We start from the raw sequence: 57,671 nt of genomic DNA, 5'->3' as shown, positions 1-57,671 counted from the left end.
CTGGGTTGGAATGTTAACGTAATTACTACGAATGCAAAAGATCCTGAAGCTATCTTCTCTTACATGAACTGGGCAACCAGTCCTGAAGGACAGCAAATTTTATTCTTCGGGCCTCCTGGATTATTTTATGATAAAGTAGAAGATGGAGTACCCATTCCAAATGATGCCTATATCAATCGCGATCCTAAGAAATACGATGAGCTCAAGATTGGTGAATTTAACTGGTACGGAAACACTTCCTATGTGGATAAGGTAAAAGCAGAACGCGAGAAGCTGCTGCCATCAGAAGCACAGGATTGGACGACACTTGCTCAGTCTAGCGTCTCCTTCAAGACTTCCAAGAACATCACCGAGTTCTCGAATCTTGATCCAGCTCCAAACTCCGAAGAGGGTATCATTCTGCAACGTTTGAAAGACCAATACGCCCAAGTTATACCTAAAATCATCTTCGCTAAGAGCGACGAAGAAGTGCTTCGTTTGATCGAAGAAACGGACAAAGAAGCAGCCAAGATGGGTTATGATAAGGTTCTGAAATGGAAAACCAATGTATGGCAACAAAATCTCAGCAAAATTAAAGGCTAACGCCAGCGAAGGCGGGAACAAGAGGGACACAATCCGTGCCCTCTTTTCCTCATGAAGGGGGAGGGATTGTCATGTATAGGGCCGTGCTTGTGGACGATGAGAATTATGATCTAGAGGGGCTTCGCTGTCTTATTCCCTGGAATGACCTTGGGATCGAGGTAGTTTGTAGCGAGAACAAGGCGCTTGCTGCGCTTCAGTTTATTGAAAATCATGATATTGATTTGCTGATCACCGACATTAAAATGCCGGTGATTTCTGGCATTGAGCTGTCACGCAAAGCACTGGAGAAGAATCCAGGCATCAAAACGGTCTTCATCAGTGGTTATCAGGATTTCCATTATGCCAAGCAGGCGCTTGATCTCAAGGCGCATGGCTATATTCTGAAGCCAGTTGATGATGAAGAGATTGTGGCGGTTCTTAAGACGGCGACTGCAGAACTGGATAGTGAACGCGTCAAACGAAGTGAAGATACCAGTGCCATGACCTCGTTTGAGTTCATCAAGAACGATGTGCTGAGACATTTGCTGGAGGGTACGATCGATCAGGACACGCTTGGTGCTTTTCTAGCCCGATATCCTATGGATTTAGTATTTACAAGCGCTTACGCGGTGCTGATTGAGGCCGACGATGTACTGTCGCGGATCGGTGAGAATCCGGAATCGGGAAATGCCGCGTTAGATGATCTTTATGGCTATATTGCCAACCGACTTGAGGCTGCGGGCACCGGTAAAATATGCCGTTTGAACCGCTCGCAGATTGGGCTAATCTATACAACGGAGCCAGACCTGCTGGAACTGCAGCTGCAAAAGCTGGTGCAAGAGGTACGCGAGCGAACCTCGTTTACGATAACTGTAAGCTATGGAAGTCAGGCGACTTCACTGGAAGAGCTGCCGGTCTCTTTTTCCCAAGCCAAGGCATTTATGAACGGAAAGATGTTCATCGGCAAGAACCGGGTTATCCACCCCGTAATGAACAAGGCAGGGATGACCAAGGACATCAAGGATTTGAGCGTCGTGCTGGAAGCCATGTTTGGAGCGATGGCCGGATACAGACTGATTGATATTTGCGACTGTATTGATGAGCTATTTGACGTGGCTGCCGATTTTGAGCATCCGGTCAAGGTATACCACTTCTCTATTCATATTGCGACCCGGCTTGAAGCTTATCTGGGAACATTGAATGAGACCTATGAGAGTCTGTTAGGATGGGGCATTCAGCAAATGGATGTCATACATAATTTAGAAACTGTTGAGGACATCAAACGGTGGCTTCGCAATACGCTATTCCAGATCTCGGAGATTTTGTTTATGAAGAAGCAGCATAAGAACCGGCGTTTAATGGAGCATATTGAACAGTATATCAAGGAGAAGCTGTCTGATAACCTGACGCTGCGCGAGGTGGCTAACCATTTTGCCTATTCTCCGAATCACCTCGGTGTAATGTTCAAGGAGCATATGGGGGAGAGCTTCAATGAATATCTGGTCCGCATCCGAATGGAAAAGGCGATTACCCTGCTGGATCAGCACCAGTACAAGATTTATGAGGTGGCTGAGAAGGTGGGTTACAAGAATATTGCCTATTTCAGCAGGCAATTTCGTGAGCATTTCAACATTACCGCCGCAGACTACAGAAAGCAGAGTTGATCTTCATGCAGAGACGCTTTCCTTCCCCTTATATGCCTTTGGGCTACAAGCTGTTGATATCCTATTTGCTGCTGGTGCTGACTCCGGTCATTGGCATCGGCAGTTATGCGTACATATCTTCCGTAAATACGATTGCCGAGCATACTCGAAGTAATCTTGAAGTGACCGTGAAGCAGGTCGGCAACAATGTCGATTATCGCCTGAAGGACCTGATTCGCAGCTCGGATGAGATCTACACGGATCAGACGTTATCACGTTATTTGACTGGCTATCATTCCGGGTGGGAAAAATACAATATTATGTCCCAGTACATTCTGCCCAAATTGGAGAATGCCGCAAACCTGCCTAACCAGGAAGTGATGTTGTCCCTATATGTAGATAACCCGAATGTTAGTGAGTATTACTATCTTAGCGAGTACTACTATAGTGACAACAGTACCGTAAATGCGGGACAGGGAGGCCGCAAGTATGCGCTGTTTCACACCCAGCGGATTCAGAATACGCAATGGTATCAATCACTGGATCTGCATTTTGGCTCAGCGGAGTGGAAGCAGGTGGATAAGGACAAGGAGACGGGTAGCATCTCTTATCTCCGGCCGCTGATCAATTACGATTCCTTGCAACTGAGCGGCCTGTTCAAGATGACGGTGAATATGAAGTATATTTTCTCCGATGTAGATACTGGACATCTGGGCGAGGATAGCATCCTCTTTATTGTGGACGATAAGGATCATCTGCTGTTCTCCAGCTCGAAGAATCAGATGGACCCGGCGATGCTGTCAAGCGCTGCTAATGGGGATATCGTCAAACCTGACTCATTCATGGAGATTAAGACGCCAATTAATAACATGTCGGCGAGCATAGTTGCCTGGGTTCCTTACTCTTCATTGAAAAAGAACTCTGAACAAGTTCGCAATGTGACTATATGGATCTGCGTATTGATTCTGGCGCTACTGTTCGTGATCAGCATTATTATGTCCCAGTATTTCTCGCGGCGGTTTATGAAGCTGACAGCCTCGCTGAAGTCCTTCCAGGAAGGGAATTTCCACAAGCGAATGCCGATTCAGGGGAACGATGAATTTTCAGAGATAGGCAGTGCCTTCAATGATATGGCATCGACGATACAGCGATTGATTGATGAAGTGTATGTCAGTAATCTGGAGAAGAAGGAAACGGAGCTGCAGGTGCTTCATTCCCAGATGAATCCACATTTTCTGTACAACACCTTCTCGTCCATCAGCCGGATGGCGAAGCTGGGGGAAATTGATAAGCTGCATGAGATCGTGCGAGCTTTGGCCAGATTCTACCGTCTGTCTCTGCATCGCGGAGATATGATCATTCCGATTGAGCAGGAGATTCAGATCGTGGAATCTTATCTGGAGATTCAGAAGATCAAGAACGCGGACCGTATCAACGTGACATATGAAATTGCGCCGGAAGTGATGGAATACGAGACGGTGAAGTTTATTTTGCAGCCGTTTGTGGAAAATGCCTTGGAGCATGCCTGGTATGATGATGAGATATCGATTATCATTCGTGCGTATCCTGATGGCGAGGACATTTGCTTCGAGGTGGAAGATAACGGACTTGGCATGAAGGAAGAGATCATCGAATTGGTGCTGGACCCGACAGACAAGGGAATTGGCTATGGCATCCGCAATGTGGATCAGCGCATCAAGTTGCAGTACGGTAAGGAATACGGTGTAATTATCAATAGCTCATTGGGTGAGGGAACGGTTATCCGAATCCGTTTTCCTTCTCGAATGCCCGGCAAGGATACGAAGGGCGAACATAGCTTGACGATGTAATCCAAGCCATAATATCAATCTATACATGCAAAAGGGATGCTCTAAAGGCCGATGAACGGCTTAAGGAGCATCCCTTTCTTTTATATCACTGGATTGATGACTTCAGGATCCCCTGGAGTCTTGGAGCGGTTAAACAGGTAGACGATATAAGCGACTAGGAACGGCATGACAATGGCAAAGATGCCTGCCCACACATTGACACTTTCCTTCATAAAGATCAGCGTCACGCCCATCAGAATGCTGTCAAACACGACATGGCTGAACATGACGGCAATAAAGCCGTAGCGTAGGAAAATGTAGCTGAACAACAGTCCGATCACAGTCAGCTCAATCGGGCGCGAGGAGATTGGATAGATCGGGTACAGCGTATGCCCGAAAGCCCAGATGAGGGTGGTGATCAGGCTGGCAACCAATGTGCTGCGCACGATTTTCTTCAGCATGCGAATACCGAACAGGCGGTAGATGGCCTCCTCAGACAGGCCCGCCAGCCAGGCTACGACCGGTAGCAGCCATGCGTACCTCATATTATAAGGCGACTGGCTGGCATCGGTTGTGGACCAATTGTGCAGGGTCAATGACAGGAGGATGAACATCAGCGTTTGTACCCCAAGCAGGACAAAGGCCCAGACGTACCCGGCACGAATGCTGTCCAGTACATATTGGCCGTATCCCGGCTCTTTGGCACGGGGCCATGGATTCATTCCTTCTTCTTTACGCCAGAGGCCGTCTCCGCCGACCAGTGAGAAGTAGAGAAGGGAAGACATGAGCAGGCTGTACAGTACATAAATCACGAACATCACAATGGCCGTAACCCGTGCCTCCACATTATCACCGGAGGTCTCCGGCAGCATGTTGTACGTAGTGGCCATCATGATCAGGAAATGAACTGTGCTGAGGAAGAGGCCGCGCTTAAAGGAAGTATGGCTCCGCTTCAGGATGCTGTAGATCAGGGCCAGTATGCCCAGAGCTATGGTCGGTAGGCCGTAACCGTACAGAGTCAATTTTGTAGCCAGCGACTTTTGGCTGTCAACGTACGTGTTATGCCAGCCTGGTGCTGCAAATCCAGGCTTGAAGGAGGAAACATCTCCTCCATCAAAAGTAAATTGATACTGCAGGCGTGATTCTCCTACAGTGACCGAGCTGTCTGTGTATGCCAGCCCGGAACTACTGCTACCCGGCTCAATTTGCAGCTTGGCAGGATTAACGCCCCATTCCTTCAGCCAGGGACGGGCCAGTTGTTCCTTCTGTGCTAAGGACAGTGGCGTTTCCTCCTCGCTCGCGGCAATGGAATGAGAACCGCTGCGCGAATTGCCGCCTGGAACGGCTGCCCCGCGGGCAAAGCTGACCGCCTGCCCGGTATACATATTAAGATTCACGGTCAGAAGAGTACCATTCTGACCTGCAGGTGTGAAGGCCGCATGATAAACATCGTAGGGATAACGCTGATCCAGTTTCTTTTTACTATAATCCTCCAGTAGTTTCTCCCGCGACATATAGCCGAAGAAGGAAGAGTCGGACTGGTAGGTGATGTTCCATTCTCCGTCCGAGACGGTATAGCCCAGCTTCTGTGCCGCGAATGCCGCAGCGTTATTCCGTGCCACGTCTTTGCTGATTACTGCGGTACTTCCTTCAGGTGCGCCTCCGAGTAAGGAAGGAAACACCTGGAACATAATGAATAGGGCAATGCCTATGATGCCCGAAATAATTAGCCCTTTGGAGAGAGGGCGCTGCTTAAGGGGGTGGCCGACGGGATTCATATAACGCCTCCTTTTGGGTGAACTCATGTATTATGGCACTACTTGCAATATGATACAAATGAGAGCAATCCAGTTATTTTGCTTGTCTACAATCTGCTAACAAGTATTCTTACGCAGAGGGGCCTGTTTTTATGATTTTAATGTTTCTTTCTGACCATTTCATTGCTTTGAGCGATAACGAGGTGTAGATATCTGGCCCCAAGAGGGAGGCAGGCCGCGGCAAGCGGCAATCCGATCAAGGTTACCCATCCAAGCAGCAGCCAATTTGGCGACTGTCCGATTTGTATATTTTCCGGGAGCAGGGTATGATTCACAATCGTTTGTTGAAGCGCAATGATCATATACAGCGGAAAGATCAGTGCGATCAATATCTTTGACTTCATCAGATAATAGCTGATTTGCAGCAGGCAGAGGGACAGGATGAGCATCAGCGTTGATGTTAAGAAGATGTATGCAAACCAATGCAGATAATCAGTAACAGAAGCGAAATGGGCTCTTCCTCCTGCGAGAGCTGCCCCGATTCCAGCCAGAGTGGCTATGCTCAGCATCAGATGTAGGCGAAGGACGGTGACCCCTGTTGCGAAGATACTAGATGTTATAAGCAGCAGTCTAGGATGTGGAAAAGAGAGGCGCCAATTCAGCTGCTTGTGCTCGACCCCGCTTTTGCACATGATCCATATGGAAGCTACCAGTACAGGCAAGATAAATAGCATCTTGGTCAGAGTCAGTACAAACTGATCGTCTTCGGGGAACAGGTAGAACAAGATAAACGTTCCAGCAAGGACGGCTCCCTTGATCACCTTAATGGGTATTAATCCTTCAACATATTGCAGGCGGCTGCGCTCCAGTTGATACAGTGCCTGGAATCCGGAAGAACGTCGGTACGATTTCACAGTGTTCTGCTCTTTAACAAATGGAAGCTGTACGGCCAGGAAATTGTAGCGGATCTCACTCATTCTTTCGAGACCAGCCTTGGCAATCCAATGAATCAGCATGTAGCTCAGAGGCCAGCCAATCAGCAGAATACCTAGCGTATACAGCAGTATATAGGACGGATTCAGGTATTGTAATGGCTCACCGTTCAAAGCAGTGGAATTCAAGTATGTGGCCAAAGCCATCAATGGAGACAGCCATAATAGTGAAAAGGGGACGAGCAGCAGCAGCTTCCAGCCCATAAGAATGGTTCCTGCCAGCAATCCGCATACGATGGCGAGCGGAAAGATGGAAGCCATAAAGAGTGCATGAGCGACTACTGTCAGGACGAGCTCTTTGAGCAGAAGGTGCTCATAGTGTCCTGTCAGGTTGAAGAGTACATACAGTCCGATATTAGAAGCGATAACGATGGAAGCAAGATACAATCCATGCTTAAACAGGCTGATCGCCTTGGCATACAGCAGAAGCGTGCGGGAGTGCGGGAAATTCAGAATCCACTCCCGGCTACTATGGACTGTAAACAACAGCATATCCACTGAAGAAAGATACATAACGATCCCTATCATAAGAATGGTGCCTGCTGTAAAGGGACCTTGCAGAGAAGGCTGTCTGCTATGAAAGAGATACCATCCGATACCCAAGAGCAGAGTGAATAGCGCTACAGTAATCCCCCAAAAAGATTGTCTGCCCCATTTATACGGATTATAGCGGCTATACTCCAGATCTGTTAATGCTCTAAGCGTTGTCATGCGAACACTTCCCTGTAACGGGATTCAACGGACTGACCGGACTTACGGAGCTGTTCCACATCCTCAACACCTTGAATCCGTCCGTTACCGATTAGAATGAGGCGGTCAAACAGTAGCTCCATTTCCCGGATATCATGCGTAGCAATAAAAAAGGTACGCTCACCATCAGCCATCTCGCCCACAACTGTGGACGCAATTTCCTCTCTGGAAATAAGGTCCACGCCAGTGAAGGGCTCATCGAGTATGACTAACGGAGCTTTGCGGGACAGGCAGGTCAGCAGTTGCAGTCTGGCTTCTTCCCCGCGGGATAAGGTTGAGATACGGGATTCCCTCTTAACGGAAAGCTGACCCATTAGCTGCTCTGCCTTCACATTGTCCCAATCGGGATATATGCCTTCAGCAAAGTGAAGCCAGCGCCCTACAGTCAGCCATCCAGGCAGGCTGCTGCGGTCCGGCAGCAGGGATAATTGTCCTAGACGCTCTACACCGGCAGATTCGCCGAAAATCTTCACGGAGCCGGAGTCTGGTGTAGCCAGTCCGGTGATCAGACGTAATAGGGTAGACTTACCCGCACCGTTAGGACCGAGCAGTCCCGTGATACTGCCTTGGGGAATATGGAAACTTACGTCGTCCAGAATTGTTTTTTTCCTCGCGTGGAGGGTTAGGTTCTGACATTGCACGGCGGCCGTGTGTTCTGGCAGTGCAGAAATATCGTTATTCATACGCATCAAGATTCCTCCTTATCAAATTGCAGCATCTGCTCAACTGATAGCCCCAGGCTGTCACCCGCAGCTTTAAATTGTCGCACGGCCTCCAGGATCATTTCCTTGCGGGCCTCCCCGATGACATCCTGTTCTCTCGTAACAAAGGTACCCTGTCCACGATAGGTGACGATCAGGCCCATTCGCTCCAGCTCCTGATAGGTTCTTGCAGCTGTAGTGGGATTCACGCCTCGGTCGGCGGCCAAGTCCCTGACTGATGGCAGACGCGAGCCAAGTGGGATGAGACCAGTAACAATCCGGCCCCGGATGGCTTCGACGAATTGTTCATAGATGGGACGCGAGGGATTGATCTGAAATTGCTGTGGCAGCAGCTCCAAAGATTCTTCCATGTCTACCCCCTAGTAGGAATAATGTGTATGGGTATGGATCATACACTTGTTGTATGTAGTGTATCATTTCTCACCATACAATTTCAAGGTTTAAAAGTTCTACGTATTCATGAAACCGTGAAAAACGATGCAATCACAGGCAAGTCACGGAAAAGGAATGAGAACAGGGTCTCCTGCGTTCGCGGTCTCTCTTTAAGACATTATTTTATCCAAATATACTTAATAGTGTCTTTGTGATGTCAGGACAGAACGTATATAATTTGAATGCAATTAGATATAAGCCGAATTTCAATTGAAAACGGGGGAACCATAAGAAGTGAAAGGTGCTTGCAGACGTAAGTTTGAGCGCCGATCTTCAGGGGTGAATTTCGTTCCGGGAACGAATAGGGCAGCCTGCAGCCGCCCGAATCCGTCAGCTAACCTCGTAGGCTTCAGAACACTGCAGGAACCAAGGGGTAGAGGCATTGGTGTTCCAGTGCTTTTTTTGTTTGGCATTCTAATGGCATACACCGTCAATTTATTATAGTGAGAGGTGAGGATTTGGCTCCGCCATTCCCCAAGTTGAACCGTTTCACAATATTGAAGCTTTCCCCGCCCCAGACGCTGGTACTCGGTTTTGCGGCGATTATTTTGATTGGCACGCTGCTGCTGATGCTTCCGGTTTCCAGTCGGTCGGGACATTCATTAAATTTTATAGATGCGCTATTTACAGCAACTTCTGCTACCTGCGTTACCGGGTTGGTAGTCGTGGACACCGGTACGTATTTCTCCCTTTTCGGGCAGACCGTCATTATGCTCCTGATTCAGGTTGGCGGCCTGGGCTTCATGACGATGGCAACGCTCTTTGCTCTGGTGTTAAAGCGGAAAATCTCGCTGCGCGACCGGCTTATCCTACAAGAGGCCATGAATCAGAGCTCGATGGAAGGCATTGTACGGCTCATCCGCCGAGTACTGATCTATTCACTCATGATCGAGGGGAGTGCGGCACTGCTGCTGTCGATACGCTGGGCGTTTGATATGCCGCTCGGCAAGGCGATTTATTTTGGACTGTTCCACTCCATTTCCATGTTCAACAATGCAGGTTTTGACCTGTTCGGGCATTACAGTAGCCTGATGGGATATGTAAATGACCCTGTAGTGAATCTGATTGTTATGTTCCTGATTGTCACTGGTGGCCTTGGATTTATCGTAATTGCCGATATCGTCGATTACCGGCGCAAGCGCAGGTTGTCGCTGCACAGCAAGGTTGTATTATCCACAACCGCAGCGTTGATTTTGGCGGGGACGCTCGTGATTTTTGTATTTGAATTTACGAATCCGCGGAGCATGGGCTCCTTGAACATTGGCGGCAAAATACTGTCTGCATTCTTCCAGTCTGTCACACCCCGTACAGCTGGGGCTAATACGCTGGATATTTCCGGGCTGCGTCAGGCCACGCAATTTTTTATTGTGATTCTAATGTTTATCGGTGCTTCTCCCGGTTCTACCGGTGGCGGGATCAAAACAACGACTTTTACGCTCATGATTGGTGCCGTAATCTCTATGTTGCGTGGGCGTGAGGATATTGTATTCTTCCGTTACCGGCTGGCGCAGGAGCGGGTGTTCAAAGCACTGACCATTACCTTGCTCGCTCTCCTATTGATTGTCACTGTATCTATGGTGCTCTCGACGACCGAGGGACGCGACTTTTTAGAGATTCTGTTCGAGACGACATCGGCTTTCGCGACTGTGGGGCTGAGCATGGGATTGACGCCGGAGCTGTCGTTAGTTGGCAAAATCCTCATCTGTTTCACCATGTTTGCTGGCAGGCTGGGACTATTAACGCTGGCCTACGCACTTGGTCCAAAACAGGGTAAACCATTGTATCAGTATCCGGAAGGCAAAATGATTATTGGATAAGGAGTTATCGGGAGATGAAACCACAGCAATTTGTAGTAATTGGGCTGGGACGGTTCGGTTCAAGCTTGGCGCTTGAGCTGATGGATATGGGCTATGAGGTGCTCGGCGTGGACCATCTGGAAGAACGGGTGGAGGAGATGAGTGACAAGCTCACCCATGCGGTGATGGCGGATGCCACAGACGAGGGCATTTTGCGTTCGCTCGGTGTCAGAAATTTCGACTGCGGCATTGTAGCCATTGGCGATAATATGGAGCGTAGTATTCTGACAGCCATTCTGCTGAAGGAACTTGGCGTCAAGCAGGTGGTAGCCAAAGCCATATCTATTCTTCATGGACGTGCTTTGACCAAGCTGGGTGTGGACCGGGTGATTTTCCCGGAGCGGGATATGGGGATTCGGGTGGCTCACCAGTTGGTTACTCCCAATCTGCTGGATTATATCGAAATATCCAAGGATTATAAAATCGTCGAGATGAATGTTCCATCGTGCATGGATGGTAAGAGTTTGTCTCAGTTGAATACCCGTGCCAAATACGGATGTAGTATCATCGCCATCAACAGGGAGAGTGGAATTATCGTCGCTCCGACTGCGCTGGATTCCTTGCATGAAGGTGATATTATGGTCGTCATCGGCTCCAATGAGGGTATTGATCAATTTGAGGAAGAAGCGGTTAACCTGTAATTATATATCCCAAAAACCCGTCTGCGGCTTGTCCGCAGGCGGGTTTTTTTAAGACCAAAGGCCTCTTCTCAATCGGCCAGCTTTGGCAGGAACACTTCTTCTGTCACCTGCACCAGTGACCGGGCAGCACCGCTGAGCCCACCGCCGTCTCGGTAGATCAGACAGGTCGTCCGCTGGGTCTGCTCCAACTCCTTGATATGCAGCGAGACGAGCCCGCTACCATTAAGCAGTTCGGGACGCAGATAGGATTTGGGCAAGAGTGCCGCGGTCTTGGCCGTCGGCAGCAGCCGGACGATCGCCTCGAAAGAATCAATTTCCATACGCACATCGGGATCAATACCGCAACGCTGGAACAGGTCGTCGGTCAGGCGGCGGTACCAGGTTCCCTTCGAGAACAGGATCATCGGCAGGCGTGAGAGATGGTCCATGCTTAGCTTGGGCAGGAGCGTAAGAGGATGCTGACTGGAAACCACCAGGCGGAGCTGATCCTCGAAGAGCGGAATACAGCGTAGCCCAGGCTCCTGAATGGAGGAAGCAATAATCCCTACATCACACTTGCCCTCGCTGACCGAGGAGACGATCTCATGCGTCTTGCCAGTAATCAGCTTCAGTTCGGCAGCGGGATACTTCTCCATGTAGGTGTTGACCAGCGGCGGCAGTGTAGTCTGCAGCGTGGTCAGGCTGGCCCCCAGCGTAACAAGCTGAGGTTCGCCTTCTTTGAACTTTGAGAGCGCCTCCAGAAATTTGGATCGCTGCTGTCGCTGTTCTAGCGCATAGGTGTAAGCCAGACGGCCAACCTCGGTAAGTTCTAGGCGCTTGCCGTACCGGTTGAACAATGGGACACCGAGCCTCTCCTCCAGTTTGGAGATTTTGCGGGAAAGGGCGGGTTGTGACAGGTTAAGCTGGCGTGAAGCCCGGTTCAGGCTGGAATGCTCCACCACTGCCGCGAATATATCCAGATCGTCAAACATAGTGTCTTCCTCCCGTAATAATACAAGGTATGACTCTGTCAGGATTGTGCCTGATTCTGCCGGTATAAGAAGTGATAAAAAGCATAGAACAATTGAGGGCTGAATCACAGATAATTAGTGCTTTCAGGAATGAAAAGGGAAAAAAGTGCTGTAAATGATAATCATTATCATATAAAAAACATTCTTATGCATTAATTGTATAACGATTAATAATTATATTGCAATTCCCTTATAAGACAAAAAAGAGTAACATGAAAAGTGACACAAGATATTCACACTTTGTGAATAAATAATCAAAGTCCGGGAACACAAGGGATAGCGGCTTGCAAATCGGGAGATATCCTTTTTTCATGTCATCATGCGCTGTTTCAAGAAGTAGTCCCGGCGGTAAATGCTCATTAATGAAAACGCTGTTTTAATCGGAAAGGGGACACACCAGTATGAGAGGATTTTATTCCAGAAAGATTCATTCCTTGCTCGGCGTTATCCCGCTCGGGGGCTTTTTTCTTGAGCACATGCTGACGAATTTCTCGGCAGTTGAGGGTGGCGCTTCCGGTTTCACAGACAGTGTGCTGTGGCTGAACAGCCTGCCACTCGTCTTCTTCCTGGAATTGTTCGGTATATGGCTTCCCTTGCTGTATCACGGGGTATACGGTCTGTACATCGCCTACCAGTCGAAGCCGAACCTGAACCGTTTTAAGCTGGAACGCAACTGGCGATATACGCTGCAGCGGGTTACAGGCGTTATCACGTTTATCTTTATCGTCTGGCATGTGTTCGAGACCCGTTTCCAAGTGACGCTCGGCAATGTGAAGCATGAAGAGCTTGGCGGATTGATGCACAATATTGTAACTCAGCCGCTACTGCTTACATTCTACATCATCGCGATCGTGGCGGCGTCCTTCCACTTTGCTAACGGGCTGTGGTCGTTCCTGATCAGCTGGGGTATTACCGTCGGGCCGCGCTCGCAGCGTGTATCTTCCGTGATCTGCCTGGGGCTGTTCGTGATCGTAACCGTTATGTTCCTGGTATCGCTCGTTACTTTCCGTGACAGTGAGTTCCAGACAACTGCTACTGCTCTGCAATCATTGAAAACATTCATCTAAATTAAAGGTAGTCTTTCATATTTTCGGTAAGCGTGTGCTTTGGAAGCGGGTTTTGTACGAAGCTGATCGATGCGGCATATGCTGACAAAACTGTTAGGAGTGAACTTATCATGGCAACAGCAGACATCATTATCGTGGGCGGTGGTCTGGCCGGCTTGATGGCGACCATCAAGGCAGCTGAGTCCGGTGCGCATGTTCATCTATTCTCACTTGTCCCTGTCAAAAGATCACACTCTGTCTGCGCCCAAGGCGGCATCAATGGTGCCGTGAACACCAAGGGCGAGGGCGACTCGCCTTGGGAGCATTTTGACGATACGGTCTACGGTGGAGACTTCTTAGCGAACCAGCCGCCAGTCAAGGCGATGTGTGAAGCAGCGCCCGGCATTATCCACTTGATGGACCGGATGGGTGTCATGTTCAACCGTACGCCGGAAGGCTTGCTCGATTTCCGCCGGTTTGGCGGTACGAAGCGTCATCGGACGGCTTTTGCCGGAGCGACGACGGGTCAGCAGCTGCTGTACGCCCTTGACGAGCAGGTTCGCCGCTGGGAGGCGGAGGGTCTGGTTACTAAGAGCGAGAACTGGGAATTCCTCTCGGCCATTATTGATAACGACGGCGTCTGCCGCGGGATCAGTGCCCAGAATCTGAAGACGATGGAAATCGAGACTTTCCCGGCGGATGCAGTCATTCTAGCCAGCGGCGGTCCCGGCATTATTTTCGGCAAAACGACCAACTCTGTCATTAACACAGGTACCGCGGCCAGTGCTGTGTACCAACAGGGTGTGCATTACGCGAACGGCGAGTTCATTCAGATTCACCCTACGGCCATTCCGGGCGACGACAAGCTGCGGCTGATGTCGGAATCTGCGCGTGGGGAGGGCGGACGGATCTGGACTTACAAGGACGGCAAACCGTGGTATTTCCTCGAAGAAAAATACCCGGCGTATGGTAACCTGGTGCCGCGTGATATCGCAACTCGTGAAATTTTCAATGTTTGTGTGGATCAAGGTCTCGGGATTAATGGAGAGAACATGGTCTATCTCGATCTCTCCCACAAAGATCCGAAGGAACTGGACGTTAAGCTCGGCGGGATTATCGAAATCTATGAGAAGTTCATGGGCGATGATCCACGCAAGATTCCAATGAAAATCTTCCCGGCGGTCCACTATTCCATGGGCGGCATGTGGGTCGATTACAACCAGATGACGAACATTCCGGGCCTCTTCGCGGCAGGGGAATGTGAGTACCAATACCATGGAGCGAATCGTCTCGGGGCGAACTCGCTGGTATCCGCCATTTACGGTGGAATGGTCGCCGGACCGAAGGCAGTTGAATATATTAAAGGCTTGAAGAAATCGGTGCAGGATATCTCCTCTACCGTGTTCGATGGTTTCCACAAGAAGCAGGTCGATAAATATGAGTCCCTCCTGGGGATGTCAGGCAACGAGAATGCCTATGTCATCCACAAGGAGCTGGGCGAATGGATGACGGCCAACATGACGGTGGTGCGCCACAACACGAAGCTGGAAGCGACGATCGGCAAAATCAAGGAGCTCAAAGAGCGCTACCAGAATATCAACATGAACGATACGTCACGCTGGAACAACCAGGGTGTCGCGTTTACTCGCCAGCTATGGAACATGCTGGAGCTGTCCGAGGCGATGACGCTTGGTGCGCTGCTCCGCAACGAGAGCCGCGGGGCACACTACAAGCCAGAGTTCCCTGACCGCAACGATGAGGAGTTCCTGAAGACAACCAAAGCGGAGTGGACTGCGGAAGGCCCGCAGATTTCTTACGAAGCCGTGGATGTCTCACTGATCCCGCCGCGGATTCGCGACTACTCGAAGGACAAGTAAGCGCCGGCAAAGCCACTGCTTCAGAAGATTGACACTCATGCATGGGGGTAGCGGTAGGCTAACGGACGAATATCTGCAATTGTCAGATCAGCAGGCTCATGGACAGTTAACAAATAGTCCTATTGGTAGACCGTTAGTGAGATTCAAGAAACGTATACTTCACAACACTTTTAGGAGGTAACGATGATGGCGGAAACAGCCCAAGCTCCCAAAAACGTAAAGTTTGTTATCACCCGCCAGGATGATCCGCAAAGCTCGTCGTATACAGAGGAATTTGATCTTCCTTACCGTCCGGGGATGAACGTGATCAGCGCCCTGATGGAAATTCAGCGTAATCCTGTCAATGCCAAGGGCGACAATACGGTTCCGGTATGTTGGGATTCCAACTGTTTGGAGGAAGTGTGTGGTGCCTGCTCCATGGTCATCAACGGCAAGCCCCGCCAAGCCTGTGCTGCCCTGATCGATAATCTGGAACAGCCTGTCCGGATCGAACCGATGAAGACATTCCCTGTGGTGCGCGACCTTGTCATTGACCGCAGTCGGATGTTTAACGCGCTCAAGCGGGTAAAAGCCTGGATTCCTATTGACGGTACCTACGACTTGGGTCCGGGGCCGCGTATGCCTGAAAAGAAACGGCAGTGGGCTTACGAATTGTCTAAGTGCATGACCTGTGGTGTCTGCCTGGAGGCTTGCCCGAATGTCAATGCCAAGACCGATTTTATCGGTCCGGCAGCAATCTCTCAAGTACGGTTGTTCAATGCCCATCCAACGGGCGAGATGAACGCTGAAGAGCGTCTCGAGGCACTGATGGACGATGGCGGGATCGACGGGTGCGGTAACTCGCAGAACTGTGTGGCGGCTTGTCCGAAGGGCATTCCGCTGACAACTTCGATTGCCGAGATTAACAAGCAGACTACAAAACATATGTTCAAACGCTGGCTGGGTGTGTAACAGGCACTCTGCTAAGCAGTAAAGACAGCCATTCCCAGCCATCTGCTGCGGGGTGGCTGTCTGTTTTTTTAGCGAAAGGGTTTGAGCCTGCACTTTTTAGCGTAAATATCCATAAAGTCTATTATAAAAGCGCTTTCCTGCTGGGTTTATGTCATCATATCCAACTATGATATAATCATCATAGTTTATGTAAGCCAGAGAGCTGGAAGAGTTGGGGAGGAATAGATGTGATTTGTCGGGAGCAGGACGGAGCATTTGTGATGATGAAGCAACACGAGCATGGGGAATTGTCGGGTGTCCTTGCGGAATGGATCAAGGAAGAGCTCGGTCTTGGGAAGAACCGGCGGGAGGAAGTGCTGCGAGCGGTGGCCGAGCATGATCGGGGCTGGATTGATCTCGACGAGACGCCTTTCTGGAACGATGCGGCTGATGCGCCTTATACCTTCTTCGATTTCCCTTTAGTTCCGAAACTAACCTTCTATCAGCGAGGGCTGAACGAGATTGAAGCTGACACGCCATATGGAGCGCTGCTATGCAGCCTGCATTTCGATCGGCTGATTGATATATCCGGCGAGGATTATCCTGAACTGACTTTATACCAGGAGCATGAGAAGGCCCGCCAGGCCCGCATCTCCCTTGAGTTAGAGGCAACTGCTCCGATCGGGGAGAATGAACTGCGCTATGATTCCCATCTACTGCAGTTCTGTGACGATCTCTCGTTGTACTTGGGACTGAATAAACCCGGTAGTACACAAGCAGAGGGGCATCCATGGTGGCGTGAAGGGTTTTCGGGTAGTGAGGATTTTTCCTTTACTTCCGGACAGCGGATTACGGCGACATGGAAGGATGAGGGGACTTTGATTTTGAACCCGTTTCCATTTAGTCGGCAACTGGAGGTATCCTTCAAGCAGCGTCGTGTTCAGAAGTCGGTAATCAAGGAAAAGGGGATTGCCTCTGCATACAAGGAGGCGCCGGAGGAGGTAGTACATCTGGTGCTGACTGGCCCGAAGCAATAAGGTGAAAATCCGGAGGTAACTAGCCCGAAAGGAGAATACCCTATGAACAAAAGCTCGTCCGGGGTTCCTCCCCTTGAAGGTACAGATAAGAATGATACCCAGCACCAGCGGCCCAAAATTACCCGTCGTCAGTTCCTGGCTCGCGGCGCGGCAGCCGTTGTAGGCGCAGGGCTGCTGACCGGTGGCTATTCTTGGCTAGCTGAGCCGCGCTGGCTGGAGGTGACCCAACTGGAGTTGCCTCTGGTTGGGCTACCGGGAGCTTTTGCAGGCCTGAAAGTGGTGCATTTCAGTGACACGCATCTGGGTTTTAACAAGGATGCTAGTGATATAACCCGTCTGGTTAGTCATATCAGGAAGGCTGACCCGGATCTGATTTGTTTTACCGGTGATATTGTGGATAGCAATCCCGGCGACTTGACGGAATCTGTACCTGTGCTAGCTGAGCTCAAGGCTCCCCTTGGCAAGTATGCGATTCTGGGCAATCATGATTACAAGAATACGGACAAAGTAACCCAATTGCTAAAATCTGCGGGATTTCAGGTGCTGCGCAATGAATCTATGCTGATCAAGCGTGGCGGTGCGATAATGGCTATCACCGGACTCGATGATTTGTTGCATGGCAAACCGGACCCAGAGGCAGCGCTGCAAGGCGTTCCACCGGGGACCTTTACGCTGCTACTAATGCATGAACCGGATTACGCCGATACGGCGGAGGACTACCCCTTCCATCTACAGTTGTCGGGGCACAGCCATGGCGGGCAAATCCGCCTGCCAGTGGTTGGTGCGCCGTTCACCCCCTATGGATCGCTTAAATACATATCCGGATTATATTACACGGAGAACAAGCGAATGCCGGTCTATGTGAACAGGGGTTTTGGAGAGACTTATATGCCGTTCCGGCTGTTATGCAGACCCGAGCTTACGGTGTTAACTTTGCGTCAGACTTGAGCCAAGGAGTAAGGAATGAATCAGAACACAATGATGCATAGCTTTCGATCGAGGAGAGTGGAGAGTAAATGAGTCCCTATGAGACCCTGAAGCTGCCCCATCAGAACGGGACGGCAATAGAACTGCGGCCCATGTCGTCGGAGGATGCCCGAACTTTGCGGATGCTGCTCTCTCATCCACAGGTCAAGCCGCATATTGTGATGCGCCCGGGAGGGTCGCAGCCTGCCTTTATGGATAAGTTGATTAACCGAATGCTGTACGCTATTGATCCTAGTGCACTACATACCGGTATCTATAGACGCGGACAGCAGGAGCTGGTGGGGACCGTTTCTTTGCAGAACTGGAATCGGCAGGAGGGCAGAGCTATTCTGGGCTACATGGTTGATCCAAAGTGGTGGGGACATGGTTACGCTACAGAGGCAGTGGGGCTATTGTTGAACTATGGATTTCAGGAGCTGGGGCTGAAGGTAGTGGAAGGCCGATGCCGGGGGGACAACACGGGTTCCGAGCGGGTTATGCTAAAAAATGGCTTGCAACTGGAGCGAACGGTGCCGATTGTAGCTTCCGGAGGCGATGTAATGAAAGTCTTTAGGCTTTGTTACACAAATGAAATAATGCCGTTATAAAACTCTAACAGTGTCCGGTTAAACTAAGTACATGACCCCCTTTTGAAAATATATAACTGCTTTGGGACCCGATTACTCGGGTCCATTTTTTTGCCATTAATCATATATGGGGAAGATAAGGTTGTACGTGTGGCTAGAGGACTACGGTGACCTTCTCGCGCTGCTTGAAGTATACCCAGTGCTTGAACCCGATTTCCTTAAGGCGCGCGGCGACGTCGTCTAATTCATCGGCCACACGGGACGGCTTGTGCGCATCGGAGCCGAAGGTGACCTCGACACCGAAATGCAGGGCCCGCTCCAAAATGGCGTCTGACGGGTACCAGCCCCCGCTCAGCTTCGTTTTACCCGAGGTGTTGATCTCGATGGCGACGCCGCTTTCACCTATGGTACGCAGGCAGTCATCCAACGGGCCTGGTGCAGGAATTTCAGAGAAAGCCGGGTAATTGCCCTTCATGGCATCGATATGCCCGAGAATTTGGAACATGCCACTGCGAGCGGACTCAGCAATCAGGCGGTAATACTCGGTTTTGGTCGCAATTTGCTCAGAGCGGTTCAACCCTTTCCAGCGGCCTTTATTAAAAATACTGACGTCAGCCACATAATGTACTGACCCGATAATATAGTCGAAAGGATGGCGCGCGAGTGTCGTGCGATATAGCTCTGCATACTGCGGAAAATAATCAGACTCGATACCCAGAAGGACGTCGATCCGGCCTTCATATTCTTTTTTTAGTGACAGAACTTCATCAACATAGAATGCCAGCTCCGACTTCGCCATTGCGATGCGCGGAAAGGCTTGCTCCTCGGGGCTTCCGAAGTAGGGGGTGTGATCGGAGATGCCTATGGCGCTCAGTCCGGCGCTCAGTCCAGCCTCAATATAATCGCGGATATTACCGTCGGCATGGCCGCAGCGAAAATGATGTGTGTGCAGATCGAATTTCATGGCAGGACCTCTCCTTTGACCAATATAGTGGTGTGGCGGTTATTCCGAACCGATAAACTGGGTTTCCGGCATGCCTTTGAGATCGCTTAGAAATTGTCTCATAGCGGAGTTGACATATTTGCCGGACTTGGTAATGACGCCTACCGGATGGGTGACTTCAAGCTCGATAATCGGCACAATCTTCAGGCTCCCTGCCCGCACTTCGGCGGTGACAGACTGCTTGGAGATGATAGCGGCGCCGAGATCCAGCTCCACCATCCGTTTAACTTCCTCACTGCTGGTTAGCTCCATAATAACTTGGGGCTGAATGCCGTGTCTGGCCAGGACCTCATCGGCAAATTTGCGGCCGACAGTATCCGGCGACAGCAGGATCAGTGGCGTTTTGGCCAAGGCCTCAATCCCTGCGGTCTTGACCTTTGCCAGAGGATGGCGGGGCGAGACGACAAGCTCGAAAGTATCATAATACAGAGTGGACGTGCTCACACCCGAACTATTGCCAATCAGATAACCGATGCCGACATCGACGAGTCCGTTCTCTACCTGATGATAAATCTGGGAGGAGGACATCGACGAGATAGATGTTTTGATATGGGGAAACTGGTCTTTAAAGTAAGAGAGAATACGCGGAAGAATTTGAATGGCGATGGAAGTGGTCGTGCCGAGTACGATATGTCCCTGCGGGTTCTCTTCCAGATCCGCAAGGCGCTGCTTTAATTCCTCGACAATACTTACAATTTGTTCTGCATGGGTCAAGAAAACTTGGCCCCTATCCGTCAGCGTGACGGGCTGGTTCCGGTCAACGAGTTGGGTCTTGAATTCTTCCTCTAGACTTTTGATTTGTGCCGAAACCGCCGGTTGGGTCAGGTTGAGCTGCTCTCCCGCTTTGCGAAAGCTCATGGTTTTGGAGATGGTGATAAGCGTCTCAAGCTGGCTGATGTTCATGGAATTCCTCCCTTGGACCAACCGAAGTGGCTCCTTGTTATTAACGTATCTTACGCACATTGTTGGTATTTGATTAAATTATAGGAGATTACACCCGGCAGGGCAATGATCCGCCTTGAGCAATCTTGGGATTTTAGTTGGTCAGGCCTTAATTTTTGGTGAATTGTGCCGATATATGGAGTATAATAATTTATATTGCCTGGGACTTTTGGTATATGACTAAAGCCTAGCGAGGGGGGACAGCATCTTCATGAAAGCAGAAGTAATCAATCCGTTTCTGGAGTCTGCACGCATTGTAATTGAGCAAGTAATTCAGGTTTCGCCGTCCACCGGTAATCTGGGTGTCAAAGAGATCAAGCAAATCGATAATCATATATGGATACAGGTAGGGATGACCGGACAGCTTAGCGGAAATATTATTTTCGGGATTGCAGAGCAGGTAGCACTGCGTATGGTATCGATCATGATGGGTGGTTTTGTCATTACAGAAATGGACGAGATGGGCCAAAGCGCGATTTCGGAGCTCAGCAATATGATCAGCGGCAATGCCAGCACCATTTTATCCAATCAGGGGGTCTCTGTAGATATTACACCGCCGAAGGTGATGAAATCGGACAGTATGTCGTTTGAATCAAGCAAAGCGCTTAGCATCCCGCTGCTGATGGAAGGTATCGGCGAACTGGATATTCAGGTGATGATCTCTTAGCGTAAAGACAGGGAGCTGAACTGCATTTCATGGAGCTGAAGAATAAAATTGTTGTCATTACAGGGGCGTCGAGCGGTATCGGCGCACTCACGGCGCAGCTGTTGAGCGGCCGAGGTGCGGTTCCTGTTCTGTTGGCGCGTTCAGAAGACAAGCTGAAAGAAACGGCGGCCGGGATCCCGGGCGTTTTTGGATTGTATCCGTGCGATGTACGGGATGCGGCAGCCGTTGAAGAGACGTTTGCCAGAATCCTTGCCGATTATGGCAGAATTGATATTTTGCTTAACAATGCCGGGTATGGCAAATTCGCCCCTTTTACCGACATGGACCCCGAGGAATTTGACGATATGATGGATGTCAACTACATGGGGATTGTCCGCTGCACTAAGGTGGTAGTTCCACATATGCTGGCACGGGGAACCGGTCAGATTGTGAATGTGGCTTCCATGGCGGGCAAGATCGGAACCGCTAAATCGGTGGCATATACTGCAACCAAGCACGCTGTGTTGGGTTTTACGAATGCGCTGCGACAAGAGCTGCGCAAGACGGGAATCATTGTCTCGGCAGTCAATCCGGGGCCGATCGCGACGGATTTCTTCAAGGTTGCTGACCCATCCGGGGGCTATGAGAAGAGTGTGGCGCGAATGATGATGACGCCGGAGCATGTCTCCACCAAGATTGTCCGGTTGATGGAGAAGGGCAAGGAGGAACTGGATCTACCGGGCCTCGCAGCCTTCGGCATCCGGCTATATGGACTTTTTCCCCGGCTGGCGGACAAGCTGACCTATAACGCCATGAACCGTAAATAACGAGCGGCAACAGGACGATGGGGCCTTCCATTTGGTGGAGAGGCCTTTTTGGCATATAATAAAGATATTATCTCAAGCGAAAAGGATGAATTACTATTATGACTAAAGCTTCATTTGCAGCCATCGGCATCCAGGATGACCTAGCAGCCCGATTGTCGGAATTCGGCATCAACGAGCCTTCCCCTGTACAGGAGCAGACCATTCCGCTGCTGTTGGAAGGAAGAGACGTGATTGCGGCTTCCCAGACTGGCACAGGTAAGACACTGGCTTATCTGCTGCCGCTGCTTCAGGGCATCAACCCGGAACAGAAAGTGGTGCAGAAGCTTGTGCTAGCGCCTACACAGGAGCTGGCTATGCAGATTCTGCGTGAAGCTGAGCGTTATGGTGCGCACCGGGGAATCCGTGTGCAGGGTCTGATCGGCGGTGCGGCAATCAAGCGGCAGATAGACAAGCTGCGTGAGCATCCACAACTTGTAGTGGGTACACCTGGCCGAATTCGGGAACTAATTGGACTGCGTAAGCTGAAGATGCATGAGGTCACCACAATCGTCATTGACGAGGCAGACCAAATGTTCCAACTGAGTGGGGCCGGAGAGGTAGCGAAGATTGTCAGCAGTGCGCTGCGGACAAGACAACTCGTCATGCTGTCGGCCACAATTGGACCAGAGACGAAAGCACTGGCGGCCCGGGAGATGAAGAACCCGGCAGAGGTTGGCATTGCGCCGGGAGTGATGACCTCCCAAACTTTGGAGCATCATTACGTGGTAACTGAGGAACGGAACAAGATTGACATGCTGCGCCGGGTGATTCGTCATTACAATCCCAAGAAGGCCATTGTGTTCGTGAATGCCACCGATGATATTGCCGAAGTTGAAGCTAAGCTGAACCATTTGGGATTGACGGCGGCAGCAATTTACGGAGACGCGGATAAAGTTACACGAAGCCATGTATTATCCAAGTTCCGTGATGGTAAATTCAAGGTGCTGGTCGCCAGTGACGTTGCTGCGCGGGGATTAGATATTGAGGATTTGTCGCTAGTGGTTAGCTTTGATCCTGCCTTTGACTCTGAGCATTATGTACACCGGGCTGGCCGGACCGGTCGCATGGGGCGCCATGGTTTATCGGTCACCATTGTGACAGAACAGCAGACTTTTATTATGCGCAAGTTCGCGCGGGAGCTGGACATTGCATTGGAGGAGCGTGAGCTGTTCGCCGGGAAGGTGCTTACGTCGGATGAAGCCCGTGGTCCGGTCCGCAGTGGTGGATCTTTTAGCGGTGGAGTGGCGCCGCGCGGCAGTTCCTCAGGTGGGGGAACGGCATCCCGCAGCGGAAAGCCTACAGTGCGAACGTCTAGTGCCGGTTCTGCTGCTGCCGAAGCGGTCAATTCTGCTCAGCCGACCCAGCGTCCGGCACAAGAGAAAGCTGGTGCGTCTTCCGGTGGGGAACCACGGCGGGATCACCGCAGCGGAGCAGCACCTGTCCCCAATAAACGGGCGAGCAACAAGGTCCGTGAGCAGGATCGGAAGAACAAGGGAGCACCGAAGTGGCTCAAGAACAAAACTCCGAGGGGGGATGGCCAATGAGTATAACTCCCGTATTACAAATTACGGGTTTAACTGGTGGCTACAGTCTGAACAAGCCAGTGCTGCATGACATTGCGCTACAAGTGCAGCCTGGTGAGATGGTTGGTCTGATCGGTCTGAACGGGGCAGGCAAGAGCACGACGATGAAACATATTCTTGGGCTGATGTCTCCGCACAAGGGAGAAATTCGGGTCAACGATAAGACACGGCTTTCTGATCCCGAGGGGTATCACGGGGCGTTGTCCTTTGTACCGGAATCTCCGCTATTGTACGAAGAGATGACAGTGCGGGAGCATGTTGAATTTACAGCGCGGGCTTATGGTGTGGACCGCAGCGACTATGAATCTCGCAGCATCCAACTCGCGAAGCTTTTTCGTATGGAGGACAAGATGGACACTCTGTCCTCTCATCTGTCCAAGGGCATGAAGCAGAAGGTCATGATTATGTGCGCTTTCGTGGCGCGTCCTGCCTTGTATGTGATTGACGAGCCGTTTCTGGGTCTGGACCCGCTAGGAATTCGTTCCTTGCTGGACTTCATGATGGATCTGAAGAAATCTGGCGCGTCGATCCTGCTCAGCTCTCATATTCTGTCCACGATTGAGAACTATTGCGATCGTTTTATTGTCCTGCACCAGGGTAAAGTGATCTCCAGCGGCACATTGGACGAAATGACAGCTGCGGCTGGGTCTCCAGGACAGTCTTTGGAGCAGTTGTTCTACGAGCTGGTTCAAGGAGGTCAGTGATATGGATCTGAAGGAGCTGCGGCGGCAGCGGCGCGGCCAGTCCATGGGGAAAATGCTGCCTTATGCCGGATATATTATCCAGAGTGGTGTGGCGATGGTATTCCTCTTCATCGTGATCGCTTTCTCCGCTTGGTATACATCTCTGCTCCGGAACATTCCGGAGGGCGTTCCTATTCGCTGGATTATGCTGGTGCTGCTGCTGCCTGCGGCGGTGCACAGCAGCTTCCGGACCTATCTGCAAAGTCCGGATACCGTCTTCCTGTTGCCGCAGGGTCACCGGATGCGGGAATATTTTGCTCCAGCGTGGGTTAGCGGTAATGTGTGGAAGCTCCTGCGGCTGGCCTTTGTGCTGATTACGCTATGGCCGCTGTACATACGCACGGAAGACGCTCCCAAGCTGCTTGGGGCTACAGTGCTCTTATTGGCCGGCGTAAAGCTGCTGTCGAGCTTCGGCTGCTGGCGCGAGCTTGGCATGCTGTCGCGCTCTGCTTCCAGGTCGTTCACTCTCCTGCGCTGGGCGGTTGGCGGTCTTGTGATCGCAGCCTGGCTTTGGCAGCCGCCTGGCCGGGCGTTGATTTTCATTGCGTTGCTGGCAGCAGCTTACCTTGCAGCGCTTGCCGTTCCGGGTCGCCACCGTGTGGCGTGGGAGCGGCTCATTGCCACCGAGAAGAATCAGGGCGCTCGGGCGCTGATGATGCTCGGCTGGTTCGTGGACGTGCCTGGGCGCGAGCAGCGGGTGAATGCCCGCCGTTATCTCTCCAAATGGGGGAGCCGCTTGCCTTGGCGGCAGAATACGGCCTACCGTTTTCTGCTGACCAAGAGCTTTGCCCGTGGTGACATCTTCGCGATTGTGTTGCGGATTGCCGTGCTTGCCTTGTTCCTGAACTGGTGGAATCACGACAGCTATTTGGGCAGCGGGATTTATCTCTTCTTCCTGTTCATTCTCGGTATTCAGTTGTCCGCACTACGGCGGCTGCATAGCGAGTCCTTCTGGCTAATTGTGTATCCCCTGCCACAGGGCAGCAAAGCGCAGAATTCGATCATGTTTATCTTCCGATTCCAGCTTGCATTAGCTGTATTATTATGGCTTCCCTTCCTCAGGGGAATCGGGGAACAGCCAGAGCTGGTGGCCGGAAATCTGGTCGCCGGCGCGCTGTTGACTTACCTGTTTAAGGCTTACGCTTCCCGTAAGGAAGCTTCACTGGATGACGAAGATTTATAGCAGAAGGGGCTGTCCCTGAAGTAGTTTTTCTAACGATCGGACACCGCTTCTTTCGTTCTATACGACAAAAAAAGCGAGCAGAGCAGCGATTCTCTAATAACAGGAGAAGCGCTGCTCTGCTTTTTTGGTCCACTGAGGCTTGCTTCAACACGTTATGGGCAAGGGGAAGCCATCCGACCGGGGGCGTCGCTTTCTCAATGCCGCGAAGCAGGAATCGCCGGAAACCCCGGTTCTTCTTTAGTTGTCCAAACACACACTCCGGCTCCGTCATTCGACGTACGGCCAAAGCGTAACCCCCTTCACCGGATCATAGTCTGTCGATAGAAAGTGGTATATTAACAATTATTTCCATCTGTCGTCTGAACAGTGAAAAAGAGGGCCACCTCCCCAACTAAGAGCATTTTTGTACCTTATTTTTCTTTAATATAGGCAAATGAGGGAAATAAGGGCGTTATTGTATCTTATTTTTCGGAAAAGCATGCTGAACGGGGTATTCTGGAAAATTGAAGCTACAATATTGCACTTAATCTATTCTAACCCTCAGCTGTGGACGATTTAAGGTACAAAAATGCCGTTAATTATACTTCGTTCCTTCCCGTAGCGCTGCTGGTAGAATGGTCAGAGCCTATAGCGAAGCATGATGGAATTTTCAGAGCCCGCTGCAGACCTTATCATGTCCTAATCTTGGAGCTTGTCTCTAGTTTAGCAGGAAAATCCCCCGTTAATCCTTACCTTTCAAGCGTTTTGCTCAAAATAGAAGGGAGTTATCCAGTTATTTACCTTGTTATAGGAAGATTAAGGATAATCTTAGAAATTAACGGGAGTGTGTTTCTGTTATCATTTGGTAAATACCTAATTTTATAATTAATGGTATTATTACCAGTTGTTTAGATACAGCTGACATCTACTTCTACTTTACCGGATTCACAAGCACACTGAAGGCGGGTAGTCATTGGGCTTACGTTAATCTTGCCCATGTCTTCCCAATCCTAGCTCCCAAAGAAGGGCCGTTAATCGTCAAATAAAACATGGGGTTCAGGAAGCCTCCTCGGCTCCGCCATTATCTATTTTTCGCATTGTTTTTAAGCAGTTGGGCTTCTCATCAATGAATATCTAGTTCTGGGACAGTTCCTTAGCGTGAGGAGATCCTGTAAAATAACGCCTTGACTTTATTTTTAAGCACAGCTATAATCAACGCCAAGCCATACAATCCCGGCTATGACCAGAGACATGATTCCATTAATCAAGCTGCACAGAGAGAGAAGCAACCGCTGCAAGCTTCTTCTGATTGACGATGGAGTTACCCCTTTGTAGCTGTGATGTGGAACCTGAAGGCTCCGTGCCTGCGGAAGTATACATCACCGGACCATCTCCGTTACAAGATGCTGATGAGGACCTGGCAAGTTGCGGGTCAAATTAGGGTGGAACCACGAGCTGAACGCACTCGTCCCTTGGGATGAGTGTTTTTTTGCGTTCAATAATTCGTGGATGGAGGTATAACAATGGTTAAAGTGGTACTTCCGGACGGGTCTGTCCGGGCATACGAACAAGGAGTGACTGTAGAGCAGATTGCAGGTTCCATCAGCTCCGCTTTGCGGAAATCGGCAGTTGGTGGCAAAGTGGATGGTGCATTGGTGGATCTCCGCACAGCGGTAGAGGCTGATAGCGAGATCGAAATTGTGACGCTGGAGAATGAGGAAGGACTGAAGATATACCGGCATAGCACAGCTCATCTCTTGGCTCAGGCACTGAAAAGAATATATGGGCAAAAGGCCGTCAAATTGGGCATTGGTCCTGTTATCGAAGACGGATTCTATTATGATATCGACATGGAGAAATCCTTGTCTACAGATGATCTGAAAGTCATTGAGAAAGAAATGAAGAAGATTATACAAGAAAATCTCCCGATTACTCGCCGTGTAGTTAGCAGGGAAGAGGCGCTGGCCATCTTCCGGGAACTCGAAGATCCCTACAAGCTGGAATTGATTCGTGACTTACCCGAGGATTCGGTCATCAGCATTTATGATCAGGGAGAATTCCTCGATCTCTGCCGGGGGCCGCATCTGCCGTCGACTGGCAAGATCAAGGCGTTCAAGCTGCTGAATGTAGCCGGTGCATACTGGCGGGGAGATTCCAATAACATCATGCTGCAGCGCATATACGGTACTTCATTTCCGAAGCAGAATCAGTTGGATGAGCATCTGAACCTGCTGGAGGAAGCCAAGAAACGCGATCACCGCAAGCTGGGCAAAGAATTGGAATTGTTCATGTTCTCGGAAGAAGCGCCCGGAATGCCCTTCTTCCTGCCTAAAGGGATGATCATTCGTACAGAACTGGAGGACTTCTCCCGTCAGCTGCAAAGACAGGGCGGCTATGATGAAGTACGTACACCGTTTATGATGAACGTCCGAATGTGGGAGCAATCAGGCCACTGGGATCACTATAAGGACAATATGTACTTCACAGATGTAGACGATACGAAGTTCGCATTGAAGCCAATGAACTGTCCGGGTCACATGTTGATGTTCAAGAACAGCCGACATTCCTACCGGGAGCTGCCGATGCGTCTGGCCGAATTCGGCCAGGTTCACCGCCATGAATTCTCAGGCGCGCTGAATGGCATGATGCGGGTACGCTCCTTCTGTCAGGATGATGCTCATCTGTTCGTGCTTCCTTCCCAGATTGAAGAGGAGATCGCCGGCGTCATTGAACTCATTGATCATATTTATCAGGTCTTTGGTTTTGAGTACAGCATAGAGTTGTCTACTCGCCCAGAGGATTACATGGGCTCCGAGGCGCTGTGGGACGCGGCGGAGCAATCCCTTCAAAATGTGCTGGAGAAGCGCGGCATTCAGTATCGGATCAATCCGGGGGACGGGGCATTCTACGGACCGAAGATCGATTTCCACATTCTCGACGCGCTGAAGCGCAGCTGGCAGTGTGGAACAATTCAGCTGGACTTCCAGATGCCAGAGAAGTTCGACCTCAGTTACATTGGCGAGGATAACGGAAAGCATCGGCCGGTGGTCATCCACCGGGCAGTCTACGGCTCCATCGATCGTTTTATCGGGATATTAATAGAGCATTTCTCCGGGGCTTTCCCGGTATGGATATCACCTGTACAGGTTCAGATCCTGCCGGTCTCTGACAGGTATAATGATTATGCTTCACAGGTAAGAAAAGATTTGGAGGAAGCAGGCATCCGCACTGAAGTTGACTACCGCAGCGAGAAGCTGGGCTACAAAATCCGTGAAGCGCAAATGGCGAAGGTCCCGTACATGATCGTACTGGGAGAGAGCGAGCAAGCCGAACAATCCATCTCACTCCGCAAGCGGGGGCAAGCGGATACAGTGACAACAGATCTGCAATCCTTCCTCGCAGTGATTCAACAAGAGATTGCACTGAAATCTCTTGAATTTCTAGATAACAATCATGTGGGAACAGCACCACAAGTGTAAAATAGCTAACGAAGAGAGCGCCGGGCGGATTCCGTCAGGCGCTCTTTATTTTTGCCTATAAGAACAGTGCTGGTAATCAAATAAGATGCGGTGATGTCCGCTTACGTCCGGTTCCCAAAAATGCTGACCTAACTCTGAGGTTTATAAGCAAACCCATCGATCATGCACAGACAGGATGAATTCACAAATTTGCGGGTGGTAGTCATTCATGCCGGAAAAGCTTCATTATCAAAGTAAGTGCGGAATACGTCGCGGGCGACGGAGAAATGTTCGATATCCCGCAAATCTTGAATAATTGTTAATTTCACAAAAACGGTGCAGATGATTTAAAAAATGAGGCCTGTCTTTTACCAATCGTCTCCAGCATAATAAGCCTGAGCTTATTTTTGTATACGCTTCCAGGAGGAAGTGCGCACTAATTTCCGTACCAAACAACAACATTGGGGGAGGATTCAGGCGTGAAAAGAAGATTGTCCATTTTTTTGGTGATGCTTTTGCTGTCTTCAGTGGTTTTGGATGTGCTAGGGGCAGGCGTGGCACATGCCGCAAGTGATGAGACAGGACTTCCGGTATACTATGATGCGAGGAAAAGCGTGGATGAACGTACGGCCGACCTGCTGTCCCGCATGACACTGGACGAGAAGATCGGGCAGATGATTCAAGCGGAGAGAGCCTCGGTTACACCTGAGGAAGTGATGGAGTATAGACTGGGCTCTGTCCTCAGTGGCGGCGGCTCCTTTCCGAATGGAAAAGAAAGCGACAGCACACCAGATCACTGGAAAGCGCTGATCGATGGATATCAGGATGGTGCGTTGTCGACGCGGCTGGGTATTCCCCTGCTGTACGGCGTCGATGCCGTGCATGGACATAACAATCTCGTAGGGGCTACGTTGTTCCCCCACAACATCGGGCTCGGGGCAGCAAATGATCTTGAACTGACAGAGAAGATCGGGGCAGCTGCTGCCAAGGAAGTGGCGGCGGCCGGAGCGAACTGGACCTTTGCACCAACAATGGCCTCTCCTTACAACGTTAGATGGGGGCGCACTTACGAAGGATTCAGCGACAATCAAGAGATTACTGCCAAGCTTGGGGCGGCTTATATTCTGGGATTGCAGGGACGAACGCCTGCGGAATTGGCCGGTTCAGGCACTATAACGGGTACTGCCAAGCATTATTTAGGTGAGGGTTACACGGACAATGGAGTAAACCAGGGTGATACTACTCACTACACCGAAGAAGAAATTATCAAGAAGGATCTGAAAGTATACGAGGCTGCAGTGAATGCGGGTGTGCAGACTGTAATGGCATCCTATCACAGTATCAACGGTCTGAAGATGCATGCCAACCAGCATCTGCTAACAGATGTCCTGAAGGGCGACAAGAAGAACGGAGGCCTGGGCTTTGCAGGATTTGTTGTTTCTGACTATAACGCTGTGCAGCAAATTACGCGGGATAGTGAGGGGAATCCGGTCAGCGGATTGAAAAATCAGCTTACCGCTTCTATCAACGCCGGAGTTGATATGTTCATGCTGACAGCAGACTGGAAAGTCAGTCTGAAGCATATCAAGGATCTTGTGGGCGAAGGCAGAATCAAGGAGGAGCGCATTACTGACGCTGCTGAGCGGATTATTCGGGTGAAAATCGCGTCCGGACTGTTCGAGCATCCGAAGAGTGATTCTGATCTGGCGAGTGCCTTCGGCTCCGCGGAGAACCGGACACTGGCGCGTCAGTCGGTAGCGGAATCGCTGGTGCTATTGAAGAATGACAAGGTGAACGGCAAGCCGATTCTGTCCCAGTTAGGCGGGATGAAGAAGATTTTTGTCGCCGGGAAGAATGCGGATGATCTTGGTAATCAGGCTGGTGGCTGGTCGATCACCTGGCAGGGGAAATCCGGAAAGATCACGGAAGGGACCACCATTCTGCAAGGCATCAAGGATGTTGTCCCCCCGTCCGCAAACGTTACGTATAACAAAAATGGACGCGGTGCGGCCGGCCATGATGTGGCCATCGCTGTAATTGGCGAAACGCCATATGCTGAGAGCGCCGGGGACCGTACGAATCTGAACCTGGATGAACAGGATTTGGCAACGGTGGCCAACATTCGGGCCGCTGATCCTGATATTCCGATTATTGTGGTGCTTGTCTCGGGGCGTCCATTGACAATCGCTCCGCAGTTGAAGGATTGGGACGCACTCGTCGCGGCTTGGCTGCCAGGTACAGAGGGAGCAGGGGTTGCCGATGTGCTGTTCGGCGGCAAGGAATTTAAGGGCAAGAACCCGATCCGCTGGCCATTCACACTGGACCAATATCCGGTGAATAACGAGAGTGAGAATGTTTTGTTCAAGACCGGTTATGGCTTGACCAAAAATGAAGCGACACCCGTTCTGCCGGAAGGACCGGTAGTCCAGGAACCGGCACATCTCATTCCAGGGAAAATTGAGGCTGAAGATTTCAGCGCCAAGAGCGCAGGTCTGCAAACCCAGGAGACACAGGATGTAGGAGGAGGGCTCAATGTTGGCTACACCGCAGCAGGCGAGTGGCTGGACTATAATGTCAATGTGGCTGAAGCAGGCACCTATCGGGTGGATTTCCGATATGCAGTCAATGGCAACCCTACAGGCATCAGGGTCAAATCCGCAGAAGGGAAGACGCTGGGCACCTTAAGCGTAACATCGACAGGCGGCTGGCAGAACTGGGAGACCAAAGCGGTAGATAATGTGGTCTTCCACAAAGCAGGCCTGCAAAAAATCCGTCTTGAATTTACCAGCGGCAACATCAACCTGAACTGGGTTCAGTACACCCGGACAGGCGATGTTACTACCGAAGAACCGAACCCGGGCGGCGGCGGAGAAGAGGTACAGGAGAATGTTATTAAGCAGGATGCGGTCAGCTCCTGGGTCTCTAGAGAACGTGATCCATCTGACCGGAAATGGTATTATGCCGACCGCTATCAAGAGGGTGATGCCAAGCTGGAGCAGCAGAAACCGCTGAATATTGCCCTGCCGAACAATGCGGAAGGCACATCCATTCACATTGATCCGGACAAGAAATATCAGTCGATTCTGGGTATTGGAACCTCGATGGAGGAATCGACCGTCAACAATCTGGCCAAGATGTCTCCGGCCAAGCAGGATGAGCTGCTGCGCCAGATGATCGATCCGAAGGACGGAATCGGCATGAGTATGCTGCGCCTGACGATCGGGACGGCCGATTTTACAGATAAAGAATTTTACAGCTATAACGATATGCCGCCAGGACAAACAGATGTTAACCTGGAGCATTTTTCGATCCAGAAGGACATTGACTACCATATCATTAGCACCGTGAAAAAAATTCAGAGCATTAACCCGGATATTAAGTTTTTTGCTTCACCATGGAGCCCGCCGGGTTGGATGAAAACAACGGACAGCATGATCAAGGGGCAAGTGAAGGAAGAATATTTGCCAGTGCTGGCCAAATATTATGTGAGATTCCTCCAGGAATATGCGAAGCTCGGCATTACCTTTGAGGGAATGACCATGCAGAATGAACCTCTGCTGGAAATTGAGTACCCTAGTACCAGAATGTCGTGGGAACAGCAGTCCCGGCTCGCCAAGCTGCTACGTGCCGAACTGGATGCAGCTGGATTCACGGATGTGAAGCTGTGGACCTTTGATCACAACCCTGGTGATACGATGGCGTATCCGGCACAGATTCTCGGGAATAAGGAAGAAGGCGCCTATGATGCCGTGGACGGCACAGCTTTCCATGATTACGGAGGCGATCTTGGGCTGATGACCCAGCTTCATAATCTGTACCCTGAGAAACATGTTTACCTGACCGAACGTGCGGTATGGGGAACGGTAGGCGCTGATCGAATGGCTCAGTATTTCCGCAATTGGGCCCGCAGCTACAACTCCTGGGTAGCGATGCTGGACAGTGATATCGCCTCCCACCAATGGACGGGAATTCCCGATCCTACGCCGATTGTGCAAGATTCATCGGACCGCAACAATTACTGGCTGCTGCCGGAATATTATCTGATGGGCCAATATACCAAGTTCGTCAAGCCAGGTTATGTGCGGATTGATAGCGACTACGGCTCAAGCAGCACTATAACTAACGTGGCGTTTGCAAGCCCGGATGGCAAAGAAATCGTAACTGTAGTGATCAACCAGACGAATGAACCACAGCACTTCAAGCTGCTGGCCGACGGTACACAGATTACTGCAGTATTGCCGGCTAAATCGGTTGGAACGTATACATGGGAACGTGTCAATGGAATTAAGAAGGTGCCAGGCACTTGGAATGCTGTTGATTTTGATGCTGCTGAAGGCCAATACACCAAGCATGCTAATGGATATATTTCCGGGCTTTCCGAAGGTACTTCTTCCTTCGACTATGTAGTGAATGTACAGGAAAGCGGAAGCTATGTCCTGAATTTTGAACACAGCTTTACCGTTACTGCCGGAGCTGGCCAGCAAGTGGAGATTCTTGAAGATCAGAAGGCGGTTGGAGTCATTCACATGACTAAGCAGACTGCGGGTGAAGAAGATTTTGCCGCAAACCGCACAATTCTAACACTGGATAAAGGAACTCATAAGCTTACGCTGAAGACTACTGGCAAGGGCTACAATATTAAATCTCTGACTCTTGTAAAAGCCTCTGCCGAAGCAAAGAACCTGCCGGGTATCCTTCCTGCTGCGGATTTTATTGAATCCTCCGGAGTTCTGTTGAAAGACGGAGCAATCGGTTACACCGATAATGGCGATTGGATAAAATATAAGGTTAATGTACCCGAGGCTGGTAGTTACCCATTGCAGCTATCCTACACTACCGCCAATAACGGTGCGGGATTCGAACTGCTTGCAGGTGAGGGAGACAGTACGGTGACCGCAGCGACCTACGGTTTGCCGGGTACGGGCGGATGGAGCAACTGGCAGTCCTTCCAAGGGGCCGTGACTCTACCAGCAGGGGAACAGATTTTGACACTAAAAGTAACAGGGGATGGGTTCCAGCTTAAATCACTGGTGATCGGCCCTGCGCTGCAATCAGATACGATCCTAACTGAAGGCCAGGAAGACGGGGCTGAGGTGCTGGTTACTCTGCTCAACGAAAAATATGCACCAGCGCTTGATGCAGCGTATTGGAATATTGCAGATTACCCTGGCACTGTTGTGAATAGCGTGTATCGGGTAGACGATCACACTGCCAAAGTTGTACTGGAAGGCACGCGAAGCGTTGATTTTGACAAAGACCGTGTACTGACCGTTACAGCTGATGTATATCAGACGGAATCACAGAAAGCTTACGGCAATGTGAAGCTTCTGAAAGTGGCTGTTACCGTGAAGGCAGTGAATGATGAGGAGAGCATTACGCTTACGCCATCAAGTCTGCCTTATAACGTGAAGGGACAGGAAATTATAATCTCTCTGACCGGGGGAACGTTCGTCCCTGACCACCTTCAAGACATTACCGTGTCTGGAACGGCCAAAGATCAGGGTCATGTCTCCATTGCCTCGGCCGCTCTGATCAATTCGGTTCAAGTGAAGCTGACGCTGGCTTGGGATGGACAGCCGTATTACAGCGACTTGAAGCTGAAGGTGAACGTGCCAGTCAGCGCTTACGCGGATTCTGAAGGCGGCGGCATGCTGACGGCGGAAGTCACACTGGCGGGAACGACCTCTGCGGTTGCACCAGTCAATCTCTTGGAGCTGAAATCGCTGGATCAATTCTACCGCCTGCAAGGGATGACAGCGAGTGGTGGAGGCAGCGGGGCCAAGCTAACTGGCATTCATGCCGGGGATAGTGTGGACTATTGGGTGAATGTACCGGAGGACGGCGACTATGCGGTAACGCTGACAGCGACATCCACAGGTGCAGCGTCTCAGGGAATTATTTTCAAAACAGAAGCGGGTCAAATTTTGAAGACAGTAGATGTACCGAATCTCTATTCGCAGACGGTAGGCATTCGTGCAGTTCTTCCGCTAAAGAGCGGCGAGCAGAAGCTGCGTCTGCAAGCCGGTTCGGGCGGATATGAGCTCAGCGGCATCGCGGTAGAACGATATGTACCGGATGTCATGGACAGCAACAGATTTATCAGAGTTGAAGCTGAAAACTATTACAATGCAGCAACCAATGGAATTCAGAGCAATTTGAAGGACGGCACTTTGGACTTTAAAAATATTGGTTTTACTTCATCTGGCGGTTCCTTTGACTATAAGGTGAGCGTTGCTGAAGCCGGATTGTACAAAATCATTTATCGTTATGCCACCACAGAAGGCGGCGTAAGTGCGACCTTGTCCGCGAACGGCAATAAGCTGCTGGATGCAGCCCTGCCTGCGACTGGCAACTGGAACTCGTACAGTGAGGCTGGCGGTGTTGTCCGGCTTGCACAGGGAGAACAGACTTTGCGGATCACGTTAAACAATAACGGGGCTAACCTGGATTGGTTCACACTGGAGCCGGCGGAGGATAGCGTAGTGAAGGAAGGCAAGGCTACACTGCCAGTCTCCTCTCTGAAGTGGGGAACGTACAAAGGGTTGCAAATCGTAACCTTAAGCACGGCAACAGAAGGAGCAGAAATCTACTACACTACAGATGGTTCTCTGCCTACAGCAGACAGCAAGCTGTATACCGGACCGATTGAGATTTCGGATATGACCGTTATTCGTTCCATAGCGGTGAAGGAAGGTATGAACAGCAGTTATGTTGCACCGTTCTCCTACCTCATCACCGAAGATTCTGAAGTGAAGAAGGTGTCCGCACCGCAAGCCGACCCTGCTGGAGGCATCTATACAGGCGAGGTGAAGGTGAAGCTGACGACAGCAACAGCCGGAGCGGAAATTCGCTATACACAAGATGGTTCCGTGCCAACAGCCAGCAGTCAACTTTACAGCGGACCAATCTTTGTAGGCAAAAGTAAGACGATTAAGGCTATCGCGCTCAAAGAGGGCTGGAAGGCCAGCGACGTATCCAGCTTTGAGTATATCCTGGGTGAGGATGGTGGGCCGGGTACATCGCCAAGTCCTGAACCTACTCCGAGCCCAACACCTATTGTAACACCAAGCCCAACGCCGGGATCAACCTATAGCCCGGATTCGAACTCAGGGAATGCTCCGGCACCAAGTCCAACACCGGCAGCGGGTGGAAGCAAAGTTGATGGCAAAATCATCACCGCGTCACCAGTCTTAAACAAAGACAGTGGTAGTGGTAGTGCAAGGGCAACGGTCAGCGCAGAAGCCTTGAAGCAGGCGGAAGCTGCATTATCTGGCAATGCAAAGAATGTTGTCATTGAAATTCCATCTCTGGCGGATGCTAAAGCTTATGAGCTTGAACTGCCGGCAGGAGTGTTGTTCGCGGATGCGAAGACTTCAATTGAAGTCCGTACCGGATTAGGTACGCTGTTGATTCCGGTCAGTGTGCTGAAGGCGGGGGCTGATCAGGGTCAATCGCCTTGGATCATTAGCATCGCTAAGGCAGAAGGATCATTGGCAGGACAAAATGCACGGCCAGCCTACAAAATTAGTGCAACGATTAATGGAAATGAAGTGTCGTTGAACGCACCGGATTTGCGGATTACAGTCTCCCTGCCATATACACTGCTGGCAGGAGAACGTGGTAAAGAGAAACATCTCACGATCCACACCCTGAATGCAGCAGGAACGCTGACCGCTGTACCAAGTGGTCGATATCACAGTGATGCAGGGGCAGTAGTCTTTACCGGAATGTTCTCCGGTACGTATGTCATTACGTTTACGGAGAAGACCTTCAGGGATATCGAGCGTTACCCATGGGCCCGTCAGGCGATTGAAGTGCTGGGGTCCAAAGGAATTATTACTGGTATTACGGACCAAACGTTTGGTCCGCAGAGTGAGGTGAAACGCGGAGACTTTGTACTCCTGCTGGTCAGAGCACTTGGTCTGGACACTGCTGCCGCAAGTGACAGCTTCAGTGATGTGAAGGCCGGCGACTACCGATATGAAGCGCTGGCTATCGCCAAGCAGCTGAACATTGCCTCCGGCCGCCCGGATGGAAGCTTTGCTCCTGATGCTCCAGTGACGCGTCAGGAGATGATGACCCTGGCCGCCAAGGCGATCGCTGCGGCAGGAAAGAAGCTGCCAGCAGGAAGCGGGACCTCACTGCAAAACTTCAGCGATGGTGGTCAAGTGGCGCCATACGCCCAAGATAGCGTTGCGGGGCTGATTGCAGCGGGAATCATTAAAGGTGATGGTACACGCCTCCATCCGCTTGGGGTAACGACCCGTGCAGAGGCCGCGGTGCTGATCTATAATCTGTATAATTTGTAATCTCCCTGCCGGTAGGTTAACGGAGAGCAAAAATAAACGCCTTGACGTGTGTTTTCGTCAAGGCGTTTTTCTTCAATGCGGCTGCTGTTTCAAAGGATAATCATCTCTGTGACCTGCTGCGAATGTGATGCGGTGCCCAAAGAATAAGAAGAGCGCAGAGGCGCTCTTCTTTACTTTGTCAGTTCCACTTAGATAAAGAGTGAACGGCTGATGATGACCAGCAGGATAAAGAGAACCAAAATGGCGCCAGTACTTGTGAATCCACCGTGTCCGTATCCGCCTCTAACTTCTTCGCTCATGTTCATTCCCCTTCCGCATGTGAGTGTGTGTACTTGAGTACATCGTATTGTATGTGCGGAGGGGATAGGGTGTATAGGCCAATGCCGGAGTGGATGACAAAAAAATATCAGCCCCGGATCAAGTCGGGACTGATAATGGATGAAAAATCAGTGAAATCAAGCTTTTTCAAGATCACGAACGCCTGCATAGACCAGATCGAACAGGTCTTCCAGATGCTCCTCTTCAATACAGGAAAAGGCAATGCGTAGATCGGTCTCGCCGAGTGCGATAGTGCCAAGTCCATAATGGTGAATGAGATGCAGCCGCAGCGCTTCTGCAGAGACAGTTTTCAGCTTCAGGCACATGAAGTAGCCGGAGTTGAACGGATAGTAAGTCCAGACGTCTTCGCCGTATTTTCCGCTATCGAGCAGCGTCTTCACTTTATTGGCGCGACCTTTCATGATTTGGAACTTCTCTTCCTTCTGAGCGGAGAATTCAGGTGCCTTCAGCGCGTCCAGCACGAAGGTCTGCGACGGATGGGCTCCGCTGGAGATGGTGGCACGGATAATGCCGAGCGTCTTCTGCTCCAGTGCAGACAGTAATTCTTTGTTCTCCGAAGCAAAGGTGATGAAACCCACACGGAAACCCCAGACGAACTCTTCTTTCGTCGCTCCGTCCACCTTCACAGCAAGAACACGTGGATGCAGGCTGGCCAGCTTGCCGAACAGGGATTCCTTAAGTGAATCCTCGAAGAACAGTCCGAAATATGCATCATCACTAACGACAACTACGTTAATGCCTTCCTCGGCTGCGCGGAGAATGGCTGCAACAATCTCTTCACCTTCCTGAAGCCCCGGGGTATAACCCGTAGGATTGTTAGGGAAGTTGAGCAGTACGATTGCTTTACCGCGTTCTTTCTGAGCGAGCAGCGCATCCAGCAGGCCTGCACTATTGAAGGTCATTTCGTCCGTGAAGAGCGGATAGTTAACGGTCTCGGCATGACGACGAATGCCAAAGGTCAACTCATAGTTCTCCCAGTTCTTGTCCGGATAGATGACGGCATCGCCCGGCTCTGCGAACAAGTCTGCAACAATGCTAAGCCCATGAGTAAGTGCGTTGGTCACAACGGGGTTGCTGAAGGACTTGCCTTCCAATGAAGGGTTTTCGCGCAGCATCTTCTCACGCCACACCGTGCGCAGCTCCGGCTTGCCTGCCGGAGGAGCATAGCTGTAAAGATCCTTGGGGCTGTAAGCAGAGAGTTTATCTTGAATGACGCCAAGGTGCATAGGTACGCCGCCTTCAGTGGCAATGCCAATCGTAGCGTTGTATTTCTTGGCATGAGCACCCGCTTCCGCAGATTGGCTCAGAATCCCTTCTTTCGGGAAATAAATTTCCTTGCCAAGGGTAGAGAGCATCTCGTAGACATGTTCATTTCCGGCTTTGATACTTTCGTTCAATTGTCCAGCCAATGAATTCATCAGTTTCATCCTTCCGGGTTATCTTGGGGAATAGATACGCTTAACATTGCCTAACATTATAACATCGCGAAATGCCGCCGTCACTGATGAAAGCGCGTTTTTTTCAAATAGTTTTACGACACTTCAGGCGGCTTTAGAAGTCCGGTTTAGATTTGAAAAAAGAACTGTCCGCAGTAGACGGACAGTTCTTTTTGGGCTTCATTTCATAAGGGGGCAGCACTTTGCTACACCTGCCTTGATGGAAGCAGGAAAGACATGCTTGGATACCTCAAGTATTCGAGAAAGTCCGGCAAGTATACGTTGTCCACTGGACTAAAACTTGAGATGACTCTACCTCTTCCTTTATCAATCATGCGGATAAGGGCAGAACTTCTTCATCATTTCTATCGTTTCTGCATCCCGTTCTCCGTTCCGCTCTGCTAGACCGCTAATCACGCCTGTCCGTTCGTCTTGTTTGAGATTCTGTCCGAATTTGAATTTGGCGGTCAACTCATCCGGCGTAATGCGGACAACGGCAACGCCCTTCAGGCGGCCACGATATTGTGGGTCAGTCGCATCAATCTCGTCATAGCCGCCCTCGGGCTGGAGCTTTTTCATAAACAGGGCGAACACCGTTGCTTTTTCCGTGATATCACTGACCGGTTCGGCGGTACCGAAAGCCGTTACGCTTTTAAAATATGCAGTGGCAGGGCAGGCGAGATGCGGATCGCTGAAATAGGAGGGAATCAGTGCGTACTCGTCCGCAACCGTAAAGCATACCCGCTCCTGGCGGCGGATGGCCTCCATCTTGCCCCCGGCATGGCTGCCGTGAAAATAAAAGCATCCGTCTGTGTAGACAAAATTCAGCGGGGTCACTCTTGGCCGTCCTTGCTCATCCGTAGTGCCGAGGAAGCCGAAGCTCATCTCGTTCAGGAAGGTTTGCAGTTCCTCTTCGTTGTCTACTTGAAATTCTTTTCTGCGCATGTTGAACACTCCTCTGATTCTTGTTTTGTGGAGCATCCGCTCCAGTTTATCCTTGTATGGCTTGGTTTCTACAGGATAGAATGAAAATTGACAATAAAAAAGGACCGATTCATATTATTTTTAGTAGTCCAATTGGTTTCATGAGTGAAAGGAATGAATTCATTATGGAGCTAACATTACCCTACGATCAGTATCTGGCGTTACATCGCTATAAGTATCTGGCACTCTATCATGCTCTGCGTGCGGCCATTTTGGAGGGTACGTTGCCAGGTGGCACCCGGCTGCCATCCACGCGAAGATTGGCCGAGTTGTATAGCCTATCCCGAGGTTCGGCTTCTCAGGTTTATGAAATGCTCTTAGCGGATGGCTATGTTCAGGCGGAGACCGGCCGGGGAACGTTTGTGTCGGAGGATATCTTCGCGGCAACGCATCAGGAGGCCCATGAACGGCCCCTTTCATCCCTTATCACTACTGAAGGGGGTGCTCCAAAGGCTGCGGAATATGGTGAGCCGGCTCATCTTCCACTCTCAGCTTGGGGGAAGCGCCTGACAGCCGCCTCGGCTACAGCCCGAATTTATGAAGACTTGGGAAGCGATGTCATTGATTTTAGCAGCAAGGGACTGCAAATGGCACATTTTCCTTACAGTGAATGGAAAAGCGCTCTCGCCTATGCCGGAGGCAAAGGCGGCACGCTGCTGGAGAGCGCCGGCCCGCCACAGGGCGATGAAGGCTTAAGGCGGGCCATCGCCACACATCTGCGGATTACCCGCGGCATCCGCGCAGAGGCCGGGCAGATCGTGTTGTTCAGCGGCTCGATGCAGGGCATCGTTCTGCTGACCCAACTGCTGCTGGACCCCGGTGCGCCCGCCGTTGCGGAGGACCCCGGCTTTCACGGCATCCGCCGGGCGGTGGAGGTGACCGGCGGGGTGTTAATTCCCGGTACGGTCGATGATAACGGCCTTGTGCCGGAGGACTGGAACGCTCGGCTGCTGTTCGTGACGCCGAGCCGGCAGTTTCCCACAGGCGCGGTGCTGCCCCTGGAGAGGCGGCGGGCGCTGCTGGACTGGGCGCAGCGTCATCATGCCGTCATCCTTGAGGACGACTATGACAGCGAGTTCCGCTGGACGGGCCGTCCGATCGAGCCTCTGAAGGCGCTCGACCGGGAAGACCGTGTGATCTACATTGCCTCCTTCTCCAACACGATGTTCGCGGGCCTGCGGCTCGGCTATGCCGTACTACCGCAGCCGCTTGCCGGCCCTGCGGTGGCCGCCAAGGCCCTCTATGAACCGCTGGCGGCAGGGCTGCTGGAGCAGCGGGCCCTGGCGCGGTTCATGAACACCGGCGGGTACCGCCGCCATCTGCGGCGGATGACCCGCATATACGGCGAGCGCGGGCGGGCCTTCCGCGCCCTGCTCGCATCGCAGCTTGGCGGCTTGTTCGAGCCGCTGCCCGGCGATGCTGGCCTGCATGTGTACGCCCGCTGGCTGGGCAGCGCGGAGGCGTTCGAGGCTTTCCGCGCCGCGGCCCTCCGGCGCGGCGCAGGCTTCAGGGACGCAGGGCTGTACCGGGTAACCCCGGGAGACCCTGCGGCCTGCTTTTATTTTACCCATCTGGATCTTCCCGCTATGGAAGAAGGCATCGGTCGTCTGAAACAGGCATGGGATGATGTGCAAAATGCCACGTGACAAGGTATGATGGAGGAAGAAAAGCTGCACTAAACTTTCAGGAGGTCACATTTATGCTGCATGCATCGCCGTCCTCTTTTGTCATTCTGCCCGCCCTGGCGAAGATTGTGTGCGAACCGGGTTGGAAATGGCAGAAGCGGGAGAAGCCGTTGCAAAATTATGATTTATTCTATATCTGGAGTGGGGAAGGCACGTTGGAGCGCAACGGGGTTCCTTTTGAGGTCGGAAAGGGGAGCTGCTTCCTGTTCCGGCCCGGAGACCATACGGTGGCTTCACATAATCCGCAAAAACCGCTCGTGCTTACATACATTCATTTCGATGTAGCTGAAGATGTAACCGAGGTTCCACAGCCTTACCGCGTACTCACGGAGACGGTGGAATTCGAGCATCTGCTTGCCCGTTATGTCAGGCTCTTTCTTGTGCAGACCTTCGCTGCGGAGCAAGAAGGCCAACTGATCCTGAAGCAACTGATGATTCACTTGCTGCGGGAGGATCGGGTCATGCCAGTGGAGCGTCATGTCAGCAATCAGCTTGCCGAGGTGATTCATGAGGTAGCCAACTATGTAAGCCAGCATCCCGGTTTATCGCACCGGGTGGAGGATCTTGCCGCCCGGGCGGGACTGTCGTCGCGGTATTTCTCCATTAAATTCAAGGAGCTTACCGGCTCGTCCGTTCAGTCCTATGTTATCCGTGCCCGAATTGAACGGGCCCAGCATTTGCTGCTGTATGCCGGGATGAACGTTACCGAAGTGGCGGACGCGCTGGGGTACCGTGATATTTTCTTCTTCAGCCGCCAGTTCAAGCAGTATACGGGCAAAAGTCCCTCTGAGATCCGCTGATATCGTGGGGCGTGATTATATATTGAATTTAAGATATTAACATAAGGGTGGGGGCGCTCCGGTGAAACTTGGACTTTCGGCCGCTGTTGTCTCCAGATTTCTTTAGATTGTATCGCTATTAGCGGATGAAATCCGGAGACAGCCTATGCTTCCGATGCTAGCTTTCCTTTGGAAAGCTTTCAGGCGGTCGCTTTCGCTCCTACAGTTCCAATCTCCCCCTCCCCTCCTTCTCCCCTTTTCGTTTCTTTCTTTTATTCAACTTATATAATTACAATGCATATAAGAAATAACAGAGAACCGGTGCCCACGTGGGCACTGGTTTTTTGTGATGTCATAGCTGGCGGGAGTATAATCGTACTATAGAAGCGTATCCTTCGGACGTAACCGGGGTATAAGGAATATAAGTGCGCTTTTGTCAGGGGTGCTACATAAGGACCTTGGGGATGACACCACAGGCTAAAGGAGAGAGAGAAATGTATGAGATTGTGTTAATACGGCATGGTGAGAGTGAATATAATAGGCAGAACCTGTTCACAGGCTGGAGTGACCCCGATCTGACCGAAAAAGGAGTCCAGGAGGCCAAGGAAGCAGGCAAACTGCTGAGAGAAGCCGGGTATACATTCGATCTGGCCTTTGCCTCCGTGTTAAAGCGTTCCATTAAGACCTTGCATTATATTCTTGAGGAATTGGATCTGTTGTGGCTTCCGGTACAGAAATCCTGGAAGCTGAATGAGCGTCATTATGGGGCGCTGCAAGGGCTCAGCAAGAGTGAAACGGCCGTGAAATACGGTGAGGAGCAGCTTCATATCTGGCGGCGTAGTCTGTCGGTCCGTCCACCGCTTCTAGAGCCGGATGATCCAAGATATCCCCGGAGTGATATCCGTTATCAAAATGTCCGAGAGGGAGATATTCCGCGTGGTGAGAGCCTGGAGGATACCGTACATCGGGTCGGTGACTTTTGGGTCAACCGGATTGTACCACTGATTCGCAAGAAGGAGCGGGTTCTGATCTCTGCGCATGGCAATACACTGCGGGCGTTGATCAAATATATGGAAGACATTGACGAGGCGACCCTACTGGACTTGAATATTCCTACAGGTGTTCCGCTGGTTTACAAGCTGGATGAGAATGTGAATCCGATCAGTCGCTTCTATCTTGGGGAACCGGCTGAAGTTCAGGCTAAAGCCCAGGAGGTAGCCAATCAAAGTAAGGTTACAGAGTAAATCGAATGAGGTTAACGTGGCGGCCGATACAGGCTGATCAAGGAAAAAGGGAGTTCTATAAGCCAGATGATGGCTTTGGAACTCCCTTTTATGCGGTAAAGCGGCATGAAATAAATGATACATGAGGATATTCATGGAACGGATGAGGATTTTCTATGTTAGGATGAAAATTCTGATGCTACTATCAAGATGAGCTAATCAAGCAAAGGGGGAATCAATGAATATTCTCACACTTACAGGTGTTTGGAAGTTATGTTCCGGTCTTCGTTTCAACAAACATAAATCCGCAATATTGGAGGTGATCCCCTGAGATTGTAGCCTGTTCTTGAGCAATTCTGAATTCCACGCTATCAATAGATACAGCAATATCGGCAGAATAATCCCCCTAATTAACAAATAACCCCATATTATTTAATAAATGAATGTTCGTGTATTTACGTGTCGTTTTTTGCAGACTCCGATCGGGTTCTATTAAAGTGTATCTCTCAAGCTATCCCTTAAACGAAAGGAATGGTGTATAAGAATGAGGAAGAATTGTAACCGCTTACTTAAGATCGTGCTCAGCTTTATCCTGCTTGCCTCAATCATAGTGCCTGGCACCAGTTCTCCTGCTTTGGCCAAGGTTCTGCCTGGATTGGCGGATGTGTCGAGAGAAGTAGCCGCCGAAGGGATTGTGCTGCTGCAAAATCCGGAGTATAAGCTTGGGAGTTCCCCAGTGAATGAGAATGAGCAAGTACTTCCGATCAAGAAGAGTGAGAACGTATCGGTGTTTGGCCGCATACAAGCGCATTACTACAAATCCGGCACAGGCTCCGGCGGAGCTGTTCGTGTGGAGTATGTGAATGGCATTCTGGAGGGATTGCGGAATAACCCCAGTCTCAAATTGAATGAAGATCTGGCGAAGATCTATGCGGAGTGGATCAAAACACATCCGTTTAACAATGGCGGCGGTGGATGGGCAGCTGAGCCTTGGTCTCAGGCGGAAATGCCTTTGACAGATCCAGTTGTGGATGCAGCAAAAGCAAAATCTGACGCCGCTGTGGTCATCATCGGCAGAACGGCCGGTGAAGACAAGGATAACACGGACGTCAAAGGCGCTTACCGCCTCACGGATCTTGAAGTAGAAATGCTTAACAAGGTATATGCCAAATTTGATCGGGTTGCGATTGTTTTGAACGTAGCGAATGTTATTGATATGTCATGGGCGAAGAACTATCCCAAAGCTGCTATTGTCTATGCATGGCAGGGGGGAATGGAGGGCGGCAGTGCAGTAGCCGACGTGCTGACCGGAGACGTTACGCCAAGCGGCAAATTGAGTGATACGATTGCAGCTACACTGGCTGACTATCGTTCCACCGCCAATTTTGGCAGCAGGACGGAAAATGCATATGCCGAGGACATTTATGTAGGTTATCGTTATTTTGAGACCTTTGCTCCTGAAAAGGTGCTCTATCCATTCGGATTCGGACTTTCCTATACCAATTTCAAGATTACTACAAATAATGTTAACTTTAGCGACGATGAAGTAGCCGTAAACGTAACCGTACAGAATACCGGAAAGACCGAAGGCAAGGAAGTTGTGCAGGTGTATTACGGAGCACCACAAGGGAAGCTTGGCAAGCCAACCAAGGAACTTGCTGCTTTCGCCAAAACCCGGTTGCTTCAACCAGGGGAATCTCAGTCGATCACGATTACGTACGATACCAAAGATATGGCTTCGTATGATGACAGTGGAATTACAGGTCACGATTCCTCCTACGTTCTGGAGGCTGGTGACTATAACATTTTTGTAGGGAATAGCGTAAGAGACAGCGTGAAGCAAAAGACTTATACATTGCCTCAGTTGAAGGTTGTAGAAGTTCTACAGGAAGCGCTTGCACCGACTAAGAATTTTGACCGTATTAAACCAGGTGCGCCTAAGGGTGACGGAACCTTTATTGAGGTTACTGAAAAGGTACCGACACGGAGTAACAACCTGGATGAGAGAATCAAGCAAAACCTCCCTGCGGCTATTCCGCAGACTGGAGACAAGGGCTACACCTTATTGGATGTGTACAATCAAAAAGTTACGATAGACCAGTTCATCGCTCAATTCTCTAACAATGATCTGGGGGCGATTATTCTAGGGGAAGGGATGTCCAGCCCTAAAGTTACTGCCGGTACTGCTGCGGCATTTGGCGGCGTCACCCAAAATCTGCTGAAATTCGGGCTTCCGATCGACAGTGCTGCCGACGGCCCATCGGGTATCCGGATGGAGACCAACGCAGAGAGAGCAACCAGTATTCCGAACGGGACGATGCTGGCCTGCACCTGGAATACTGAACTGAATGAAAGACTGTTCGACCTGCTCGGCAAAGAAATGCTGATCAATAATATTGACACTTTGCTTGGACCAGGGATCAATATCCACAGAAGTCCGCTGAACGGCAGAAACTTTGAGTATTTCTCAGAGGACCCGCTGCTGACAGGTATCATGGCTGCTGCGCAGACAAAAGGCCTTCAGAAGAACGGTACAGCACCAACACTCAAGCATTTCGTGGCTAACAACCAAGAAACGGACAGACACCTTGTCAATGCACTCGTCTCGGAAAGAGCATTGCGCGAGATTTACTTGAAAGGCTACGAGATGGCGATAAAGACCGGGAAAGCGCGTTCAGTGATGACGTCCTATGGACCAGTCAACGGAACTTGGGCTGCCAGTAACTATGATCTGAATACCACCATCCTGCGCGGAGAATGGGGCTTTGATGGTATTGTTATGACAGACTGGTGGGCCAAGTTGAGTGAGGATCAAGGCTTCTATGCCACCTCCAATCGTTATGACGAAACGAACGGTAAATCCATGGTTCGCGCACAAAACGATTTGTACATGGTCATTCCGAATAATAATGCAGAGACTCACAGAAACCGGAATAACAGCACCTTCAATACGATGGCTTCGCTTACGAACGGCAGCCTGACCGTGGGCGAATTGCAACGCTCTGCCAAAAATATTGTGAAGTTCCTGATCCAATCCCCAGCTTTTGCAAGAACAGCTAAAATTGATTATGTGGTCAACTATACGCCAGGAAAAGACTGGTTCCGGGTAAATACGGGTAAAGCGGGAGATCCGCAGCTCACCGGGATTACCGTAGGCGGCAAGAAGATCAAAATCTTCAATCCATTGAAACTGGATTATAAAGCGTTTGGCGAGACAGATGAAACCAGCAGCTATCCTGAAGTTAAGGCTACAGGAATGGCTGGGGTAGACGTAAAGGTCCTTCAAGCCGACAAGGATCGTCCGGCTGCTGTAATTACAGCTACTGCCGGAGGAGAAAAACGGACGTATAAAGTAATTTTCTCCTCGGAGGAAGGTCTGGAGCCGATATTTGAGAATCCAACCTATGCCTTTTTGAAGAGTATTTCCGTTGGCGGCAAGCCGCTTGAAGGGTTCTCGCAGACCCGATTCAGTTACGATGTAGGTCTCACTAATGGGGCTGTGTTGCCTGCAGTTACGTTTGAAACCAATACAGGCATAACAGCGAAGGCAACAGTAGATAACGTTAATAAAAGAGTGACCATCAAAGCTGTAAGTACAGACCAAGCTAACTCCTATGTGATCCAGTTTGGTACGACACCACAGAGCGACGAGTTCAACAGTACCACGTTGAACAGCTTCTGGACCATTAATAAAGAAACCGCTACAAATGTGGAAAATAAAAATAACTGGTCGTTAAGCACGGTTCCCGGATTCTTGAGAATCATTGCTGAAAGAGGCGATTTCTGGAGCGATCATGCCGATCTGAGAAACTATTTCCAGCAGGAAGCCTTTGGCAATTGGGAAGCTACAGTTAAAATTAATATGAGCAAAGCGCCAAATCAAAATTATAACGGTGTAGGTATCACCGCTTCACAGGATAACAACAACTATATCTGGGTGAAGTATGAATTCAGCACCGGCAAAATTATAGGTATGGTCAAAGAAACTGGAGGAGCAGCACCTGTAACCATCGGGCAGCTCTCAGCCAGCCAGGTGACCAACGTGTTCGGAGACAAGAAAGAGCTGTATCTGCGTCTCAAAAAAATAGGTAACAGCTACTCCGGTTATGCCAGTGCAGATGGCGTTGAGTATATCTCGCTCGGCAGTACAACTGCGAATTATGCCAATCCGAAGTTTGGATTACTGGCCTCCAACGGCAGCCAGGTTCTCACAGAGCCATTTATTGCTGATTTTGACTATGTGAGAATCAAAAGTGATGTGGCTCTGGGTGTGAAGAAAATTGGAAAAAACACCAAACTGAAGGTGGCTGAGACGGAGTTTGCCTCCATTACACCAGTCATCACGCCGGTCACTTGTAACGATGTAGATGGCGGATTATGCTACACCAACACCAGTAAAGGTGAAGCAATCTCCTATAAAGTGAATGTGGAGAAGGCAGGTACGTACAAAGTCACATCACGTCTTCGTTCCAGCCAGTCCGACGTTGCTCAAATGTCCTTCGGCGTCTATGATGGCGAGAAACATCTGGGCACCTTCGATCTGACCACGACTAAGGGCGAATGGAAAACGTTCAGAATTCCGGATGTTCAATTATCAGCTGGTGAACATAATCTTAGAATTGCATTTGAAAGCGCTGGCATTGATATCAACTGGCTGACCTTCCAGCTGAAGCAGGATAATGTAGACACATCAGCGTTGGACGCAGCTATCAAAGCCGCACAGAACATTGATATGAATGCTTATACATCCTACAAAAAGCTCAAATTCAATGCTGTGCTAGAAGAAATGAAGGGTATACTTCTGGAACCGATCAATGACGAGGTTGTTGCAGACGCGATTGCTGTTCTAAATGCTGCTATCGTAGATTTAAACTCCTCTTCCATGCCGGTCAATCTTGCACCAAAGGATACTCAAAGTGTGGATAACGGCACTCGAATCTATGCATATAACGCACCATGGATCTATGCAGGCAATACCCAATTCAGATTTGAAGCGGGTACGGACGCCATGAGTTATGTCAATTCCAATGACCTTGTCTACTTTGGTCAGATTGACTTGACCAATCTGGTAGAAGTAAGAGTGCAGTACGCTCGTGAAGGCGGATCTTCCCCATCCTTCAAGTTCTATACCGAGGCAGACAATACGGGGAAACCGGTAAAACGTTCTACTACACAAGGCAGAGTGTATGCTGATGCCTATAGTGGTGGCGGTTCTTTTGAATACGGCAATGAGTTTGCCAGCATTACTCTGGCGCAAAAAGCAGGCGCTGCCTGGACCGGATATGGCATGGCAAGCACCAAGCAAACGTTGGGGAATGCCAATATTGATCATTATCTGACAGCAGAGACTTTCCTGGACAGAATCAAAGTAACTGGTAAACAAAATGTGTATATGAGATTCAATGGATTGAATGCCAATCTGCAATATGTTGAATTCATTTATGCCCAGCCGATTGAAGTGAGCTTCGATCTCAATTACGTGGATGCACCGGCACCATCCAAGGTAACCGCTCTCAAGGGTGAAGTTTTCGGAACCTTGCCTGAAGCACCAGTTCGTGAAGGCTACATCTTCGAAGGCTGGTTCGACAACAAGGAGGCCGAAGGCAATGCTTTGACAGCTCAGACCGTATTGAACGAGAGCACCTCGTTCTACGCGAAGTGGAAAGTGGATATCCAGGCCAGAGAGATTGTATCCATTGCCCAGCCACAGTTACTCAGTGTAACGTTCGGTACGACCGCCGAGGATTTGAACCTTCCGAGTACAGTGGAAGCTACACTTGGCAGCCATAAAACAGTTAACTTGACTGTACATTGGGATACCAAGGATTATAACGGTGGCAAAGCAGGAAACTACACATTGGCAGGAACCTTAGAGCTGCCGGATGGTGTCCTGAATAGTGCCAATAAAACAGTGTCTATCACAGTGGTTGTACTGCCAGAAGGCATCCACCCGATCAAGATTACTGAAGTAGAGAAGCTGGAGAGCAGAAGCGTTGACTTCGGAACGACTTTTGACAAGCTGGATTTACCGTCTTCAGCTACTGTAACACTGGATACGTATGGCACGACGGCACTTGCAGTTGAATGGAGTCCTACAGGCTACAACGGCAATGCAGAAGGATCGTACACCCTAAACGGCACACTGGTGCTGGAAGAAGGAATGATCAATCCGAGCGATCTGAAAGCTTCCATTATCGTTAACGTATTGCCGGAAGTGGTTAAGGTTGCCAAGATTACCGCAGTGCAGGAATTGGAAGGCAAGAGTATTCCGTTTGGAACTGAATTTAGCGGATTGAAGCTGCCATCCTCAGTTACAGCGACATTGGATACTGGCGAGACGAAGAACATCACCGTGAAATGGAGCAGTGAAGGCTACAATGGTCATCAGGAAGGAAGCTATACTTTGAGCGGCACATTGGTGCCAACTGAGGGAATTATTAATCCAGACGGCCTGAAGGCATCTATTACGGTTCATGTCCTGCCGGAAGTCATTAAGCTGGCAGAAATTAAGACCGTTCAAGCATTGGCGAGCAAGAGTGTTGCTTACGGTACTGGCTTTAATGGGTTGGAACTGCCAGGGACAGTATCCGTAACCTTGAACAACGGAGACACCAAGATCGTTTCTGTTCAATGGAACCAAGAGGGCTATAACGGTAATGCAGAAGGAACATACACACTTACGGGGAACCTGATCCTACCGGAAGGAGTGGTTAATCCGCAAAGCCTGAAGGCGGAGATCACAGTAGTGGTCAGACCTTACAGTGGTGGAAGTTCAGGTGGTGATGGTGGTTCGAGCGGAGGCGGGCAGCAGCCTGGAGGGTCGATCCCAAGCACACCGGTTACTCCAGCTGTTCCAGGAGAAGTTGTTAAACCTGGAGAGCAACAACCTCAGACTCCAACTACAGGTGAAGCTACCAAGACACCTGAGCAACTCAAACAAGAGTTGAGTCTCAAATTTAAAGATGCTTCGTTGATTCCAAGCTGGGCGGAATCTGCGATAGCAGCCTTGGCTGAGAAAAATATTATCGGCGGACGCACGGATGGAACCTTTGATCCGAGCGGCCAAGTGAACCGTGCAGAATTCCTGGCTATGGTAGTCAAGAGCTTTGACTTCAGTATGGGCGACCAACAAAAATCATTCACTGACGTTCTGAGCGGAGCCTGGTATAAAAACTTTGTTGATATCGGAACGTCTAATAATCTGATCAACGGCATCGGTAATGGCCTGTTTGCTCCTAACAAGAGTATCAGCCGTCAGGACTTGTGTGTCATCGCATTCAATGCATTGAAGAAGCTGAATGTGGAGCTGCCGCAAGTGACCGGACATGACTTCCCGGATGATGCTTCTATTGCAGGATACGCCAAAGAAGCCGTCTACGCCTTCAAACAGCTTGGAATTGTTAATGGCGGCACCGGCGGAAAAATGGACCCGACAGCACCGGCTACAAGAGCGGAAGCAGCGGTAATCATTAAGAACGTACTGGATTACTATGCCAGTGTAACAAGCACCACTGTAAAATAACTTCTATTAGAAAGGAGCTGGCAGACTAAATTAGTCTGCCAGCTGTCCAAAGACCATTTTACCTCGCTTAACTAAACAAGGGTATCCCGGCGCCGCTCTTCCAAGCGGACAGGGATACCCTTGTTTTCGTTGTCATTGTAAACTGAACGCTTTACTATAGCGGACGATGCAGGCTGCCCAGCAGCTCGCCCATCTTCACTTTGGTGTTGACGCGCAATCCTGGGCGCGGTGAGAAGGTGCTGTTCTCTGTGAGCAGCACGACCGTTGAACCGAATTCAAAGTAGGCGAGGTCGCCGCCTTTTTCCCATGCAGTTACCTTGTCATCGGCGTAGCGGATGCTGCTGACATTCATTGCGCCTACCTTAACTACTGCCGTCTCGCCGTAGTCTCCGGCAATATAGGTAATGAGACGTTCGTTGCGGCTTAGCACGCCTTTCATATTCCGCATGCCGAATTCATTGACAGGATAGGCCCGTCCACGAATATAATCGCTCTCCACCTTGCGTCCCGCAATCGGAGAATGTATACGGTGATAGTCGGTGGGGCTCAGGTAGAGCACGAAGAAGAATCCCCTTTTGTACAGCTCCAGGTGGGGAGAATGATTGAGCAGTTCCTCCAGTTTATAATCCTGGCCTTTTACATTCATAATAGTGCCAGCCTGTATCTCTCCCATGGCGGTAATCATCGCGTCCACAGGGCTTGCCAGCGCGTTGGGCTCCGGTGCGACAGGACGCATACCGGGCTTCAGCCGTCTGCTGAAGAATTCATTCAGCGTACGGTATTCTTCGAGATTCTTTTCCGCTTCAGCGGCTGGAATACGATAAGAACGAATAAATGCCGGAATAAAGAAACGGCTGAGTCTGCTATGGGATAAGGCCCCCATCACCTGCGAAAGCCATCTGTGTGAGGACAGCTCGGTCATCAGCCGTAGCAATTGTTTAACCATGCCCATCTCCCTTCCATAATACAGCAGTACGGCCCGGAACCCGGACCGTAACCGCTCTGCATTATATTGACATAGAATAGGAGACAAATCAACAACCTTCTACTACGGACTACCGTTTTCGAGCAGAAAACGCGCATAGCCCATAGGTCGGCGGTAGCTGTCTTTCCAGGTCTCGGACAGTCCGGCTTTGCGGAATCCGTAGCGCTGATCGCGCCCGTTGCACTCGATGAAGAACAGACGTCCGTTCGCAGCGATGCCGATATCCAGTCCCACATCAGCCAGCTCCGGAAGGCCCTGCTCCAGCCAACGTGAAACGGCAAGACCAAGAGTACCAACCGACATGCGAAGATGGGCCGCGGCTTCGCCTGGAAAGGCCTTCTCCAGCGCGACATTGGAACGGAGCGCTTCGCCGCCTCTGGCGATGTTCGAGACGAAGCCGCCAGGGGCGGCTACCTTGGCGAACATGCCGGTGATCTGCCATTCCCCGCCCCAGCCACGCTGGACGGTGACGCGCAGATCAAAAGGCCGGCGGCCGATGGCGGCTAACGGGATGCGCTCTTGAACCAGATATGGCACGGCCGCCAGATGGCTCCGCAGCGCTCGTGGCAGTGCATCTACGGTAACGGGAACGCTCACCCAGCGCCGCGATCTGGCGGAGTGGTAAATCCAGGTCCAGTTCCCTGCATTCCGGTGAATCAGGCGCATGACACCTTTGCCGATACTTCCTCGGCAAGGCTTCAAGATGAGATCGGGGAAGCGGTCCATCATAAGCTTCAGCCCGGACAGGCCAAGCGCCGTAGCTGGCAGAAAGTCCCGTAGCTCTGCGTTCTTTCGGAGAAGGGTGTGAATCTCGTCCTTGCCATAACGGTTCCAGGCATTAAAGACCCTGGGACCATGGCGGAGCAGTCTTTTCATGCCAGGGCTGTTCTGATGGTAGATAGCCCGGTTATGAATGACACTGGGCGTGGGGATAACAGTTTTCCGGTATCCCTGGGTTTCTTTTATATAGGCGGCGCTGAAGCCCGAATCTGTATCAATTTCATCCAGACGCAGGAAGCATGGGACCAGGCCGTACACAGCGGCTGCCTCCTCATAGTTGGAAAGGGATTCCTGTCCCGTTCTCAGCCGGGGAACGCCCCGGTGCATCGCTGCATTAAGCAGTATTCCTACGAACTGTTGTCCCATGTTCGTTCCTCCTGTTATCTTCAGTCGCTTACGGCAGTGTGCTTCTCTCCTTAGTGTATGTTTGTACGTCCCGGTCAGGGTGGACGAATGAGCGGCGGCAGATGCCCTTTTTTATGGAGCCAAGGGGGTGTCATTCGCCCACCTCACTGCATATGATACCTAGGAGATACATTCGATGGAAGGAGGGGACTGCTTGTGAGGAAAACCCCAAAAAAGCAGCCGCGCTCTGCTAAAAACAAACTCTACTTCGTAGATAATCCCAACACCGAGGAATTGAGCTTGCTGAGTAGAAGCCAAAAAGTTTCTCCGATGACAGGGAGCGCGGCCGACAATACAAAGGCGGATGAAGAGGCACAGCAGGCATTACAGATTAGCGCGGTGGGGGTGGCGGAAGCAGGTGCGGCGTTGGCCGTGCTGAATGTCGTACCTGCCGGAGAGCAGCAGCGGGAAGAGAAGGTTCAGAATCAGGGAACTCCACAGAAGGAGCAAGAAGCGAATACAACTGTCTTAAGGCCGGCAGAGAAGGAGCGTCTGCAACCCGTGTATACAGATGATCTTTCCGATGCATCCGTTACCGGGGCCAAGATTGCTCCCCGCACGATCGATGGTTCCAAGCTCAAGTACGGTATTATTGGCACACCTTGGCTGCAGGATTATGCCGTACAGAGTATAAATATTGCGGACAAGGCAGTAACTTCCTCCAAGCTTGCTCATGAAGCAGTTTCGGGTGAGCATTTGGCGGAAGGTAGTGTGACTGGGAGCAAGCTGCTGGACCATTCCATTGGCGCAGAAAAGCTGAAGAATGGCAGCATCGGTCCAGATAAGCTTGCAGACCGCGTCATGGACGGCGGTAAAATTGCCGACCATTCCATAGAGAGCCGTCATTTAAGTCAATTCATCATCACGTCGGATTTGTTGGAAGACGGTGCCGTTACCGGTGACAAAATAGGAAGCGGCAGCATTGCCAGCCGCCATTTGGCTAACGGCAGTATTGACCGCTCGAAGCTGGCGGACGGCGTAGTGGCAGAAGACCAGATTGCCGATGGCGGAATCACCGGTGCCAAGCTGGCCCAAGGTATTATTGTAAGTGGTCATCTCGGCGACAGTGTCATCCTGGCGCAGCATCTGGCGCCGGGTGCCATCGGACGGGATCAGCTGGCCAGAGGCCTGATCGGCAAGGAGCAGCTCCAGTCCGGGATCATCGACAGCAGCCATCTGGTTGATGGCGCCATCGGATCGCGCCAGCTCCGCACGGAAGCAGTGCGGGCGACACATCTCAGCCCGGACAGCATCGGCGGGGAACACATCGCCGAAGGGGAGATTACGGGCCGTCATTTGGCCGACCGAAGCATTTCCTTCGTGAAACTAGCAGAGGGGGCTGTCGGTACCGCCCAGCTTGTGGAGCAGGCGGTCACGGCTTCGAAAATCGCGGACCAAAGTGTGCTGGCGCATAAGCTGGCTGATGAAGCCGTGAATACCCGGCACATCGCCAAGTCAGCCGTACGCGGTCCACAACTGGCCGCGCAGTCTGTATCCTCCGTTCATATCCAGCGGGAGACCGTGGAGCATTCTCATCTGGCAGAGAACGCAGTGGGACCCGAGCAGATTCAGGAGGAAGCTGTAAAGACCTTCCATCTTAGTTCCGGTGCGGTTACGGGGGGACAGCTTGCAGTGGAGTCTGTGGGTCAGGAGCATCTCCGCCCACTTAGCATTACTTCTGGCAAGCTGGCGGACGGTGTAGTTACCACCTCTAAATTGGCGGACGGGGCGGTAGGCAGTCATGCTCTCGCCCGGGAAGCGGTCAGCGGGGATCATCTCGCTCAAGGTACGGTGGGGGAGAAGCATTTGTCGGATGCCAGTATCAGCGGGCGTGTGTTAAAGAGTGCCGTAGTGCAGGCCGAACATTTGGCGCCGGGATCGGTAGAGCGTAGGCACCTTGGGGATAACAGTGTGACAGAGACAGCTCTGCAACCCGGCGCGGTTTCGGGCGACAAGCTGGCCTCCGGTGCAGTGAAAGAGATTCATCTGTCCGCAGGGGCAGTTCAACCGCATCATCTGGCTGATTATGCTGTGACCTCACTTAAGCTCTCCCCGGAGAGTGTGTCCACGGATAAACTGGGTGACTTATCGGTCACCTCGATCAAGCTGGCGGACGGTAGCGTGGATTCATCCAAGCTGACGGCGGGTGCCGTTCTTCCCGAGCATTTGTCTCCAGGGGTGATCGGGTCAAGCGCGGTCGCCGACAGTGCCTTACAGGGTAAGCATTTGTCTATTGGAAGTATTGGCGGAACACATATCCGACCATTATCCATCGGCAATGGTCACATTATCCCGAACGCCATATCGTCTATTCAGCTTCAGAATGGAAGTATCGACAGCAGTAAGCTGGCGAAGGGTTCGGTGAATGCTGGTCACCTGGCAGCGGATAGTGTGGAGGAAGGTCATCTGGGTTCCGGTACCGTCAAAGGCCGCCATATCGACTTTGGTGAAATTACACTGCAGCATTTAGCAGAGGAAGTACGGACAGCAGAACTGCTGCCAGATAGAAGTATTACCGGAGAGAAGCTCGCCGACAGCGCTATCGGTCCCCTTCATCTCGCACTGGAGAGTGTGTACGGTGAACATATAGCCGGGGATACCGTAGAAGGCCATCATATCGTGTATGGTAGTATCACGCTGGAGCATCTTGCGCAAGAGACGCGGACAGCTAAGCTGTTGCCGGACGGCAGCATTACCGGAGCGAAGTTGGCGGAAGGCTCGGTGAACACTGCCCATCTCACACCGGGCAGTATAAAGGGTCAGCACTTGGACGATCAGTCGATAGAAAACCGTCACATATTACCCGGCAGTATCACCATGGAGCATCTGGCGGAAGAAGTACGGACATCCGAGCTGTTGCCCGATGGCAGCATTACTGGAGAAAAGCTGGCAAAAGGCTCTGTAGGTTCATTCCACCTTACACCGGGCAGTGTATATGGCGAGCATTTAGCCGGGGAGATGGTAGAAGGCCATCATATCCGTTCCGGCAGCATTACGCTGGAGCATCTGGACGGAGAAGTGCGGACAGCTGTTCTGCTGCCTGATGGTAGTATTACCGGGGTAAAGCTGGCGCAGGATGCTGTAGGTTCCCTTCATCTAGCTCCGGGAAGTATTTATGGCGAGCATTTAGCTGGAGAGATGGTAGAGGGTCGTCACATCATCCCTGGCAGTATCTCCATGCAGCATCTGGCTGAAGAGGTGCGATCGGCTGAGCTTTTCCCTGACGGCAGCATTACTGGTGCCAAGCTGGCGGAGAGCTCCGTAGGCTCCACTCAACTAGCGCTGGGCAGTGTGTACGGCGAGCATCTGGCTGCAGAGACGGTCGATAGCCGTCACATCATACCTGGGTGCATTACCTTGTCACATCTGGCTGAAGAGGTACGGACAGCTGAACTATTGGTGGACGGAAGCATTACCGGAGAAAAGCTGGCGGAAGGCTCTATAGATTCGCTCCACCTAGCCTCGGGCAGTGTGAATGGGAAACATATTGCAGACGAGACGGTCGATAGCCGCCATATCCTCCCGGGCAGTATCACACTTGTGCATCTGGCCGAAGAGGTGCAGACAGCCGAACTGTTGGTGGACGGAAGCATTACCGGAGAGAAGCTGGCAGAAGGCTCTGTAGGTTCGCTTCATTTAGCCCCGGACAGTGTAAATGGGAAGCATATCGCAGACGAAACAGTCGATAGCCGCCATATCCTCCCGGGCAGTATTACTCTGTCACATTTGGCAGAAGAAGTGCGGACAGCCGAACTGTTGGTGGACGGAAGCATTACCGGAGAAAAGCTAGCCACGGGTTCTGTCGGGTCAGTGCATCTAGCACAGGGCAGCGTATACGGCGGGCATTTAGCTGGAAAGACCGTAGAGAGCCGTCACATTCGTTCTGGCAGTATCACCCTTGCGCATTTGGCAGAGGAAGTGTATACGTCCGATCTCGTGCCTGATGGCAGCATAACGGAAGCGAAGCTGGCAGAGGGGGCTGTGAACGGACAGCATTTGAAGCCCGATAGTATAACCGCCGGGCACCTAGCTGAGCAAAGTGTGGAAGAGCGACATTTAAGACCCGGAATTATCAAGCTTGAGCATCTGACAGAAGAGGTGTACACGTCCGATCTCCTGCCTGATGGCAGCATCACCCTTGCGCATTTGGCAGAGGAGGTATACACGTCTGATCTTCTGCCTGATGGTAGCATAACAGAAGTGAAG

General features: G+C 51.0%; 35 protein-coding genes, 2 pseudogenes and 1 riboswitch (1 of these 38 running past the window's edge). Of the genes and pseudogenes, 23 read left to right on the top strand and 14 right to left on the bottom strand.

Annotated features, from left to right (window positions below; translation table 11 throughout):
- The 3 genes from ACFVRY_RS19820 to ACFVRY_RS19810 form a co-directional block, all read left to right on the top strand.
- Positions 1 to 582 carry the end of an extracellular solute-binding protein gene (locus tag ACFVRY_RS19820; RefSeq protein WP_387502019.1) on the top strand. The gene continues 1,146 nt to the left of window position 1, outside the view, so 582 of the gene's 1,728 nt are visible here — the last part of the coding sequence; its start codon lies beyond the left edge, outside the window; the stop codon is at positions 580 to 582.
- 71 nt (positions 583 to 653) lie between these two features.
- Positions 654 to 2,225: a response regulator gene (locus ACFVRY_RS19815; RefSeq protein WP_387502018.1), complete on the top strand. Its 1,572-nt coding sequence runs from the start codon at positions 654 to 656 to the stop codon at positions 2,223 to 2,225.
- Positions 2,226 to 2,230: 5 nt separating this feature from the next.
- Positions 2,231 to 4,033, top strand: a complete 1,803-nt coding sequence (locus ACFVRY_RS19810) for a cache domain-containing sensor histidine kinase (protein WP_387502017.1) — start codon at positions 2,231 to 2,233, stop codon at positions 4,031 to 4,033.
- A gap of 80 nt (positions 4,034 to 4,113) precedes the next feature.
- Here the strand turns inward: ACFVRY_RS19810 and ACFVRY_RS19805 are convergent, their stop codons facing one another.
- From ACFVRY_RS19805 to ACFVRY_RS19790, 4 genes are all read right to left on the bottom strand, one after another.
- The gene (locus tag ACFVRY_RS19805; RefSeq protein WP_387502016.1) at positions 4,114 to 5,790 is read right to left on the bottom strand and encodes a CPBP family intramembrane glutamic endopeptidase; all 1,677 of its coding nucleotides are present in this window, start codon (positions 5,788 to 5,790) and stop codon (positions 4,114 to 4,116) included.
- A 137-nt stretch (positions 5,791 to 5,927) separates the two neighbouring features.
- On the bottom strand, positions 5,928 to 7,472 hold the full coding sequence (locus tag ACFVRY_RS19800; protein ID WP_387502015.1) for a hypothetical protein: 1,545 nt from the start codon (positions 7,470 to 7,472) through the stop codon (positions 5,928 to 5,930).
- Entirely contained in the window at positions 7,469 to 8,200 is a 732-nt protein-coding gene (locus ACFVRY_RS19795; RefSeq protein WP_387502013.1) for an ABC transporter ATP-binding protein, read from the bottom strand. The genes ACFVRY_RS19800 and ACFVRY_RS19795 overlap by 4 nt, the downstream gene beginning before the upstream one ends.
- Entirely contained in the window at positions 8,200 to 8,583 is a 384-nt protein-coding gene (locus tag ACFVRY_RS19790; RefSeq protein WP_387502011.1) for a GntR family transcriptional regulator, read from the bottom strand. Before ACFVRY_RS19790 ends, ACFVRY_RS19795 begins: the two co-directional genes overlap by 1 nt.
- Before the next feature lie 269 nt (positions 8,584 to 8,852).
- A riboswitch (cyclic di-AMP (ydaO/yuaA leader) is annotated at positions 8,853 to 9,030 on the top strand.
- 114 nt (positions 9,031 to 9,144) lie between these two features.
- Here ACFVRY_RS19790 and ACFVRY_RS19785 point away from each other — a divergent pair.
- Together ACFVRY_RS19785 and ACFVRY_RS19780 are read left to right on the top strand one after the other, a co-directional pair.
- Complete coding sequence (locus tag ACFVRY_RS19785) at positions 9,145 to 10,482, top strand: TrkH family potassium uptake protein (RefSeq protein ID WP_387502009.1); 1,338 nt, start codon at positions 9,145 to 9,147, stop codon at positions 10,480 to 10,482.
- 14 nt (positions 10,483 to 10,496) lie between these two features.
- On the top strand, positions 10,497 to 11,162 hold the full coding sequence (locus ACFVRY_RS19780; RefSeq protein ID WP_387502008.1) for a potassium channel family protein: 666 nt from the start codon (positions 10,497 to 10,499) through the stop codon (positions 11,160 to 11,162).
- A gap of 68 nt (positions 11,163 to 11,230) precedes the next feature.
- Here the strand turns inward: ACFVRY_RS19780 and ACFVRY_RS19775 are convergent, their stop codons facing one another.
- Complete coding sequence (locus ACFVRY_RS19775) at positions 11,231 to 12,133, bottom strand: LysR family transcriptional regulator (RefSeq protein ID WP_387502006.1); 903 nt, start codon at positions 12,131 to 12,133, stop codon at positions 11,231 to 11,233.
- A gap of 440 nt (positions 12,134 to 12,573) precedes the next feature.
- Between ACFVRY_RS19775 and ACFVRY_RS19770 the strand changes: the two genes are divergently transcribed.
- The 6 genes from ACFVRY_RS19770 (at position 12,574) to ACFVRY_RS19745 (ending at position 18,636) form a co-directional block, all read left to right on the top strand.
- Positions 12,574 to 13,239, top strand: coding sequence for a succinate dehydrogenase cytochrome b558 subunit (locus ACFVRY_RS19770; RefSeq protein ID WP_175371362.1), 666 nt, complete (start codon positions 12,574 to 12,576; stop codon positions 13,237 to 13,239).
- A 110-nt stretch (positions 13,240 to 13,349) separates the two neighbouring features.
- Positions 13,350 to 15,095: a succinate dehydrogenase flavoprotein subunit gene (sdhA, locus tag ACFVRY_RS19765; RefSeq protein ID WP_387502004.1), complete on the top strand. Its 1,746-nt coding sequence runs from the start codon at positions 13,350 to 13,352 to the stop codon at positions 15,093 to 15,095.
- A 186-nt stretch (positions 15,096 to 15,281) separates the two neighbouring features.
- Positions 15,282 to 16,046: a succinate dehydrogenase iron-sulfur subunit gene (gene sdhB, locus ACFVRY_RS19760; RefSeq protein ID WP_066376509.1), complete on the top strand. Its 765-nt coding sequence runs from the start codon at positions 15,282 to 15,284 to the stop codon at positions 16,044 to 16,046.
- A 227-nt stretch (positions 16,047 to 16,273) separates the two neighbouring features.
- On the top strand, positions 16,274 to 17,062 hold the full coding sequence (locus ACFVRY_RS19755; RefSeq protein WP_387502003.1) for a DUF3891 family protein: 789 nt from the start codon (positions 16,274 to 16,276) through the stop codon (positions 17,060 to 17,062).
- A gap of 42 nt (positions 17,063 to 17,104) precedes the next feature.
- Entirely contained in the window at positions 17,105 to 18,010 is a 906-nt protein-coding gene (locus ACFVRY_RS19750) for a metallophosphoesterase (protein ID WP_387502001.1), read from the top strand.
- Positions 18,011 to 18,078: 68 nt separating this feature from the next.
- Complete coding sequence (locus tag ACFVRY_RS19745) at positions 18,079 to 18,636, top strand: GNAT family N-acetyltransferase (RefSeq protein ID WP_387501999.1); 558 nt, start codon at positions 18,079 to 18,081, stop codon at positions 18,634 to 18,636.
- Positions 18,637 to 18,769: 133 nt separating this feature from the next.
- Here ACFVRY_RS19745 and ACFVRY_RS19740 read toward each other — a convergent pair whose 3' ends face one another.
- A complete protein-coding gene (locus tag ACFVRY_RS19740; protein ID WP_387501998.1) occupies positions 18,770 to 19,579 on the bottom strand; it encodes a histidinol-phosphatase in 810 nt (269 codons plus the stop codon).
- 39 nt (positions 19,580 to 19,618) lie between these two features.
- The gene (locus ACFVRY_RS19735; protein ID WP_387501997.1) at positions 19,619 to 20,521 is read right to left on the bottom strand and encodes a LysR family transcriptional regulator; all 903 of its coding nucleotides are present in this window, start codon (positions 20,519 to 20,521) and stop codon (positions 19,619 to 19,621) included.
- 250 nt (positions 20,522 to 20,771) lie between these two features.
- Here ACFVRY_RS19735 and ACFVRY_RS19730 point away from each other — a divergent pair, with 250 nt between their 5' ends.
- The 5 genes from ACFVRY_RS19730 (at position 20,772) to ACFVRY_RS19710 (ending at position 25,581) form a co-directional block, all read left to right on the top strand.
- On the top strand, positions 20,772 to 21,227 hold the full coding sequence (locus ACFVRY_RS19730; RefSeq protein WP_175371356.1) for a chemotaxis protein CheX: 456 nt from the start codon (positions 20,772 to 20,774) through the stop codon (positions 21,225 to 21,227).
- A gap of 29 nt (positions 21,228 to 21,256) precedes the next feature.
- Positions 21,257 to 22,033, top strand: coding sequence for an SDR family NAD(P)-dependent oxidoreductase (locus ACFVRY_RS19725; RefSeq protein ID WP_387501996.1), 777 nt, complete (start codon positions 21,257 to 21,259; stop codon positions 22,031 to 22,033).
- Between the two features lie 98 nt (positions 22,034 to 22,131).
- On the top strand, positions 22,132 to 23,616 hold the full coding sequence (locus tag ACFVRY_RS19720; RefSeq protein ID WP_387501995.1) for a DEAD/DEAH box helicase: 1,485 nt from the start codon (positions 22,132 to 22,134) through the stop codon (positions 23,614 to 23,616).
- The gene (locus tag ACFVRY_RS19715; protein WP_379467993.1) at positions 23,613 to 24,359 is read left to right on the top strand and encodes an ABC transporter ATP-binding protein; all 747 of its coding nucleotides are present in this window, start codon (positions 23,613 to 23,615) and stop codon (positions 24,357 to 24,359) included. Before ACFVRY_RS19720 ends, ACFVRY_RS19715 begins: the two co-directional genes overlap by 4 nt.
- A gap of 1 nt (position 24,360) precedes the next feature.
- Entirely contained in the window at positions 24,361 to 25,581 is a 1,221-nt protein-coding gene (locus ACFVRY_RS19710) for an ABC transporter permease (protein ID WP_387501994.1), read from the top strand.
- 118 nt (positions 25,582 to 25,699) lie between these two features.
- Here ACFVRY_RS19710 and ACFVRY_RS29395 read toward each other — a convergent pair.
- Positions 25,700 to 25,882: pseudogene (locus tag ACFVRY_RS29395) on the bottom strand (transposase); the annotation flags it as partial.
- Positions 25,883 to 26,820: 938 nt separating this feature from the next.
- The gene (locus ACFVRY_RS19700) at positions 26,821 to 26,943 is read right to left on the bottom strand and encodes a hypothetical protein (protein ID WP_387501992.1); all 123 of its coding nucleotides are present in this window, start codon (positions 26,941 to 26,943) and stop codon (positions 26,821 to 26,823) included.
- 140 nt (positions 26,944 to 27,083) lie between these two features.
- On the opposite strand from ACFVRY_RS19700, the gene thrS reads away from it, so the two are divergent.
- Both thrS and ACFVRY_RS19690 read left to right on the top strand, forming a co-directional pair.
- Complete coding sequence (thrS, locus tag ACFVRY_RS19695) at positions 27,084 to 29,039, top strand: threonine--tRNA ligase (RefSeq protein ID WP_387501991.1); 1,956 nt, start codon at positions 27,084 to 27,086, stop codon at positions 29,037 to 29,039.
- A 458-nt stretch (positions 29,040 to 29,497) separates the two neighbouring features.
- Positions 29,498 to 37,327, top strand: a complete 7,830-nt coding sequence (locus tag ACFVRY_RS19690) for a glycoside hydrolase family 3 N-terminal domain-containing protein (RefSeq protein ID WP_387501990.1) — start codon at positions 29,498 to 29,500, stop codon at positions 37,325 to 37,327.
- 188 nt (positions 37,328 to 37,515) lie between these two features.
- Here ACFVRY_RS19690 and ACFVRY_RS19685 read toward each other — a convergent pair whose 3' ends face one another.
- The 3 genes from ACFVRY_RS19685 to ACFVRY_RS19675 form a co-directional block, all read right to left on the bottom strand.
- Positions 37,516 to 37,626: a YjcZ family sporulation protein gene (locus ACFVRY_RS19685; protein ID WP_387501989.1), complete on the bottom strand. Its 111-nt coding sequence runs from the start codon at positions 37,624 to 37,626 to the stop codon at positions 37,516 to 37,518.
- Positions 37,627 to 37,782: 156 nt separating this feature from the next.
- Positions 37,783 to 39,084 carry an aminotransferase class I/II-fold pyridoxal phosphate-dependent enzyme gene (locus ACFVRY_RS19680; RefSeq protein WP_387501988.1) on the bottom strand — a complete coding sequence of 434 codons (1,302 nt, stop codon included), beginning with the start codon at positions 39,082 to 39,084 and terminating at the stop codon, positions 37,783 to 37,785.
- A gap of 345 nt (positions 39,085 to 39,429) precedes the next feature.
- Positions 39,430 to 40,047 carry a pyridoxamine 5'-phosphate oxidase family protein gene (locus tag ACFVRY_RS19675; RefSeq protein WP_387501987.1) on the bottom strand — a complete coding sequence of 206 codons (618 nt, stop codon included), beginning with the start codon at positions 40,045 to 40,047 and terminating at the stop codon, positions 39,430 to 39,432.
- A gap of 56 nt (positions 40,048 to 40,103) precedes the next feature.
- On the opposite strand from ACFVRY_RS19675, the gene pdxR reads away from it, so the two are divergent.
- The 4 genes from pdxR (at position 40,104) to ACFVRY_RS19655 (ending at position 51,295) form a co-directional block, all read left to right on the top strand.
- A complete protein-coding gene (pdxR, locus tag ACFVRY_RS19670) occupies positions 40,104 to 41,732 on the top strand; it encodes a MocR-like pyridoxine biosynthesis transcription factor PdxR (protein WP_483875154.1) in 1,629 nt (542 codons plus the stop codon).
- Positions 41,733 to 41,785: 53 nt separating this feature from the next.
- Positions 41,786 to 42,571: a helix-turn-helix domain-containing protein gene (locus ACFVRY_RS19665; RefSeq protein ID WP_066376567.1), complete on the top strand. Its 786-nt coding sequence runs from the start codon at positions 41,786 to 41,788 to the stop codon at positions 42,569 to 42,571.
- A 473-nt stretch (positions 42,572 to 43,044) separates the two neighbouring features.
- Positions 43,045 to 43,794, top strand: coding sequence for a 2,3-diphosphoglycerate-dependent phosphoglycerate mutase (gene gpmA / locus ACFVRY_RS19660; RefSeq protein ID WP_387501986.1), 750 nt, complete (start codon positions 43,045 to 43,047; stop codon positions 43,792 to 43,794).
- Between the two features lie 523 nt (positions 43,795 to 44,317).
- The gene (locus tag ACFVRY_RS19655) at positions 44,318 to 51,295 is read left to right on the top strand and encodes a glycoside hydrolase family 3 C-terminal domain-containing protein (protein ID WP_387501985.1); all 6,978 of its coding nucleotides are present in this window, start codon (positions 44,318 to 44,320) and stop codon (positions 51,293 to 51,295) included.
- 154 nt (positions 51,296 to 51,449) lie between these two features.
- On the opposite strand, the gene asd is transcribed toward ACFVRY_RS19655, so the two are convergent.
- Complete coding sequence (asd, locus tag ACFVRY_RS19650) at positions 51,450 to 52,241, bottom strand: archaetidylserine decarboxylase (RefSeq protein ID WP_387501984.1); 792 nt, start codon at positions 52,239 to 52,241, stop codon at positions 51,450 to 51,452.
- A gap of 102 nt (positions 52,242 to 52,343) precedes the next feature.
- Positions 52,344 to 53,426: a YheC/YheD family endospore coat-associated protein gene (locus ACFVRY_RS19645; protein ID WP_387501982.1), complete on the bottom strand. Its 1,083-nt coding sequence runs from the start codon at positions 53,424 to 53,426 to the stop codon at positions 52,344 to 52,346.
- 195 nt (positions 53,427 to 53,621) lie between these two features.
- Between ACFVRY_RS19645 and ACFVRY_RS19640 the strand changes: the two are divergent.
- Positions 53,622 to 57,671, top strand: a pseudogene (locus tag ACFVRY_RS19640) (hypothetical protein); the annotation flags it as partial.

It is taken from the genome of Paenibacillus sp. NPDC057934, from assembly GCF_042887565.1.
Taxonomy (GTDB): domain Bacteria; phylum Bacillota; class Bacilli; order Paenibacillales; family Paenibacillaceae; genus Paenibacillus_AQ.
This window is presented reverse-complemented; position numbering and strand designations above follow the sequence as displayed.

What these genes read in the sequence shown, in the direction of transcription:
- ACFVRY_RS19815 (WP_387502018.1), top strand. Translation starts at nt 654, where the DNA reads ATGTATAGGGCCGTGCTTGTGGACGATGAGAATTATGATCTAGAGGGG.
- ACFVRY_RS19810 (WP_387502017.1), top strand. Translation starts at nt 2,231, where the DNA reads ATGCAGAGACGCTTTCCTTCCCCTTATATGCCTTTGGGCTACAAGCTG.
- ACFVRY_RS19805 (WP_387502016.1), bottom strand. Translation starts at nt 5,790, where the DNA reads ATGAATCCCGTCGGCCACCCCCTTAAGCAGCGCCCTCTCTCCAAAGGG.
- ACFVRY_RS19800 (WP_387502015.1), bottom strand. Translation starts at nt 7,472, where the DNA reads ATGACAACGCTTAGAGCATTAACAGATCTGGAGTATAGCCGCTATAAT.
- ACFVRY_RS19795 (WP_387502013.1), bottom strand. Translation starts at nt 8,200, where the DNA reads ATGCGTATGAATAACGATATTTCTGCACTGCCAGAACACACGGCCGCC.
- ACFVRY_RS19790 (WP_387502011.1), bottom strand. Translation starts at nt 8,583, where the DNA reads ATGGAAGAATCTTTGGAGCTGCTGCCACAGCAATTTCAGATCAATCCC.
- ACFVRY_RS19780 (WP_387502008.1), top strand. Translation starts at nt 10,497, where the DNA reads ATGAAACCACAGCAATTTGTAGTAATTGGGCTGGGACGGTTCGGTTCA.
- ACFVRY_RS19775 (WP_387502006.1), bottom strand. Translation starts at nt 12,133, where the DNA reads ATGTTTGACGATCTGGATATATTCGCGGCAGTGGTGGAGCATTCCAGC.
- ACFVRY_RS19770 (WP_175371362.1), top strand. Translation starts at nt 12,574, where the DNA reads ATGAGAGGATTTTATTCCAGAAAGATTCATTCCTTGCTCGGCGTTATC.
- sdhA (WP_387502004.1), top strand. Translation starts at nt 13,350, where the DNA reads ATGGCAACAGCAGACATCATTATCGTGGGCGGTGGTCTGGCCGGCTTG.
- sdhB (WP_066376509.1), top strand. Translation starts at nt 15,282, where the DNA reads ATGGCGGAAACAGCCCAAGCTCCCAAAAACGTAAAGTTTGTTATCACC.
- ACFVRY_RS19750 (WP_387502001.1), top strand. Translation starts at nt 17,105, where the DNA reads ATGAACAAAAGCTCGTCCGGGGTTCCTCCCCTTGAAGGTACAGATAAG.
- ACFVRY_RS19745 (WP_387501999.1), top strand. Translation starts at nt 18,079, where the DNA reads ATGAGTCCCTATGAGACCCTGAAGCTGCCCCATCAGAACGGGACGGCA.
- ACFVRY_RS19740 (WP_387501998.1), bottom strand. Translation starts at nt 19,579, where the DNA reads ATGAAATTCGATCTGCACACACATCATTTTCGCTGCGGCCATGCCGAC.
- ACFVRY_RS19735 (WP_387501997.1), bottom strand. Translation starts at nt 20,521, where the DNA reads ATGAACATCAGCCAGCTTGAGACGCTTATCACCATCTCCAAAACCATG.
- ACFVRY_RS19730 (WP_175371356.1), top strand. Translation starts at nt 20,772, where the DNA reads ATGAAAGCAGAAGTAATCAATCCGTTTCTGGAGTCTGCACGCATTGTA.
- ACFVRY_RS19725 (WP_387501996.1), top strand. Translation starts at nt 21,257, where the DNA reads ATGGAGCTGAAGAATAAAATTGTTGTCATTACAGGGGCGTCGAGCGGT.
- ACFVRY_RS19720 (WP_387501995.1), top strand. Translation starts at nt 22,132, where the DNA reads ATGACTAAAGCTTCATTTGCAGCCATCGGCATCCAGGATGACCTAGCA.
- ACFVRY_RS19715 (WP_379467993.1), top strand. Translation starts at nt 23,613, where the DNA reads ATGAGTATAACTCCCGTATTACAAATTACGGGTTTAACTGGTGGCTAC.
- ACFVRY_RS19710 (WP_387501994.1), top strand. Translation starts at nt 24,361, where the DNA reads ATGGATCTGAAGGAGCTGCGGCGGCAGCGGCGCGGCCAGTCCATGGGG.
- thrS (WP_387501991.1), top strand. Translation starts at nt 27,084, where the DNA reads ATGGTTAAAGTGGTACTTCCGGACGGGTCTGTCCGGGCATACGAACAA.
- ACFVRY_RS19685 (WP_387501989.1), bottom strand. Translation starts at nt 37,626, where the DNA reads ATGAGCGAAGAAGTTAGAGGCGGATACGGACACGGTGGATTCACAAGT.
- ACFVRY_RS19680 (WP_387501988.1), bottom strand. Translation starts at nt 39,084, where the DNA reads ATGAATTCATTGGCTGGACAATTGAACGAAAGTATCAAAGCCGGAAAT.
- ACFVRY_RS19675 (WP_387501987.1), bottom strand. Translation starts at nt 40,047, where the DNA reads ATGCGCAGAAAAGAATTTCAAGTAGACAACGAAGAGGAACTGCAAACC.
- pdxR (WP_483875154.1), top strand. Translation starts at nt 40,104, where the DNA reads ATGGCTTGGTTTCTACAGGATAGAATGAAAATTGACAATAAAAAAGGA.
- ACFVRY_RS19665 (WP_066376567.1), top strand. Translation starts at nt 41,786, where the DNA reads ATGCTGCATGCATCGCCGTCCTCTTTTGTCATTCTGCCCGCCCTGGCG.
- gpmA (WP_387501986.1), top strand. Translation starts at nt 43,045, where the DNA reads ATGTATGAGATTGTGTTAATACGGCATGGTGAGAGTGAATATAATAGG.
- ACFVRY_RS19655 (WP_387501985.1), top strand. Translation starts at nt 44,318, where the DNA reads ATGAGGAAGAATTGTAACCGCTTACTTAAGATCGTGCTCAGCTTTATC.
- asd (WP_387501984.1), bottom strand. Translation starts at nt 52,241, where the DNA reads ATGGTTAAACAATTGCTACGGCTGATGACCGAGCTGTCCTCACACAGA.
- ACFVRY_RS19645 (WP_387501982.1), bottom strand. Translation starts at nt 53,426, where the DNA reads ATGGGACAACAGTTCGTAGGAATACTGCTTAATGCAGCGATGCACCGG.